The sequence below is a fragment of the Stenotrophomonas sp. BR163 genome (assembly GCF_047520985.2).
GTDB classification, from domain to species: Bacteria; Pseudomonadota; Gammaproteobacteria; order Xanthomonadales; family Xanthomonadaceae; genus Stenotrophomonas; species Stenotrophomonas sepilia.
In genome coordinates this window covers 55,840-111,124 of sequence record NZ_JAXBRE020000009.1, presented here as the reverse complement: position 1 = coordinate 111,124, position 55,285 = coordinate 55,840, and the positions used below count along the sequence as shown (strand labels likewise).

At 65.5% G+C, this 55,285-nt stretch carries 52 protein-coding genes and 1 pseudogene (2 of these 53 running past the window's edge); 26 read left to right on the top strand and 27 right to left on the bottom strand.

What is annotated here, in order from left to right:
• Both ACM0PY_RS10055 and ACM0PY_RS10050 read right to left on the bottom strand, forming a co-directional pair.
• Window positions 1-182, bottom strand: partial view of a DNA breaking-rejoining protein gene (locus ACM0PY_RS10055; protein ID WP_134971361.1) — the beginning only. It extends 397 nt beyond the left edge of the window; 182 of the gene's 579 nt are visible here — the first part of the coding sequence; the start codon lies at window positions 180-182; its stop codon lies beyond the left edge, outside the window.
• On the bottom strand, window positions 179-1,945 hold the full coding sequence (locus ACM0PY_RS10050) for a S8 family serine peptidase (RefSeq protein ID WP_180883739.1): 1,767 nt from the start codon (window positions 1,943-1,945) through the stop codon (window positions 179-181). Before ACM0PY_RS10050 ends, ACM0PY_RS10055 begins: the two co-directional genes overlap by 4 nt.
• A gap of 251 nt (window positions 1,946-2,196) precedes the next feature.
• On the opposite strand from ACM0PY_RS10050, the gene ACM0PY_RS10045 reads away from it, so the two are divergent.
• From ACM0PY_RS10045 to ACM0PY_RS10035, 3 genes are all read left to right on the top strand, one after another.
• Window positions 2,197-2,607 carry a hypothetical protein gene (locus ACM0PY_RS10045; protein WP_235646738.1) on the top strand — a complete coding sequence of 137 codons (411 nt, stop codon included), beginning with the start codon at window positions 2,197-2,199 and terminating at the stop codon, window positions 2,605-2,607.
• A gap of 108 nt (window positions 2,608-2,715) precedes the next feature.
• Entirely contained in the window at window positions 2,716-3,156 is a 441-nt protein-coding gene (locus ACM0PY_RS10040; RefSeq protein ID WP_041863928.1) for a DUF2231 domain-containing protein, read from the top strand.
• On the top strand, window positions 3,149-4,459 hold the full coding sequence (locus ACM0PY_RS10035) for a PQQ-dependent sugar dehydrogenase (RefSeq protein WP_180883744.1): 1,311 nt from the start codon (window positions 3,149-3,151) through the stop codon (window positions 4,457-4,459). Before ACM0PY_RS10040 ends, ACM0PY_RS10035 begins: the two co-directional genes overlap by 8 nt.
• Before the next feature lie 87 nt (window positions 4,460-4,546).
• Here ACM0PY_RS10035 and ACM0PY_RS10030 read toward each other — a convergent pair whose 3' ends face one another.
• Entirely contained in the window at window positions 4,547-5,209 is a 663-nt protein-coding gene (locus ACM0PY_RS10030) for an exopolysaccharide biosynthesis protein (protein WP_180883746.1), read from the bottom strand.
• Between the two features lie 149 nt (window positions 5,210-5,358).
• On the opposite strand from ACM0PY_RS10030, the gene yidA reads away from it, so the two are divergent.
• The 3 genes from yidA to ACM0PY_RS10015 all read left to right on the top strand — a co-directional run bounded on the left by yidA (window position 5,359) and on the right by ACM0PY_RS10015 (window position 9,416).
• The gene (gene yidA / locus ACM0PY_RS10025; RefSeq protein WP_180883748.1) at window positions 5,359-6,192 is read left to right on the top strand and encodes a sugar-phosphatase; all 834 of its coding nucleotides are present in this window, start codon (window positions 5,359-5,361) and stop codon (window positions 6,190-6,192) included.
• A 342-nt stretch (window positions 6,193-6,534) separates the two neighbouring features.
• Window positions 6,535-8,853, top strand: a complete 2,319-nt coding sequence (locus ACM0PY_RS10020; RefSeq protein WP_180883750.1) for a TonB-dependent receptor — start codon at window positions 6,535-6,537, stop codon at window positions 8,851-8,853.
• Between the two features lie 176 nt (window positions 8,854-9,029).
• Window positions 9,030-9,416: a hypothetical protein gene (locus tag ACM0PY_RS10015; RefSeq protein ID WP_180883752.1), complete on the top strand. Its 387-nt coding sequence runs from the start codon at window positions 9,030-9,032 to the stop codon at window positions 9,414-9,416.
• A gap of 70 nt (window positions 9,417-9,486) precedes the next feature.
• On the opposite strand, the gene ACM0PY_RS10010 is transcribed toward ACM0PY_RS10015, so the two are convergent.
• The 5 genes from ACM0PY_RS10010 to ACM0PY_RS09990 form a co-directional block, all read right to left on the bottom strand.
• On the bottom strand, window positions 9,487-10,152 hold the full coding sequence (locus ACM0PY_RS10010) for an Abi family protein (protein ID WP_180883754.1): 666 nt from the start codon (window positions 10,150-10,152) through the stop codon (window positions 9,487-9,489).
• Window positions 10,153-10,315: 163 nt separating this feature from the next.
• Window positions 10,316-11,815: a YifB family Mg chelatase-like AAA ATPase gene (locus tag ACM0PY_RS10005; RefSeq protein ID WP_180883756.1), complete on the bottom strand. Its 1,500-nt coding sequence runs from the start codon at window positions 11,813-11,815 to the stop codon at window positions 10,316-10,318.
• A 643-nt stretch (window positions 11,816-12,458) separates the two neighbouring features.
• Window positions 12,459-12,989 (bottom strand): cold-shock protein, encoded by a 531-nt coding sequence (locus ACM0PY_RS10000; RefSeq protein WP_180883758.1) that lies wholly within the window; start codon window positions 12,987-12,989, stop codon window positions 12,459-12,461.
• A gap of 45 nt (window positions 12,990-13,034) precedes the next feature.
• The gene (locus ACM0PY_RS09995) at window positions 13,035-13,391 is read right to left on the bottom strand and encodes a hypothetical protein (protein ID WP_094001232.1); all 357 of its coding nucleotides are present in this window, start codon (window positions 13,389-13,391) and stop codon (window positions 13,035-13,037) included.
• 626 nt (window positions 13,392-14,017) lie between these two features.
• The gene (locus ACM0PY_RS09990) at window positions 14,018-15,589 is read right to left on the bottom strand and encodes a GmrSD restriction endonuclease domain-containing protein (RefSeq protein ID WP_180883762.1); all 1,572 of its coding nucleotides are present in this window, start codon (window positions 15,587-15,589) and stop codon (window positions 14,018-14,020) included.
• Window positions 15,590-16,251: 662 nt separating this feature from the next.
• Here ACM0PY_RS09990 and ACM0PY_RS09985 point away from each other — a divergent pair.
• From ACM0PY_RS09985 to ACM0PY_RS09975, 3 genes are all read left to right on the top strand, one after another.
• Window positions 16,252-16,980 carry a DUF2971 domain-containing protein gene (locus ACM0PY_RS09985; RefSeq protein ID WP_180883764.1) on the top strand — a complete coding sequence of 243 codons (729 nt, stop codon included), beginning with the start codon at window positions 16,252-16,254 and terminating at the stop codon, window positions 16,978-16,980.
• A gap of 67 nt (window positions 16,981-17,047) precedes the next feature.
• Entirely contained in the window at window positions 17,048-17,467 is a 420-nt protein-coding gene (locus ACM0PY_RS09980) for a hypothetical protein (RefSeq protein WP_180883766.1), read from the top strand.
• Entirely contained in the window at window positions 17,454-18,122 is a 669-nt protein-coding gene (locus ACM0PY_RS09975; protein WP_180883768.1) for a hypothetical protein, read from the top strand. Before ACM0PY_RS09980 ends, ACM0PY_RS09975 begins: the two co-directional genes overlap by 14 nt.
• Before the next feature lie 370 nt (window positions 18,123-18,492).
• Here the strand turns inward: ACM0PY_RS09975 and arr are convergent, their stop codons facing one another.
• Both arr and ubiK read right to left on the bottom strand, forming a co-directional pair.
• Window positions 18,493-18,927: an NAD(+)--rifampin ADP-ribosyltransferase gene (gene arr, locus ACM0PY_RS09970; protein WP_180883770.1), complete on the bottom strand. Its 435-nt coding sequence runs from the start codon at window positions 18,925-18,927 to the stop codon at window positions 18,493-18,495.
• Window positions 18,928-19,053: 126 nt separating this feature from the next.
• Window positions 19,054-19,305: a ubiquinone biosynthesis accessory factor UbiK gene (gene ubiK, locus ACM0PY_RS09965; protein ID WP_005419983.1), complete on the bottom strand. Its 252-nt coding sequence runs from the start codon at window positions 19,303-19,305 to the stop codon at window positions 19,054-19,056.
• Between the two features lie 155 nt (window positions 19,306-19,460).
• Here ubiK and ACM0PY_RS09960 point away from each other — a divergent pair, with 155 nt between their 5' ends.
• Window positions 19,461-19,799, top strand: coding sequence for a P-II family nitrogen regulator (locus ACM0PY_RS09960; RefSeq protein WP_005411374.1), 339 nt, complete (start codon window positions 19,461-19,463; stop codon window positions 19,797-19,799).
• 164 nt (window positions 19,800-19,963) lie between these two features.
• Here ACM0PY_RS09960 and ACM0PY_RS09955 read toward each other — a convergent pair whose 3' ends face one another.
• Together ACM0PY_RS09955 and ACM0PY_RS09950 are read right to left on the bottom strand one after the other, a co-directional pair.
• Window positions 19,964-20,488: a hypothetical protein gene (locus ACM0PY_RS09955; RefSeq protein ID WP_134971928.1), complete on the bottom strand. Its 525-nt coding sequence runs from the start codon at window positions 20,486-20,488 to the stop codon at window positions 19,964-19,966.
• A gap of 239 nt (window positions 20,489-20,727) precedes the next feature.
• Window positions 20,728-21,387 carry an RIO1 family regulatory kinase/ATPase domain-containing protein gene (locus ACM0PY_RS09950; protein WP_100478874.1) on the bottom strand — a complete coding sequence of 220 codons (660 nt, stop codon included), beginning with the start codon at window positions 21,385-21,387 and terminating at the stop codon, window positions 20,728-20,730.
• A 436-nt stretch (window positions 21,388-21,823) separates the two neighbouring features.
• Between ACM0PY_RS09950 and ACM0PY_RS09945 the strand changes: the two genes are divergently transcribed.
• Window positions 21,824-22,729 carry an aspartyl/asparaginyl beta-hydroxylase domain-containing protein gene (locus tag ACM0PY_RS09945; protein WP_032954620.1) on the top strand — a complete coding sequence of 302 codons (906 nt, stop codon included), beginning with the start codon at window positions 21,824-21,826 and terminating at the stop codon, window positions 22,727-22,729.
• Between the two features lie 113 nt (window positions 22,730-22,842).
• On the opposite strand, the gene speE is transcribed toward ACM0PY_RS09945, so the two are convergent.
• A complete protein-coding gene (speE, locus tag ACM0PY_RS09940) occupies window positions 22,843-23,694 on the bottom strand; it encodes a polyamine aminopropyltransferase (RefSeq protein WP_111175846.1) in 852 nt (283 codons plus the stop codon).
• Window positions 23,695-23,885: 191 nt separating this feature from the next.
• Here speE and speA point away from each other — a divergent pair, with 191 nt between their 5' ends.
• Both speA and ACM0PY_RS09930 read left to right on the top strand, forming a co-directional pair.
• Window positions 23,886-25,775 (top strand): arginine decarboxylase, encoded by a 1,890-nt coding sequence (gene speA, locus ACM0PY_RS09935; RefSeq protein ID WP_180883772.1) that lies wholly within the window; start codon window positions 23,886-23,888, stop codon window positions 25,773-25,775.
• A 36-nt stretch (window positions 25,776-25,811) separates the two neighbouring features.
• Window positions 25,812-26,132 (top strand): DUF6122 family protein, encoded by a 321-nt coding sequence (locus ACM0PY_RS09930; protein WP_061480251.1) that lies wholly within the window; start codon window positions 25,812-25,814, stop codon window positions 26,130-26,132.
• Window positions 26,133-26,295: 163 nt separating this feature from the next.
• On the opposite strand, the gene ACM0PY_RS09925 is transcribed toward ACM0PY_RS09930, so the two are convergent.
• From ACM0PY_RS09925 to ACM0PY_RS09915, 3 genes are read right to left on the bottom strand one after another with little or no spacing between them, the layout of a single operon-like run.
• The gene (locus tag ACM0PY_RS09925) at window positions 26,296-27,615 is read right to left on the bottom strand and encodes an ATP-binding protein (protein WP_180883774.1); all 1,320 of its coding nucleotides are present in this window, start codon (window positions 27,613-27,615) and stop codon (window positions 26,296-26,298) included.
• Window positions 27,612-28,271, bottom strand: a complete 660-nt coding sequence (locus ACM0PY_RS09920; RefSeq protein WP_095378378.1) for a response regulator transcription factor — start codon at window positions 28,269-28,271, stop codon at window positions 27,612-27,614. Before ACM0PY_RS09920 ends, ACM0PY_RS09925 begins: the two co-directional genes overlap by 4 nt.
• Complete coding sequence (locus ACM0PY_RS09915) at window positions 28,271-28,561, bottom strand: PepSY domain-containing protein (protein WP_049403791.1); 291 nt, start codon at window positions 28,559-28,561, stop codon at window positions 28,271-28,273. Before ACM0PY_RS09915 ends, ACM0PY_RS09920 begins: the two co-directional genes overlap by 1 nt.
• A 145-nt stretch (window positions 28,562-28,706) precedes the next feature.
• Here ACM0PY_RS09915 and ACM0PY_RS09910 point away from each other — a divergent pair, with 145 nt between their 5' ends.
• Window positions 28,707-29,141: a PepSY domain-containing protein gene (locus ACM0PY_RS09910; protein ID WP_180883776.1), complete on the top strand. Its 435-nt coding sequence runs from the start codon at window positions 28,707-28,709 to the stop codon at window positions 29,139-29,141.
• Between the two features lie 128 nt (window positions 29,142-29,269).
• Here the strand turns inward: ACM0PY_RS09910 and ACM0PY_RS09905 are convergent, their stop codons facing one another.
• From ACM0PY_RS09905 to ACM0PY_RS09895, 3 genes are all read right to left on the bottom strand, one after another.
• A complete protein-coding gene (locus ACM0PY_RS09905; RefSeq protein ID WP_134972288.1) occupies window positions 29,270-29,749 on the bottom strand; it encodes a hypothetical protein in 480 nt (159 codons plus the stop codon).
• Window positions 29,750-29,875: 126 nt separating this feature from the next.
• The gene (locus tag ACM0PY_RS09900) at window positions 29,876-31,084 is read right to left on the bottom strand and encodes an NAD(P)/FAD-dependent oxidoreductase (protein WP_235646742.1); all 1,209 of its coding nucleotides are present in this window, start codon (window positions 31,082-31,084) and stop codon (window positions 29,876-29,878) included.
• A gap of 12 nt (window positions 31,085-31,096) precedes the next feature.
• Window positions 31,097-31,591 carry a lipocalin family protein gene (locus ACM0PY_RS09895; RefSeq protein WP_134972290.1) on the bottom strand — a complete coding sequence of 165 codons (495 nt, stop codon included), beginning with the start codon at window positions 31,589-31,591 and terminating at the stop codon, window positions 31,097-31,099.
• Between the two features lie 182 nt (window positions 31,592-31,773).
• On the opposite strand from ACM0PY_RS09895, the gene ACM0PY_RS09890 reads away from it, so the two are divergent.
• Window positions 31,774-32,022, top strand: a complete 249-nt coding sequence (locus ACM0PY_RS09890; protein ID WP_005419952.1) for a hypothetical protein — start codon at window positions 31,774-31,776, stop codon at window positions 32,020-32,022.
• A gap of 89 nt (window positions 32,023-32,111) precedes the next feature.
• The gene (locus ACM0PY_RS09885; protein WP_180883778.1) at window positions 32,112-34,532 is read left to right on the top strand and encodes a DUF3772 domain-containing protein; all 2,421 of its coding nucleotides are present in this window, start codon (window positions 32,112-32,114) and stop codon (window positions 34,530-34,532) included.
• 594 nt (window positions 34,533-35,126) lie between these two features.
• Here ACM0PY_RS09885 and ACM0PY_RS09880 read toward each other — a convergent pair.
• The gene (locus ACM0PY_RS09880) at window positions 35,127-37,232 is read right to left on the bottom strand and encodes a phosphoglycerol transferase I (RefSeq protein ID WP_180883780.1); all 2,106 of its coding nucleotides are present in this window, start codon (window positions 37,230-37,232) and stop codon (window positions 35,127-35,129) included.
• 244 nt (window positions 37,233-37,476) lie between these two features.
• Window positions 37,477-39,123, bottom strand: a pseudogene (locus ACM0PY_RS09875) (ABC1 kinase family protein); the annotation flags it as partial.
• A 207-nt stretch (window positions 39,124-39,330) separates the two neighbouring features.
• On the opposite strand from ACM0PY_RS09875, the gene ACM0PY_RS09870 reads away from it, so the two are divergent.
• Window positions 39,331-40,257, top strand: a complete 927-nt coding sequence (locus ACM0PY_RS09870) for a DUF808 domain-containing protein (protein ID WP_061480242.1) — start codon at window positions 39,331-39,333, stop codon at window positions 40,255-40,257.
• Window positions 40,258-40,275: 18 nt separating this feature from the next.
• On the opposite strand, the gene ACM0PY_RS09865 is transcribed toward ACM0PY_RS09870, so the two are convergent.
• Entirely contained in the window at window positions 40,276-41,814 is a 1,539-nt protein-coding gene (locus ACM0PY_RS09865) for a GGDEF domain-containing protein (protein ID WP_180883789.1), read from the bottom strand.
• A 105-nt stretch (window positions 41,815-41,919) separates the two neighbouring features.
• Between ACM0PY_RS09865 and ACM0PY_RS09860 the strand changes: the two genes are divergently transcribed.
• From ACM0PY_RS09860 to ACM0PY_RS09850, 3 genes are all read left to right on the top strand, one after another.
• Window positions 41,920-42,555: a Rossmann-fold NAD(P)-binding domain-containing protein gene (locus tag ACM0PY_RS09860; protein WP_180883790.1), complete on the top strand. Its 636-nt coding sequence runs from the start codon at window positions 41,920-41,922 to the stop codon at window positions 42,553-42,555.
• The gene (locus ACM0PY_RS09855; RefSeq protein ID WP_180883793.1) at window positions 42,555-43,262 is read left to right on the top strand and encodes a helix-turn-helix transcriptional regulator; all 708 of its coding nucleotides are present in this window, start codon (window positions 42,555-42,557) and stop codon (window positions 43,260-43,262) included. Before ACM0PY_RS09860 ends, ACM0PY_RS09855 begins: the two co-directional genes overlap by 1 nt.
• Window positions 43,263-43,379: 117 nt before the next feature.
• Entirely contained in the window at window positions 43,380-43,766 is a 387-nt protein-coding gene (locus tag ACM0PY_RS09850; protein ID WP_180883795.1) for a VOC family protein, read from the top strand.
• Window positions 43,767-43,938: 172 nt separating this feature from the next.
• Here ACM0PY_RS09850 and ACM0PY_RS09845 read toward each other — a convergent pair whose 3' ends face one another.
• Genes ACM0PY_RS09845 through pdhA form a run of 4 tightly spaced genes read right to left on the bottom strand, consistent with a single transcriptional unit; the run spans window position 43,939 to window position 47,815 of the window.
• Complete coding sequence (locus tag ACM0PY_RS09845; RefSeq protein WP_180883797.1) at window positions 43,939-45,321, bottom strand: dihydrolipoamide acetyltransferase family protein; 1,383 nt, start codon at window positions 45,319-45,321, stop codon at window positions 43,939-43,941.
• The gene (locus tag ACM0PY_RS09840) at window positions 45,318-45,671 is read right to left on the bottom strand and encodes an SH3 domain-containing protein (protein WP_005411349.1); all 354 of its coding nucleotides are present in this window, start codon (window positions 45,669-45,671) and stop codon (window positions 45,318-45,320) included. Before ACM0PY_RS09840 ends, ACM0PY_RS09845 begins: the two co-directional genes overlap by 4 nt.
• A 1-nt stretch (window position 45,672) precedes the next feature.
• Window positions 45,673-46,740: an alpha-ketoacid dehydrogenase subunit beta gene (locus ACM0PY_RS09835; RefSeq protein WP_005419896.1), complete on the bottom strand. Its 1,068-nt coding sequence runs from the start codon at window positions 46,738-46,740 to the stop codon at window positions 45,673-45,675.
• A complete protein-coding gene (gene pdhA / locus ACM0PY_RS09830) occupies window positions 46,733-47,815 on the bottom strand; it encodes a pyruvate dehydrogenase (acetyl-transferring) E1 component subunit alpha (RefSeq protein ID WP_010482685.1) in 1,083 nt (360 codons plus the stop codon). The genes ACM0PY_RS09835 and pdhA overlap by 8 nt, the downstream gene beginning before the upstream one ends.
• A gap of 335 nt (window positions 47,816-48,150) precedes the next feature.
• Between pdhA and ACM0PY_RS09825 the strand changes: the two genes are divergently transcribed.
• From ACM0PY_RS09825 to ACM0PY_RS09810, 4 genes are all read left to right on the top strand, one after another.
• Complete coding sequence (locus ACM0PY_RS09825) at window positions 48,151-49,026, top strand: tryptophan 2,3-dioxygenase (RefSeq protein ID WP_005419892.1); 876 nt, start codon at window positions 48,151-48,153, stop codon at window positions 49,024-49,026.
• 181 nt (window positions 49,027-49,207) lie between these two features.
• Window positions 49,208-50,707, top strand: coding sequence for a peptide MFS transporter (locus ACM0PY_RS09820; RefSeq protein ID WP_014648688.1), 1,500 nt, complete (start codon window positions 49,208-49,210; stop codon window positions 50,705-50,707).
• 19 nt (window positions 50,708-50,726) lie between these two features.
• Window positions 50,727-51,326 (top strand): thioredoxin family protein, encoded by a 600-nt coding sequence (locus ACM0PY_RS09815; RefSeq protein WP_072168899.1) that lies wholly within the window; start codon window positions 50,727-50,729, stop codon window positions 51,324-51,326.
• Window positions 51,327-51,493: 167 nt separating this feature from the next.
• Window positions 51,494-52,633: a hypothetical protein gene (locus ACM0PY_RS09810; RefSeq protein ID WP_180883799.1), complete on the top strand. Its 1,140-nt coding sequence runs from the start codon at window positions 51,494-51,496 to the stop codon at window positions 52,631-52,633.
• Window positions 52,634-52,714: 81 nt separating this feature from the next.
• Here ACM0PY_RS09810 and ACM0PY_RS09805 read toward each other — a convergent pair whose 3' ends face one another.
• Window positions 52,715-53,209, bottom strand: coding sequence for a MarR family winged helix-turn-helix transcriptional regulator (locus ACM0PY_RS09805; RefSeq protein WP_072168901.1), 495 nt, complete (start codon window positions 53,207-53,209; stop codon window positions 52,715-52,717).
• A 129-nt stretch (window positions 53,210-53,338) separates the two neighbouring features.
• Between ACM0PY_RS09805 and hppD the strand changes: the two genes are divergently transcribed.
• Both hppD and hmgA read left to right on the top strand, forming a co-directional pair.
• On the top strand, window positions 53,339-54,451 hold the full coding sequence (gene hppD / locus ACM0PY_RS09800) for a 4-hydroxyphenylpyruvate dioxygenase (RefSeq protein ID WP_180883801.1): 1,113 nt from the start codon (window positions 53,339-53,341) through the stop codon (window positions 54,449-54,451).
• Between the two features lie 103 nt (window positions 54,452-54,554).
• Window positions 54,555-55,285, top strand: partial view of a homogentisate 1,2-dioxygenase gene (hmgA, locus tag ACM0PY_RS09795; protein WP_032957134.1) — the 5' portion only. 568 nt of this gene lie beyond the right edge of the window; 731 of the gene's 1,299 nt are visible here — the first part of the coding sequence; it begins with the start codon at window positions 54,555-54,557; the stop codon falls past the right edge of the window.

Sequence of the window (55,285 nt, the reverse complement as noted above, 5' to 3'; positions counted from 1 at the left end):
GACAGCTGGAAACGCGTGCCGCCCACATCGAACGTGCGGCCGGTAGCGGAGGCCTTCAGTTCCTGCGCATCCACGGTCGACAGGGTCCTGGCTGGAGGGGTCTGCCCCGAGCTCTGCGCCCAGGCAGGGGAGGTCATCGCCGCGAAGGCGAGCGTGCTCAACAGAATGGTCTTCATCATCAGTGCCCCAGAACGCGGATCTTGAAGAACTCGAGGTTGCCGCGCGATGCTGCGGTCGCGGCCTGCCCCATGTCGGTGACTTCCAGCGTCCAGGTGCCGCTGGCATTCTCATCCAGGAAGGCATTGCTGGACAGCAGGTCCCAGCTGGTGAAATTGCTCTGCGCGCCACCCGTGCCCGAACCGATCGCGGTGAACGCCGGTTGCACCACGCTGCGGGTGCCGCTGGGCGACACAAGCACGAACTGCAGCTGGCGCGTGTTGCGGTGGTTGACCCGGAAGCCCAGCTGCACGCTTTCGATGTTGCGCGCGCCGTTGGCCAACTGGAAGGTCAGGCGTGCGGCGGCGGCCGAGGTGTTGCCGATGGCCACGGTACGCGTGGTGGTGCGCCAGCCGCTGTCGACCAGCGCACCGAGCGACTGGAAGTTCTCGGCCACCTGCACTGCACGTGCAGCGTTGACCACGCCGAAGCCATACCAGTTGCTGTAGGCACGGCCGGCGGCATTCACCGTCCAGCCCGGCACCAGCGTGCGCCCGTCGGCCAGCGTCACCGCCGGCTGGTTCGGGTGGTTGCGCGTGGCGGTGGTGGCCAGGATGTACTTCACATCGCGATAGGACAGGTTCGGATTGGCTTCCAGCACCAGTGCCGCCACGCCCGATACCATCGGCGCCGACGCCGAAGTGCCGTTCATCTTGGCGGTGTAGTTGCAGGTGCTGTCGATGGCCGACAGGTTGCTGTCCAGGGTGTTCTGGCGGTTGGTGTTCTTGTTGCTGCCCTGCGCGCACCCGGTCACGTCGGTGGTGACGATGGCCGGGTCGTACGCGCGTGCCACCAGGCCGGGCGCGTACTGCGCCTGCAGGCCGTACTCACCACCAAAGGCCGAAACCCACAGGGCCGAGCCGGTGGAGGAGTAAGACGAGCGCACGCCATCGGCGCGCACCGCGCCTACGGTGATCACGTTGAACAGGTTGTTGCGCGGATCACGGCCGGCCGGCACGCAGCCGGTGTTGCGGTTCTTGGTGTCGGTGGTGCAGACATCCTGGGTCTGGCTGATCGAGGCATTGTTGAAGTTGTTGCCGGCCGACTTCACGTAGATGCCGCCGCGGCCACCGCGCGTCCCCGACAGTGCCTGCTCGTACGAACGAATCGTGTTTTCGCTGTACGCCAGCGGCAGGTTCGGATTGCCCGGGCCGGCGCCCCAGCTGTTGTTGAACACCTGCACGTCGGCCGATTCCGCGCCGTCCCACCAGGCGTACTCGATGTTGCTCTGCTGGTTGCCCAGCGCCGAGCGCGAAATCGGGTTGAAGCCCTTCAGCGTCGCCGCCGGGGCCACACCGCGCACGCCCAGGTTGTTGGCGCCCACCGCACCGGCGATACCGCCGACCATGGTGCCGTGGTTGTCGACATCGGGATTGGTCGGGGTGGGGTTGTTCGAGCCATTGGTGAAGTTCTTGCCGGCTACAGCGGCCACGTTGGCCGCCAGGTCCGGGTGCGCGATCTGCAGGCCGTCGTCGACGATGGCGATGGTGACGCCCTGGCCACGGATGCCATTGCGGAACAGGCCATCCACGTTCAGGTCGTTGCCTGCCACCGGCAGTGTGTCAGCCGGGACCGTCTGCCCGGTGTTGAGCAGGTGCCACTGGATTCCCGCCAGTGGATCGGCCTGTTGGGCCTGGGCGGTGACGGCCAGGCTGCCCAGTACCAGGGCAGTGGCTAGGGCCAGGCGCGCGGAGCGCGGTGGCGCGGTGCGTTGCGTGTGTCGCTTCATACACGAATCCTTCTGTTGTGAATCGGCATGGCAGGACGGCGGGGCGGATCTGCCCCATCGCAACGAGCCAAACGCGACACAACGAACAACCCCCTACCTCTTCACACCCGCAATGTGCGAATGTGCCAATTGCGTCACAAACACTTAGTACGTCAAGTTATGACGGGGCACTCGAATGCCTTCACGCCATCATCGCGTGCTCGCTTCGAGGTACGGGAAACGTGGGTAATCGCATGCAGGTGAAGTCACACATGAAGAAGGCACGCCAGCGTGCCCGTGCACGCGCGGACCAGACTCCGCTCTCGGTTGCCGCCATCCGCAAGGTGGTGCTGTCCGTGCATACGCGCAGCCACGACTATGGCGACGATGCCGATATTGCCGAGTTGCTGCCCGAGCTGGCAGCCTTCGGCATCACCACGGTGAAACCGCTGCGCCTGTTGATGAAGAAGCACCGTCGCGCGCTGCTGCAGGAGGAACGGATCGTAATGCGACGCGCAGAGACACTGCACCTGCTGGCTGAGGATGGTCCCTGTGGCATCGATGTACACGCCAACACCAGCTACTACGCCATCGGCGGCCTGGTCCGCACCAGCATGGAACACGAATTCGGCTTCGAGACGATGCTGCCCTTCCACGAGGTGCGCGAGGACGAGTCCGCGTAGCGCGGTGCCTGCCCGGTGGGTGTGGAAGCCCCGCCGGGGCATCATCGCGCGCCCTCACATCGCGCTGTGCTACTACAGCCCGTGCACCCTTCCGCACGGAGCACGATGATGGTCAATCCGCTCGCCCAGGCCCATCGCGGCCTCGGCACCACACTGTTCAGCCTGTTGAACCCGATACCCTTCGGTTTCTTCGTCGGCGCACTGATCTTCGACGCGATCTACCTCAACAGCGCCGAGGTGATGTGGGGCAAGGCCGCCGCCTGGCTGATCACCTTCGGCCTGCTGATCGCCATCGTGCCGCGCCTGATCAACCTGTTCGCGGTCTGGCGCCGCAACGGCACGGCCACCCGCATCGACCGCATCGACTTCTTCCTCAACCTGGTCGCGGTAGTGCTGGCCATCTGGAACGCCTTCGTGCACAGCCGTGATGCGTACGCCGTTGCGGTGCCCGGCACGATCCTGTCGGCGTTGACCGTGGCCCTGATCGCCCTGGGCCTGATCCTGCTGTCACTGCAGCCGCCGGTGCTGCAGGGAGGTCGTCATGGCTAAGCACATCCTGCCCACCGTGGGCGCCCTGGCGCTGGCCGTGATGCTGTCGGCCTGCGCCGGCAAGGCTGAATACCATCCCGCCGATCAGTCGGGCCCGCAGCCGCCGCTGCCCAAGCCGGCCAACTTCCTGATGCCGCCGATGCAGGTGCCCAAGGGCGTCGGCTGGGCTGATGGGCAGACCCCCACGGTGGCCGAGGGCCTGAAGATCGAGCGCATCGCCGCCAACCTGCAGCATCCGCGGCGCCTGCTGACCCTGCCCAATGGCGATGTACTGGTGGTGGAAGGCAACGGCCCCGGCGAAGAACCGGTCACCACGCCCAAGCAGTGGATTGCCGGCAAGGTCAAAGCGCGCTCGGGCAAGGCCGGCAAGGGCGGGAACCGGGTCACCCTGCTGCGCCGCACGCCGGGAACGAGCACGTGGACCCAGCATGTCTACATCGAGGGCCTGCATTCGCCGTTCGGCATCCAGCTGATCGGCGACACGCTGTACGTGGCCAACACCGGCAACATCATGCAGTACCACTACGTGCCCGGCGAAACCCGCATGTCGGACAAGGGCCGCGAGTTCACCGACCTGCCCAGCACCATCAACCACCACTGGACCAAGGAACTGCTGGCCAGCCGTGATGGCCGCAAGCTGTATGTGGGCGTGGGCTCCAACAGCAACATCACCGAGAACGGCCTGGCCGTCGAATACCGCCGTGCGGTGGTGCTGGAAGTGGACGTGGCCACCCGCGGCAGCCGCATCTACGCCTCGGGCATCCGCAACCCGACCGGGCTGGACTGGGAGCCGAGCACTGGCCAGCTGTGGGCCGTGGCCAACGAGCGTGATGAGATCGGTGCCGACCTGGTGCCTGACTACCTCACCTCGGTGAAGGAGGATGGCTTCTACGGCTGGCCCTACAGCTACTACGGGCAGCACGTGGACGAACGCGTGCAGCCGCAGCGGCCGGACCTGGTGGCCAAGGCAATCGTGCCGGACTACGCCATCGGCTCGCACGTGGCACCACTGGGCCTGCTGTTCTACACCGGCCAGGCGCTGCCGACGCAGTACCACGGCGGTGCCTTCATCGGCGAGCACGGCAGCTGGGACCGTTCACCGCTGAGCGGCTACGAAGTGGTGTATGTACCGTTCAAGGACGGCAAGCCGACCGGGCGCCCGCAGACCGTGGTGAGCGGCTTTGCCTCAAAGGACGAGAAGACCCTGATGGGCGCACCGGTGGGCATGGCCATGGACGCCGAGGGCGCGCTGCTGGTGGCCGACGACGTGGGCGACGTGGTGTGGCGGGTGTCGGCCAAGTAGTTCTGTAGAGCCGAGCCATGCTTGGCTTACGCGCGCAGCGCGGGGTTTCGCGTACAGGTCGAAGAGCAGCCGAGCATGGGCTCGGCTCTAAAGTTCCGCAGTACCGCTGCGGAACCCGCTGAACACCGACTCGGCAGCAAACCCAACGCCGCCCAGCAGCACGCCGAAATACACCACCGTGGCCACCACGAAGCCATAACCGGCCGCCACCGCCGCGCCATCGCGCTGGATGAAACCAATCGCAAACGACATCAGCGCCAATGCGGGCAGCGTGTTGCTGAAGGGGATCGGCCCGGCCGGGGCCATCAGCAGCAGGGTCGCGAACACCAGCATCAGGTTGTTCAGGCGCATCATCTTCTTCGAGCGCACCATCACCGCCAGCCGCATCGGCCGCGAAAGCCGCTCCATGCGGTGCACCCATTTCAGCGCACGGCCGAGGTTGGCCTTCAGCTTGTCGGTGGCGATTTCGCGGCGGGCCAGCTTCTGTGGCACCCACAGCGGGCGGTTGCGCACCCGGCTCAGGCCGATCAGCAGGATCGAGGCGCCAAACACCGTACTCAGCCCGGGAATCGACACCGGAATGATGAAGATGGCCGAGAGCAGGATCACGATCAGCAGCAGGCCCTCATCGCCCAGCGCGCTGAGCAGGGTGCCGACGCTCACCTGGTCGCCGGGCAGCTCGTCGATCATCTGCTCGATCTGCTGGGCCAGGGGCGCGCTGTCATTGGTTTCGGGGGCACGGTAGGTCATGCGTCGCAAGGTTCTCCAGGGAAGGGCGGTCAACGGGCCGTCCTGCGGTGGGGGACGCACAGGCTCCCGCAGTATCCCGGCCAACGTGGGCAAAGAGGTGAACCGGGCATGAGGGGGTAAACTGGCGTGCCCCGCACGAGTTGAACGCAATGGACATGGGCCGCCGGCAATCGACCATCGAACTGGTCGCCATCGACATGGATGGCACGCTGCTGGACCCGTCGCACCAGCTCACCTCCCACGCCAGGAAGGCCATCGCGCAGGCGCGGGCGCTGGGCGTGCACATCGTGCTGACCAGTGGCCGCCCGGTTCCGGGCCTGGCGCCGTACCTGCACGAGCTGGGCATCACCGGCAACGACGACTACTGCATCGCCTGCAATGGCGGCCTGGTGCAGCGCATCGGCACGCGCGAAACCGTGGTCGAGTATCCGCTCAGCTTCGACGACTTCCTGTTCTGTGAGCACGTCGCCCGCGACCTGGGCGTGCACTTCCAGGCGCTGGACAGCCAGCGCATGTACACGCCCAACCAGGACATCAGCTACTACACCGTAGCCGACTCGCATCTTTCGCGGATGCCGCTGTCGTATCGTCGCGTGGAGGACATGGACCCATCGATGTCCTTCATCAAGCTGATGATGATCGACGCGCCGGACGTGCTGGATGCCGCCATCGCGCGCCTGCCGAGCGAACTGACCGAGCGCTTCGCGGTACTGAAGAGCGCGCCGTTCTTCCTGGAAGTGTTCGACCACCGCGCCGGCAAGGGCCCGAGCCTGCAGAAGCTGGCCGAGCACCTGGGCATCGACCGTGCCAACGTGATGGCCATCGGTGACCAGGAGAACGACCTGACCATGCTGCAGTACGCCGGCACCAGCGTGGCGATGGGCAATGCCATCGACGCGGTGAAGGCGGTGGCGCGGTTTGAGACCAGCAGCAATGCTGATGACGGCGTGGCGCGCGCGATCGAGCGTTTCGTCCTGCAGTAACCGCGCGTCCAGTTGCCCAGGTAGGTGCCAACCTTGGTTGGCACACACAAACGGCAAGCGCCGACCAAGGCTATACCCGCGTATAGCCCACCCATCCCCACCGCCATCGGCGCTGTACCACGGCGCAATGGCGGATGCGGCAGCGCGATGCAAGAATTTCGCACGTCGAAATCACGCCATCGAATCCTGCGGCAGATGATCGTCTTCATCTGCTGACCGACGCGCGCCGCGCTGTTACCCCCTCAACGCAATCGCAATGCCAGCCAGGGCGCCGACACCGGCGCTGCGACGCGCTGGGCGTGCGCCTGCGCCGCTCTCTCCCTGCACCCTGGATCCGCTGCCATGAACACCCCGCCCACGACACGCCTTGCCTTGGCGATCATCGCGGCCATCACAGCCCCTGCGTACGCCGCAGAAACGCACGATGCCGCGCACGACACGCCCACCACGCTCAATGCCCTACAGGTCATCGCCACGCCGCGTGGCGCGGCCGTGGCACCGACCCAGGTGGTCGGTCCCAACCGCTACATCATCAAGGCCGAAGACCTCGACGCAATGGTCACCGGCAACAACGGCTTGGCCATGCTCAAGCAGGTGCCGGGCGCCAGCTACACCGCCACCGATGGGCTGGGCCTGGATATCTCGGCCACCAGCCTGTTCGTGCGCGGCTTCCGCATGAATGAAATGGGCATCACCTTCGAGGGCGTGCCGCTGAACGACAACGGCTTCCTCTCGCTTACCGGCACCAGCGTGGTGAACGTGGGCGTGCCCGATGGCATCGGCGCGATCACGGTCAGCCCCGGTGGCGCACCGGTCAGCGTGTTCTCCAGCAGCGTCAACGGCGGCAGCCTGGAGTACCGCCTGCGCGACCTGCAGGACACGGCCAGCCTGCGCGTGAAGCAGGGCGTGGGCAGCGACAGCACGTTGGTCACCACCGTATCCGGGCAGAGCGGCCAGCTCGGCGAGCAGGGCCCGAAAGTGCTGGTCGACCTGCAGCGCGTGTCCGCCGACAAGTACCAGGGCGAGGGCACGCAGAACTTCCTGCGCGGCGACCTGAAGCTGCAGCAGGACGTCGCCTGGGGCGATGTCACCGTGTTCCTGTCCGACAGCAAGGCCAAGGTCTGGGGCTACAACAACATTTCCTTCGACATGATCCGCAAGCTGGGCTGGAAGGCCGACATCTTCTATCCCGATTACGCATGGGCCTGGTACGTGGCCTTGCCGGAGAATGCAGACAAGTCCTGCGGCGCCTACACCTGCGGCGAGCTGTCCGAACTGATTCCGTACGACACCGGCCAGATCACCCGCGACCGCGTGTCATCGATCAACCATCGCTTCCAGATCACCCCGGCGCTGAGTGGCAACGTGCAGCTGTACAACGCCAACAGCCACACCCAGGCCACGCTGACCGACCCGACCGTACCTTCACCCAACGGCGCACCGTTCTCCGAACAGGTGCAGACACCACGCCTCAACCGGCTGGGTGGCATGGTCAATCTGCAGTTCGAGACCGGCGCGCACACCTTCACCGCCGGCTTCTGGCAGGAGAAGAGCAAGGCCGCCGCCAAGACCGAGTGGTACCCGCAGCCACTGCTGGGCGAGGGCCCGCCGCTGAAGGCCACCGGTCCGTTCGATGTGTACGGTCCCGCGTTCAAGACCGACAACGCATCGAGCTGGGTGACCCGCTCGCGCCAGTTCTACCTGCAGGACGACATCGTGTTGAACGACACGCTGAAGCTGGGCGTTGGTTTCAAGGCCGTGGACTTCCGCACCCGCGGCGGCGGCCTCGGCGACGCCAAGGACCGGCCGGTGAACGGCACGCTGCGCGCGAAGAGCAACTTCCTGCCGCACGTCTCGCTGTTCTGGAGCCCGACCGAATCCACCGATGCCTTCATCGACCTGGCCAACACCATGAACGGCTATCGCGTGGCCCAGCGCGGCAACATCGGCTACACCGCCTCAGCGTGGACCATCACCGACCAGGAAGAGTTCGATCGCGTGGCCGGCACGCTGCGCCCGGAGAAGAACTGGAACCTCACCGTAGGCGCGTCGCATCGCTTCGATCGGCTGACGATCACCGGCGACGTGTTCTACAACGACATCCGCAACCGCCTGCTGTCAGCAGCCATCGGTACCCAGTTCGCGCAGATCAACACCGTGCGGCTGATGCCGAAGATGCACGTGATCGGTGCCGACCTTGGCATCACCGCCGACCTGACCGACCACGTGCAGTTCTACCAGGGCGTGGCCGTGGCCCGTTCGTACTACGACAGCGATTTCGTGGTGGGTGACACGGTGTACCCGATCAAGGGCAACGCCCAGCCGGGCTACCCGCAGATCTCGCTGGTCAGCGACCTGTCCGCCTACTTCGGTGACTGGCGCTTTGGTGCCACCAGCACCTCCTACCTGCGCCAGCCCTTCACCTACGAGAACGACATCCGCGTGCCGACCTTCTGGCAGGTCAACACCTACGCCGCTTACCGCTTCGGTGCGGACAGCGCCGTGCCCGGCCTGGAGCTGCGGCTGGACGTGAGCAACCTGTTCAACCGCCACAACATCGGCACCGCCACCATCGCCGGCTCGTCGTTCTCGGGGGATTACCAGACCCTGCAGCGCAGCGCGCCACGGCAGCTGATGTTCAGTACCTCGATAGCGTTCTGAGGCGATGAGGGCGGGGTCAGAGCCCTTTGCTGCGCAAAGGAATCCGACCCCGCAGCCATCCCGTGATCGGGGTCAGATCCCTTTGCGCAGCAAAGGGCTCTGACCCCGAAGCCCGTCCGGAAGCCCGCCTTGCGCAATCAACAGGGATTTTCTGGCGGCGACGCAAGGTTCCCACAATGTTGCTGGGTCATGCTGTCGGCATGGCTCAGTACAACCCGCGAACCCCGCTGTTCGGCATCCGAGGCCCAGGACGGCCCCGGCAGGCGCCGTCCGTGGCGCCTGTGATCGACCTGCAGGCCGAGTACCACTTCTGGCACGTCTACGAACGCGTGGTCCGCCCGCTACCCGGCGGTGGGCTGCCGCAGGCCTGGCTGGTGTGCCAGAAGGTATATCGCGACCGCTGGCAGCACCCGCACGACAGCGACGAGGCGGCGTTGTCGCGGGTGTTGTTCGGCGGGAACATGACGGCTGGCCGGGCGTCGGAGCTGGCGGAGCTGCACGCGCTGGTCAGCCGTCGGGTGGCGCTGCTGGCGAAGCGGGGACGGTTGCATTCGGCAGCCTGATGCCTGCCCTTGGTAGGGTCGACTGTTAGTCGACCGCTCTTCGCACCCGGCCGCAGGAGGATGCGCGCAGTCAGCGTCTATTCGACTCGGGCGAACATACCAAGGTGATTCCGTCTTCCGGGTATGCCTGCGGAAAGCGGTTGTTCTCACGACACCATGTCGCAGCGGGCGGCGATAGCCACTCGATCAGCGTCAGAATCTCATCGTGGTGCCCGCGCAGGTTCCAGCCGAGGATCGGTTCGTGATGGGCGATGCGGTTGCGTAGCACGCGTATGCGAGTCAGCGGTCCCGAAAAGCTCCTCCTCTTCAGTCCCCTGGGCGCACTGGGGTCCGCAATCCGGTGAAGGATCTGCTGCCAAAGGGCCTCGTAGTCCTTGTTGAACATTGTTGTCCAGAAACTGAAGGTGAGACTGGCGACCACACCGCCTGCTGTTACCGTTCTTCCCGCTCTGACCAATTCGTTGACGGCTTTGGCGACCTGCTCGAGTTGATGAGCAACCTTCAGGGCGCCAGTGCCTGGGCCGTACCACGCCTCGCCCTTGGCCTGGGTCAGAACGGTGTGGATGCGGTTTCGCAGTGCCACTTCCAACGTCTGCAGTGGTGCGTAGAGGCTTTCAGACAAGTGGGTATTGCATCCATACAGGGCGATGGCTCGGCTACGGTCGCCCCCCGCCCAATCCAGGTAGCGGCCAAAGCGCTCCAGGGAAAGGGCTTCTTCTAATCTGTCATGGCTCATCGCTGCCTGGACGCCTCCACCGATGCCGATTGCAGTGTGCCGCCGTGTGGGGTACGGTGGTCATGTACACCCCGGTACCGTCTCTGTCCTTCTGGGCACGCGGCCGGGGTATTTTTTTGATTGTTGCTGCTCCCGTGCGGACGAGGGCTCCCGGCAATCAGGCTCATGCATTTCCCCGGTCCAACTGCCGATAGCCGATCGCCTCAGCCAGATGCGCGGTCTGGATGTCCTCGCAACCCGCCAGATCCGCAATCGTGCGCGCCACCCGCAGAATCCGGTGCATCGCACGTGCTGAAAGCTGCAGACGCTCGATGGCCTGTTCCAACAGATCCTGGTCGGCCTCGCTCAGCTTCGTGCACGCCCGCAGCGCCGCCGGCGGCAGATGCGCATTGAGGCCGCCGCGCGCCTGCTGCCGGGCATGGGCGGCTTCCACCCGTGCACGCACCGCAGCACTGGGCTCCCCCAGTGGCGTGCTTTCCCGCAGCTCCACCGCGTCCATGCGCGCCACGCTGATATGCAGGTCGATGCGGTCCAGCAGCGGACCGGACACGCGCGCACGGTAGCGGTTGATGCGCTCGTCGCTGCAAAGGCAGCGGTTGCTGCGGTCGCCGGCCCAGCCGCAGGGGCAGGGATTCATCGCCGCCACCAGCTGGAATCGCGCCGGATACTGCACGCTGCGTGCCGCGCGGGCGATACGGATGTGGCCGGATTCCAGCGGCTCGCGCAGGGTCTCCAGCGCGCTGCGGTTCCACTCTGGAAGCTCATCCAGGAACAGCACGCCGTGATGGGCCAGCGAGATCTCGCCGGGGCAGGGCGGGTTGCCGCCGCCCACCAGCGCCGCCGCACTGGCACTGTGGTGGGGGGAGCGGAACGGCCGTTGCCGCCAACGCCGCGGATCCAGTCCCTCACCGCTCACTGAGGCAATCGCGGCCAGCTGCAACGCCTCGGCTTCCTCGGTGTCCGGCAGCAGGCTGGGCAGGCGCGAAGCCAATAACGTCTTGCCGCAACCAGGGCTACCGATCAGCAGAAGATGGTGACCACCCGCTGCAGCCACCTCCAACGCGCGCCGAGCGTGCGCCTGCCCGCGCACGTCGGCCAGATCGGGCAGTGGCAACGGTGTCGTGTCCACGCGCTCCACGGACGGCAATAGACGCGGATTGCCCAACCCGGCGCAGCACTCCAGCAGCGTCCGCGCCACACGCACATCAGCGTGCTCCGCCAATGCTGCTTCTGCGGCATTCCCCGGCGGCACCACCAGAATGCGCCCGGCGTCAGCCGCTGCAATCGCCGCCGGCAGCGCGCCGGCCACCGGCCTCAGCTCGCCGGTCAGGCCCAGCTCGCCCAGGAACTCGTACTGGAGCAGCGACTGCGGATCGACCTGGCCACTGGCCGCCAGAATGCCCAGCGCGATGGCCAGGTCGTAACGCCCGCCTTCCTTGGGCAGGTCGGCGGGCGCGAGGTTCAAGGTGATGCGCCGCTGCGGAAAGTCGAAGCGGGCGCAAAGAAGGGCCGCACGTACGCGCTCACGGGACTCACGGACGCTGGTCTCGGCCAGTCCGACAATCTGGGTGGCAGGCAGGCCGCCAGAGAGGTGCACTTCCACCCGCACCAGTGGGGCATCGACCCCGGCGCGGGCACGGCTATGGACCAGCGCCAGGCTCATGTGTGGATTCCTACAGAAAGACGCTTGATGGTGCGGCAGGTAATCTGCGTGGGACTATCGGGGATTGCCGGCAATGCGTCTCGGGGTACTTCTGCCTGCAAAGGGTGCAGCATTCGGATCAAGGGCAGATGTTTCTGTGCAGTGCGGCTCTGCGATGGCGGTTTCGGAGGCCTTGCGTCAGAAGAGGCGTACAACAGGGCAGTACAAGGAAAGGAGCGAGCTGAAATGCAGTGCATTCGAGTACTGATGGCCCTCTCGCTCGCCATGGGCCTGCCGGGGTGCCGGGATGAGGTGGAGAGTTCAACGTATCCCATTGGTCAGACGGGAGAGACGTGCACCGCCTACAAGGGCTTCGACCGCCAGCCTCCTGAAGTAGTTGTGGCCGAGCTTGCCAAGCGAGGGTTGGATAGTCGCCGATTGGTGCATAGGACAGTCTGCGGCTCGATCACCAGTTGGGACATTCTCCCCGCAGGGGCGTCGATCGATCGGATACCTCCGCCAGACGCATATGTAAACGTCCACCTGCTGGAAGACGGCTCGGTTTCCATCAGTACAGACCGCCCCTGACGTTGGCGCCGTCCTTGATGATCGAGCATCGGGCGGCCCCTTGCGGTGCAGGCGCAGCGCAACTGTGAGCGTCAGCCTACGAAGGCACTTCAGCGCTGAAGTCGTTGCTGGGATCGGGCTGGCGGATGCCGGGCGCCCCAAACAGACACCGCTGCTCATCCAGCACCAGCCCATTGAAGCGCCCAAACCGCTTCTCAACCCACGATGGCCCCGCACTTTCCACCAGCAACCGTCCCTGGCTCTGATGCAGATCCAGCCAGCGCTCGAAGCTGGTGCGCAGACGCTCGATGTCCGGCGCCCGCCACCGTGCATCGGCGGGCATGCGGATCAGCACGCGCGAGGGCGCGTTCTCCACGTCCATCACCACAACGCCCTTGCACCGGATCTCGAAGGACGTCACCCCGGCATGGCGCGCATGCAGTTCAAAGCCCTCGTGGGCCTTCGCGCTCACGAAGCCGAGTGCATCACTGTGCAGCAGGCGGTAATCGGCTGGCTGCAGCTTCTGGTAGGCCCACACCTGATCGCCCGCGGGCTCGGGCCACTCCACCCACATCGCGCCGATCACGGCGATGCACATCACCGCAGCGGCCAGGCCGTGCATCTTCATTCGTCACCCCGCACACAGGCAAAAAACTCCGCGCCATAGGCGCGCTCAGTCCTTGGGTCGCATCCGCTCGTGGATGAAGGCGGTCAGCGCCAGATCGGCCATCACCAGCCCCTCCATCACCCGGTCGCCGACGTACTGCTCCGGCTCACCGTTCTGGCGCGTGCGCTCGGCCGCCAGCAGGATCTCCTGCACGATGCGCTGGCCGGTGAGCGCGCAGTCGGCGTCGGACAACTGCATCTGCCGGCTGCGCAGGTGATGTCGCTCGGGCCACGGCTGGCCGTCGGCCGCAGCGCCCGCGCCGATGGCGTGCAGGATGGCGATGAGGCTGTTGGGATCCAGGGCCGGGGCGGCCGAGGGCGCTTCCTGGATTGGGCGCGGGGGAGGGGAGTGCGGCGTGGTCATGGCGGGCTCCGTGCATGCAGGCGGACGCCGCCACCGATAAAGGTGGCGGGCAGAGCGTGGCTCGAAAACCGGTGTGTGATGATCGCCGGTGGGCACGAGGCCCCCACGCCCCGCCCGCCATAGCCGGCAGACGGATTGCCAGCCGGCACCACGCAAGGTGATGCCGGCTGGCAAGCGCAAACTTCATCACAACAACGGGTTTTCGAGTCCCGGCCACCGATGCACGGTGGCGCAGTAACGATTACCTGCTGTTGTGCAGAATGCCAACGGGTAGGGGTCAATGCCGCCAAAACCCGAGACGCTTTTGGCATTGTGGCATAAGGCGGCTCGCTGCTAGATGCTTGCGCGGCGGAGCTTTAGCGGTTTCCAGTTCAGGTCTGCCAACTGTTCAGCCGGAGGGGCTGCGCGAGGTGATTACGACACCAATGGGTCAGGGTTGCTAGTGTCCTTCATCAACAAATCCTGAAAGCCGCAAATCAGCTCGGAACCGAGACAGTGCGATCACTAGACGGTTCTTTCGCTTCCCGTCAGGAAGAGACCGCCGGGACAAGTCCCACTACTGGTAAGGTCGACTCTGAGGCAGCAATTGGCGGTGGTGGAAGGTCAATATCAGCGACCGAGTATCATCAGATCGTCGCAGTCTTGATGAGGTTGTGGGCGGCTACTGCCAGCATCTGTGCTCGCATCTGAACGAAGTCAGCGTAGTTCATCGATCCGTCCATCACAGCAACGGGAAGAAGAGAAGAAGCCGCTATAGAGCTGCGACGCGCGGCATCGATCTTTGGCATGTAGTCCGCGGGCGACGAGTCACTTATTGCGCGGTTATCGGCCTGATTTAGGAAGCAAACGTTGGCGATGATGTTGGACTCGTTGAATTTGATGCCTTGAGAGTTCAGGAATGCCTTCGGGTATACATGGTGAAATTCCCTCGCGTTGTAAGCAGACATGGCTGTGCTCAGGTCTACCAAGCTATTCGAAAGAAAACTGCGTGGAGCACACTGCGCAAGGAGGCAGATGGTGGCCTTAGCGGCGGTCGAATTTATTCGCCACGTCTTCATAAAGAAGCTTGGCGAGATCTCAGCATCGATCGCGTCGAATACTAGGTCGCCGCTTGCTAGAGAATGCATTGCGCGAATGTCTTCCATGACAGCGACATTGGTTCCCGCCTTGTAGCGCTGCGTAAAAGCCACAAACCAAAACCAGCGCTTGAGTCCTGTCAGCTGTGCTGCATTGGGCTTCAATTTTAATGAAAAAAACTTCACGAGAGGAACAAACATTATCGGGAACGGGATGAATACCACGTTCTTGATGTGCAGTTCTTTCTCCAGAAAGTCCACAGTCGCATAGATCGCCTGCTTCAGGCGTAACATGCCGTCGATCAGATTCTGCGGCGGTGTATCAACCAGCGCATCTGCATCAATGCTGTCAAGTACTACAGCCGCAAGGCTGCGCATGAGCAGGCCCTCATCTAGCTGGTCATACCCTTTGTCCGCAAGTTTGTCGAGAACTCCTTCGATTTCCTTCCTGAGATCAAATTGATCTGACCACGTCCAAGCTGCAAGCAATTCGAGGGTGCTGAGGCTCGTCCCTGATGAATTGATGCGTTGAAAGACGCGGCAGACCTCTTGATTAGTGCGATCCCTAATGGTGACTACCGGAAATTCGTAGTCTTTGAATCGCTCAGTGAGGTTTGCAATCACCGTCTTCATGTCGTCGTCGAAACGTGCCATGTCAGGTAGGAGCTTCGTCGTGTCGAGAATGACGCGAAGGTTGATTGAAGTATTCGGGTCAGCCTCAGCGTAGTGGATGAACTCCTCACTGGAAGGCACAAAGCACACGCTGAATCGCTCGGCTAGCTCCGGGTCAGATGTTTTGGCATCCGAATTGAAAACGCCATAGAGGGTGGTCAAGCGCTGCTGACCGTCGAGGACATAGTTGACCGGGAAGTCCTCCGCTGTCTTCGGTAGTTCGAAGCCACCCACGTTCCGCTCATGCTCGAGCGCCTCTTTGGTGGACCAAAGTAGCAGAGAACCGACCGGGAAACCGCGATAGATCGAATCAAGCAGGCTCATGATCTGCTCGTCATCCCAGACGTACTCCCGCTGGAAGACAGGGATCTTGATGTTCCCCCTCGCCACATCGGTGAGAAGCGACGAGAGTCGTGGGTTCGACGGCGTGATTTTATGGGCGCCTGCCATGAACGTGCCTCGTTGTAGGATGTTATGGATACGTCGATTGTAAAGCAAAGGTAAGGGTGATCCGCCTTCTTGGAGCGGCTACTGTGTGCGCTGGAAATTGCCGTCTGCGTGTTCTGCGCGGCCTTCGCTGTTGCGGGTCGCCTCAGTGGCGTGAATCAATATGGCGTACAGGTGACATCGGTAGCGGAACCCCGTAGCTCTGTCGATCCGATGTCGCTTGTCGGCGAGGGTCTGGTCGGAAGCGCATGTCGATAGGAAAGGGGCTTAGATAGCATTGTCGAGGATATAAAGTCGATGCCGATCTGATGTTGCCGCGATATGGGGAAGGTCGATGCGCTGAGGTTAAATCGATAGGTCTGATTATTCCGGGCAACCTCTGAAGTATTGGCGCGGCGACGAAGGGCGGCGGGCGCGTTCCCCGTGCTGTAGGAGGGGGCGTCGCGCGAGCTTCGGACTCGATAGTCGTTTCCAAATAGGCCGCTGGCGGCGGCCTTCCCTTCTTTTGGCTGATCCGTGCGCCCGGTCATATACCAGGTTGTCAGTTGGACCCGGTAGCCCTAAGATCGAGAAGTATTAAGGGGGTGGCCGACCCTGTAGTGCGTATTAGATGGGGCAGCCGGGTCCGGAGATTGGGCTGCCAAGCATTTTTTCAGGAGGGGTTCTTGCGTAACGCAACCGATGAAAAGATCGACGAATTTGAGCATCTCTGGCGCTATTTTAAGACAGATAGGTTTGTGGAGTTGTTGCAAACTGAAGAGGTCTACTTCGCCGCTGCCAGACAATTCCAGGATCGATTTGAGGGGGCAACTGCTGTTCTTCCGCAAAATGCCTACATTGATCCGCGCTTCCCAACTGAAGGCGATCATGCTGAACGCGCATTTGAGCAGCTTCGGAGGTTGACGAAGATCAGCTGCTGGCACCGATCGTCATATGAGAGCGACGCAATGTGGCAACTTTATGCTGGTTCATGGAAGGGGGTGGCCATTCGTACAACCCCCGGAAGACTGGCGGCTGCAGCCAACACGTTTAGGTTGGAGCCTCATCACGAGGGGGAGGATCTTTGGGGTGGAAATGTGACGTATGTCGATTTACTCAAGCAAAGACTTCGTATCAATGAGCTAACAAGATTTTGGTACAAACACATGGCGTTTTCGTGGGAGCGGGAGTTTCGCCTCGGGATTTCACTGCGCCCCGCTGAAGAGTTTGGTGTTGCCGTGCCGGAGGAAGGGATTCGGGTTCGTTTCAACTTGGATGTCTTGGTTGATCGAATCTTCCTTGGTCCTTCACTTGAGCAGCGTGATGTCCAGCAAATCCGTCACGCTGTGGAGAAGGCCGGTCTGGGTGATCGGATTCGGGTTTCCAGCATGTTAGGGACACCAAGGTATACGTAGTTGCTGACTAGCGATTCGTACAGTCCGACGCCTTCGCGGCCCGGCTCAGTTCAAACGGACTTACTAAATGAGCATCGAACTTCTCCGGGATATGATAGAGGAGCTCCCAGCATCGCTAAGGGAGCAGATTATTGGTTACGCTGAGAGTGTGAGGCTCGCAGCGCCGTCTATAGCCAGAGATCAAGGAATTGAGCTGACAAAAAAATTTGAAGAACAAATCACTTTTTTTGCAGGTGTAAGGAAGCTCTTCTCAATCGTATCCTCCTCTTATTGGTCACTTGATAATTCGGCGACATTGCTCGCGCAATCCGATACAAGTGTGATAACCATTGCGGGCAGGTCATTTTCCCGTGGATCCGAGCTCCACCGACAGCTCCATTCCTTGCTTAATGATTTGGAAGGCGCGCTGCTAGAGTCGCAAATTTTGACTGCGGTGCAACTTAGCTTCAGTGAAATGGCAAAGGTGGTGGCGCATGAACTTGGCTAATGTAATAAGCGCAATCAAGCGAGTTATTGCAAGACACTCTGGCGGGTTCAAGTTGATTGCTTCGAGCCAAACGCAGCTTCTCGAGCTTGCATCAGTTACGGGCATTGCAGAGCATTACCGCTCAATAGGTGCTTCTGTCAAAGCTGTTAATCCTAAGGGTAAAGGCGGCTTTGTCGTCAAGACATCTACAAGAGGATATCCTTGGAACTTTTCATATTTTGAGTGTGATTTGGCAGGCGAAAAGTTCGAGATCAGGATGAACCTGATGGTCAATGGGGCTCATGATGACGGCATCTACTGCGTAGATGTGGGGATTGTAAAGAGTAAGGCTGTTCCGTATTCGAGGCCACCCACTGTCTGGACCCGAGTAGACAACTCCGATCTAATTACGTTCGCCGAGACAAAAAAGCTAGTCGTCTATCCAATGCTGCTCGCACAGTTCGTTGGTATTGTTCACGAGATCAAGCCAGGGTTCCTTGTGGCTGGCGCTACACACCATCTCTCCCCGACGCTAATCACTATTGGGCATCTCACCGGGAATTCTCAGGCCATCGTCAACGCATACTTGGGTAGAAACTTCCGAATACTAATCGCGCATAGCTATGACATACGCTTGGCTCGGGTAAGGGCAGGGGCACCCTCGCCATTTGTATAGGTTGCCAACAAATGGTTCTGGCGGGAGCTTCTAGGTGAGCAACATCCTGTTTTCGAAGTATCCACCGCTGCTCGAAAGTGGAAACCCGGCAGGGGATTGAGGAGGTCCCCAGAGGAGACCCTGCAACGGTGCAGAGCCTCGCTTCCTAGCTCATTTCGTTGGGTGGCAGCGTTAACTCCGCTGGGCTGAACTGATGATGGTACGGGTCCGTGAGCTTGAGGCGCGTGAGAGTGCTTTAGTCATTGGCGATCTCGATGCAATCATGCGTCAACCCAAGGGCGAGATGCCGGCTATGACGCCCTACACATGAGGGAGCTGCATGGGGGATGATCGGAGAACGTAGATTTGTGCGTCGGCGTCTTCCTGTCCATCAATTGATGATCTCCCCACTCCCCGAAGCAACAAACGCCCTCAATTGCCGAACGAACTCCGCGTCATAGAGCTCCCACTCCAAAATCTCCCCAACCACCCGCAACGGCTGCGCACTCCGATACGACCGCGTCGGGTTCCCGGGAAACTTCTTGTTGGTCACGTTCGGGTCGTCTTCAAACGGCCCGGTCGGCTCCACCACGTACACGCGCGGTGGCCCTTCACCCCGGGCCATCTCGGCAGCCAATCCGGCGCCCTTGGCAATCGTGGTGAAGTAGATGTGGTTCATCACCACGCTGTCGCGATAGTTGGAGCGGAAGCCCGCGCTCAGCAACTCGCCCACCGCCAGGTCAGCGCGGGTGCCGTGGTAGAACGGCCCGGCGACCTGGTCGCAGGTGTCATGCGAAACGGGTGTCCATTCGGTGTCCTGCGCCATCGCTGCTGCCCCTCTCTGTGCTGCCGGATCGACAGGCCGGCGAGTCTAGGGCGCCCGGTGGGCCTTGCTGCAAGGCCCCATCCGGGAAATAATCTGTAAACGGGAGGCGCAGTGCGCCTCCTTTTTTCATTCTGCGGCGCCGCGCCCTTCCAGCTCGCGCACGGCGGTTTCCAGCGCGTCCAGCTTCTGGCGCGTCTTCAGCAGCACGGCGCGCTGCACTTCGAACTCCTCGCGGGTGACCAGGTCGAGCTTGGCCAGGCCGGCCTGCAGTGCGCTCTTGAAGGTGGCCTGCAGTTCCTCGCGCGATTCGCGCAGGCCCGGCGGCACCAGGTCGCTGAGGCGACGGGCGAGGTCATCGATTTGATTCAGGTCGATCATGGAGTGCTCCGTGGGGGTGGGCCCGTGCATCCGGCGCGGGCAGGCCATTCGGGCACAAGGATACTGCTGGCACCCACTGCCCGGACAGGCCGCAGCGGCTTCGCACGGGCCGCGTTCAGGCGCTATCCTCCACGCCGGAAGACAGGAGATAGACGATGAAGATGGTCATGGCGGTGATCAAGCCGTTCAAGCTCGACGACGTGCGCGAAGCGCTGGCCGAGCGTGGGGTTACCGGCATCACGGTGACGGAAGTGAAGGGCTTTGGTCGCCAGAAGGGCCACACCGAGCTGTACCGTGGCGCGGAGTATGTGGTCGATTTCCTGCCGAAGGTGAAGCTGGAAGTGGCGGTAACCGATGACCAGGTGGAGGCGGTGGTTGAGGCCATTGTGAAGGCCGCCGGCACCGGCAAGATTGGCGACGGCAAGGTGTTCGTGTACGACCTGGGCAGTGTGGTGCGTATTCGTACTGGCGAGCTGGACGCGGACGCGTTGTAAGTGGGGGTGTGGACGGCCGTCTGCGGCGCGGGATGCTGGACCGCTGCGCTGTCTGGGCGACGGGATGCTTGACCCCTCTGTCGTAGAGTCGAGCAAGCTCGACTCTACAGCCGGGATCGGGTGGTGCGAATACCCTTGTGCGATGAAGTGCCGTCCCGGTGAGATCAACCGGGCGGAATGAGGGGGGACGACCGCCACTCCGGCAGACCGAGCGCGCGGCGGGTGCGCGTCACGATGGCGCCGATCTCTGCCTCGAAGCCGCCATCAGGTTGCAGAAGCGGCGTGAGTTCGGCACAGCGTTGCTTCAGCACATCGACCCATGGCGCTGGGTGGGTCTCCGTAGCGGCCAGTGCGAAGTGCCTGCGACCCTCGTCGTAAGCGCCCGCCAGCCCGGCGATGATGCCGGCATGGATGTGTTCGCGGATGCCCGGTTGGGGGTGATGATTCATCAATGTACGCACGTGCCCCGGGGTGGGAAAGCGGTCACGCAGGGCCAGTACCTCGGCTGCGGCCTGCTCGGCCAGTGTCTGTGCGGCCGAGGCAAACTCGGCGGTTTCGGTGAAGCGTTGGAATCCGGCAACGCGGCCGCCCACGTCGAAGGACAGGTAGTCCTTTTCTTCCCAGAGCCAGCAGGCGCCGACATTGAGATAGCTGCCCCTGTCCCATGCCGAAGGCTGGAACTCGATCACCCCGACCCACCAGCCCTGGTCGTCAAGCCAGGTGCGCGAACGGCCTTTCTGCACGCAGCCCAAGGGGCGCAGTATGGATCTTGCGGCTGCAGTCAGCAGGCGGGTGTGTTCAGGTGTCGGCATGCCCAGCGTCCTTGCGAGTGGCGTGCCGACGAGTATCGCAGAGCACATCGGGCGTGTGGCCCGGGGCAAATGCAGGGCAAACAGCAGTCGCGCAAGCAATGCAGGGCGAGCAGCGCTTACCGCCGCTTCGCCCACTTATAGAACCGCTTCCAGCCCTGCCGCACCGCGGCCACCCAGCCCGGGTCGGCCACCAGTGCGGCCTGCGCGGCACTCGGAGCCTGGCCGGTTACGCGCTGGCGGATCTTCAGCAGGTTCTTCATGTCGCTGCGGCGCATCTGCCGGCTCAGTGGATTGCGGCGCAGCCAGCGCGGGGCGCGCCAGGCGGAGGTGAAGTCCAGCAGCACCGGCACGCCGCCGCTGACCACCACGTTGGTGCCATGCAGGTCGTTGTGGGTGATGCCGGCGGCGTGCAGGCGGCTGAGCGCGTGCTGCAGCTGCTCGAACACTTCATTGCCCACGGCCTGCGCGGTGCTCAGGGTCTGGCCCGGGATGAACTCCATGCCCAGTGCCAGGCCACCGAGGGTGCCGAGCAGCGCGGGGGCATGCTTCCAGCCGCCGAGGCGCTGCAGCATGCGGGCTTCCCGGCGCACCATCAGTCGCGCGATCAGCGAAACGGGAGTGCCGCGGTAGCGGGAATAGTCCTTGATGACCGCCTCGCGCCCGTCCAGGCAGGTGCGGTAGACATCCGGGGCCAGGAAACGCTCGCCGCGCTTGAGCAGCAGCGGGGAGGCGGCGTCATCGCCGCAGGAGGAGGATGGCAGGGCAGGAAGATGCATGTCGGGGTCTCGGACGACCCGGTGGGTGGCGCAATGCGTCAAGCGAACCGGTGTTACAGGGAGTTACTAAGTTTTCGTTAATTTTAGTACTCGCCAGTTCGCTATTCCACGATTTGTCGGAGAAATGTCGGGGTCGTGGCTGGAACAGTTCGTCGCGCAGAATCGGACAATTCTGTCTCACTTATTCCAGTTGGCCTTTAGCATCAACAGCTTGCGCGCCCAGCCCTGCGCCTCCTTCGCAACCGGATGAACACGGCGCACGGGCAACTTGACCCCGGCGCACGGCCTGCCGACCATAAGCTGTTAACCCGCGACATCGGCGGCCGCCCCCCTCCGGCACGTCCCCGTCCCCTGCCGCGTTCCGAACCGGTGCTGGCCGCCTGGCCGTGCATCGCCCCGTTTCCCGTTCCGGCCGCGGCTGGAGGAAAGTGCCTTGATCATCAAAATCGTCATTGCAGCGCTGTTCGTGGCCTGCGTGCTGTACATCCACTTCCGTGGCAAGGTCCGCGCGCGCTGGTCGCGCCAGCTGCTGGACCACTCCAGTTTCATGGCCCCGATCAACGTGGTCATGTACATGTTCTCGAAGGTGCCGACCACGCCGTTCCTGGACCCGGGCAAGGAGTTCCCGCAGCTGGAGCCGCTGCGCCAGAACTGGCAGATGATCCGCGACGAGGCGCTGGCGCTGCGCGACGCGCAGAAGATCGCCGCCTCCAGCACGTTCAACGATGCCGGTTTCAATTCATTCTTCCGTCGTGGCTGGAAGCGCTTCTACCTGAAGTGGTACGGCCCGTCGCACCCGTCGGCGAAGACGCTGTGCCCGAAGACCACGGCGCTGATCGAATCGATCCCGGATGTGCGTGCGGCGATGTTCGCGCAGCTGCCGCCGGGCAGTGAGCTGCGCCCGCACCGCGACCCGTTCGCCGGCTCGCTGCGCCTGCACTTGGGCCTGAGCACGCCCAACGACGATGCCTGCTACATCGAAGTGGACGGCATCAAGAAGAGCTGGCGCGACGGCGAGTGGATGATGTTCGACGAGACCTACATCCACCATGCACACAACGAGACGCAGCAGGACCGCGTGATCCTGTTCTGCGACATCGCCCGCCCGCTGCGCTTCGGCCTGCCGGGGCTGTTCAACCGCGCGGTGGCGGCCACGCTGCTGGCCGGCGGCGCCTCGCCGAACCTGCCGGGTGACCCGACCGGTGGCGTCAACAAGGCATTCGGCAGCGTCTACAAGGTGCGCCTGAAGGCCAAGGCACTGCGCGAGCGCAGCGTGGTGGCCTACCAGCTGATCAAGTGGGGCCTGGTGGTGGCGGTGATCGCGGGTATCTGGGCGCTGTGATCGTTACATGAGGTTGCCGGCCAGCGGCCGGCACTACCGGAACATGAAAAAACCCGCGCTGTCGCCAGCGCGGGTTTTTCATTGGGTAGGTGCCGACCGTTGGTCGGCACGCCTTACTTCAACGCCGCCTGCACGAACGGCGGGGTCACCAGCACGCCGGTATGCAGCGCGGCGGTGTAGTACAGGGTGTTGAAGGTCTTGGCGGCCGAGTCGGCCTGGCGGAAGTCGAAGCTGCTGTCGCCCTTGCGCGCCATGGTCACGCTCCACCAGCCGGTGGGGTAGCACGGCTGCGGGAACGGCAGGGTCTTGAACGAACCGAAGCCGGCCTTGCCCATCTCGGTGCGCATTTCGTTGATCAGCGCCAGCTGCATCAGCGGCGACTCGGACTGCTGCACCAGGATGCCGTCGTCCTTCAGGGCCTTGAAGCAGCTCTCGTAGAAGGCCTTGTTGAACAGGCCCTCACCCGGGCCGACCGGGTCGGTCGAATCGACGATCACCACGTCCACGCTGCCGGCCGGGCAGTTGGCCATGTAGGCCACGCCGTCGTCGAACAGCAGCTCGGCGCGGGCGTCATCGTTGGAGTCGCACAGTTCCGGGAAGTGCTTGCGCGCCATCACGGTGACCTGCTCGTCGATATCGCACTGGGTCACGCTCTCCACGCCGGTGTGCTTGAGCACTTCGCGCAGGGTGCCGCAGTCGCCGCCACCGATGATCACCACGCGCTTGGGCGCGGCGTGGGTGAACAGCACCGGGTGGCTGATCATCTCGTGGTAGAAGAAGTTGTCCTTGCTGGTCAGCATGATGGCCCCGTCGATGGTCATCAGGTTGCCCCAGTCGGTGGTCTGGAAGATCTCGATCTTCTGGAACGGCGACTGCACCTCGTCCAGCTTGCCGGTGATGCGGTAGCCGATGGCCGAGCCGGTGCGCTCGAAGTGTTCGATGTACCAGTTGTTGCTGTCAGTCATGGGAAAACAGTCCTGTTCGGAGGGGTGGAGCCGGGCTGGCGGGCGGGGCCGCGTGGCACAGATGCCACATCCGGACGGATCGGCCCGTTCAGGTTGGAACCTGTCACGGGCGCGGGCGCGCATGATAACGAACCTGTGGGCACATAGGCGTTATCATGCCCCCCCTTTTATTGCCAACAAGGCCGACTGAAATGACCGATTGGTCCCTCGACCAAGCCCGCAAGACCTACTCGATCCCGCATTGGGCGGACGGTTACTTCGACGTGGATCAGGCCGGGCACATGGTGGTGAGACCGACCGGGGCGGACGGCCCGGTGGTGTCGCTGCCCAAGGTGGTCGATGCGGCGCGCGCGGCGGGCGCCAAGCTGCCGCTGCTGGTGCGCTTCCCGGACATCCTCGGCCAGCGCCTGGGCAAGCTGCAGGCGGCCTTCGCCCAGGCCCAGCAGGACTGGGAGTACAGCGGCGGCTACACCGCCGTGTACCCGATCAAGGTCAACCAGACCCGCGGCGTGGCCGGCACCCTGGCCAGCCACCACGGCGAGGGCTTCGGCCTGGAAGCGGGCAGCAAGCCCGAGCTGATGGCCGTGCTGGCGCTGTCGCGCCCGGGCGGGCTGATCGTCTGCAACGGCTACAAGGACCGCGAGTACATCCGCCTGGCCCTGATCGGCCGCAAGCTGGGCCTGCAGACCTTCATCGTCATCGAGAAGCCGTCCGAGCTGAAGCTGGTGCTGGAAGAGTCCAAGGCGCTGGACGTGAAGCCGGGCCTGGGCGTGCGCATGCGCCTGGCCTCGCTGGGCGCCGGCAAGTGGCAGAACAGCGGTGGCGACAAGGCCAAGTTCGGCCTGTCGCCGCGCCAGCTGCTGGACCTGTGGAAGTCGCTGCGTGACACCGAGTACGCCAACTGCCTGAACCTGCTGCACTTCCACATGGGCTCGCAGATCTCCAACGTGCGCGATATCGCCAACGGCATGCGCGAAGCCACCCGCTACTTCGTGGAGCTGTCGCGCCTGGGCGCGAAGATCACCCACGTCGATGTGGGCGGTGGCCTGGGCGTGGACTATGAAGGCACCCGTTCGCGCAGCTTCTGCTCGATCAACTACGGCCTGCATTCCTACGCCAGCAACATCGTGCAGCCGCTGGCCAATGCCTGCGAAGAGTTCGGCCTGACCCCGCCGCGCATCGTCACCGAGTGCGGCCGCGCGATGACCGCGCACCACGCGGTACTGATCGCCAATGTGTCGGAAGTAGAAGAAGCGCAGGAAGGCCGCGTGCCGGACCAGCACGATGACGAGCCGGCAGCGATCCGCCACCTGCGCGAAATCCACGACGAGCTGGACGTGCGCCCGGCGGTGGAACTGTTCCAGGAAGCGCAGCATTTCCATGCCGAAGGCCTGGCCAGTTACGCGCTGGGCCAGATCGACCTGCCGCAGCGTGCGCGCATCGACGATCTGTTCTACGCCATCGCCCACGGCGTGCGTGCGCGCCTGAGCTATGACGAGAAGAGCCACCGCCCGGTACTGGACGAACTGAACGAGCGCCTGGTCGACAAGTACTTCGTCAACTTCAGCGTGTTCGAATCGATCCCGGACGTGTGGGCGATCGACCAGGTGTTCCCGATCGTGCCGATCGAGCGCCTGGACGAAACCCCGGACCGCCGCGGCATCATCGCCGACATGACCTGCGACTCGGACGGCATGGTGGAAACCTATGTCGAGAACGAGAGCCTGGACAGCTCGCTGCCGCTGCACAAGATGAAGCCGGGCGAGAGCTACCGCATCGGCTTCTTCATGGTCGGCGCCTATCAGGAAATCCTGGGCGACATCCACAACCTGTTCGGCGATACCGACGCGGTGGAAGTGCTGGCCGATGCCGATGGCTATGCCATCACCCAGCAGCGCCGTGGCGACACCACCGACGTGATGCTGGACTACGTGGGTTACCGCCTGGACGAACTGCGGGCGACCTATGCGCAGCGCGTGGCTGCAGCGCAGCTGTCGCCGGAACGCGCGCAGGAACTGTCCGAAGCGTTGGAAGCCGGCCTGACCGGTTACACCTACCTGTCTGACGAACCGCTGGTCTGATGGAGAGCGCCGGGCTTGCCCGGCGCTACCGTTGCGATGAGCGCGCGCGCGATCTTCCACCTGTTCCTGCATGCCGCCGTGCCAGCGTTGCTGGCATGGCTGTTCTGGCGCAAACGCTTCGCCTCGGCGTGGCTGCTGCTGTTGCTGGGCTGGATCATCGACCTGGACCACCTGTTGGCCGATCCGATCTACGCACCGAACCGCTGCAGCATCGGTTTCCACCCGCTGCACACCGCACCGGCAATTGCCGTGTATGCAGGCCTGTGCGTTCCGAAGAAAACGCGGTTGTTCGGCATTGGTCTGATCATCCACATCGCGCTGGACGCAATTGATTGCTGGTGGATGCATCACCGTTGATGCTTGATGCATGTCGACCAAGGTCGACACCTACCGGGTGCACGCTGGCCGGTCGGATTGGCGCTTGGTAGAGCCGGCCGCTGGCCGGCTTCCGCAGGGTGTTCCTGGTGACTACGTGGTTGCCGGCCAGCGGCCGGCACTACCCACCGTCAGGTTGGTCGTTTCACCCCACCGGCAGCCACAACGTCGCGCGTAGGCCCGGCTGTACATTCTCCAGCACCACGCGCCCTCCATAACTGGCGGCGATATCGCCCACGATCGCCAGCCCCAATCCACTGCTGCCCACGCGCTCATCCAGCCGCACGCCACGCTGGGTGACCCGTTGCAGGGCGTCTGCGGCCAGGCCGGGGCCGTCGTCGCGGACCTCAATGCGCAACTGGCCGTCGTCGGTTTCCGCGCTGACCTGGACCTGCCGCTGTGCCCAGCGCCCGGCATTGTCCAGCAGGTTGCCCAGCATCTCTTCCAAGTCCGCACTGGCACCGGCGAACTGCAGCGCCGGTTCGATACCGGCCGCCGTGAACGTGATGCCACGTTCGCCATGCACGCGTGCCATCAGCCGGCACAGCGCCTGCGCGACAGCGGCCACGTTGGTGCGCTGGCGATGGTCGGCGGCCAGTCCTGCAGCCAGGTAACGGTCGACACTGGCCTGCATGCGCGCACTCTGCTCGCGCACGGTGGCCCGCCAGTGCGCGCCATCGCCGTCGGCTTCGGTGGCCAGTACGCTCAGCGGGGTTTTCAGCGCATGCGCCAGATCCTGTGCACCGGTGCGCGCGCGCGCGACCATGCGTTGCTGGTGGTCCAGCAGCGCGTTGAGTTCTTCCCCCAGCGGTGCGACTTCCGCGCCCAGCCCTTGCGTTTCGATGCGCTGCGCATCGCCGCGCCGTACCCGTTCCAGCTGCGCACCGAGGTGATGCAGTGGGCGCAGGCCGAAGTGCACCTGGCTGGCCAGCACTGCCAGCCAGGCGGCGACCAGCACGCCCAGCGCGATGGCGGTGCGCTTGCGGAATGCAGCGACATCCGCATCCAACGCACTGCGATCAGTGGCAACCACGGCCACGAACGGTTCGCTGGCGCGTGGCAGGCGCACCTGCTGCACGCGTGCGCGCAGGGATTGCTGCAGCGGCCCGGGCAGGTTGCGGGTGGCCGGCCCGGTAACCGGCGCCGGCAGGGTTTCATCCCACAGCGAGCGCGACTGCAGCAGCACGCGGCCATCGGCCCCTGCGATCTGCCAGTAGGCACCGGAGAACACGCGCTGGAAGCGCGCATCATTGGGTTCCTGGCGCAGGCGCAGCTGTCCGTCCGCATCCACTTCGGCCTGCGCCAGCAGGGTCAGCATGTCCTGCTGCAGTTCATGGTCGAGGCGGTCGCGCGCGCTGCGCTTGAACAGCTCGCCCAGCAGCGCGCTGGCCAGCAGCGAGACCAGCAGCAGGCCGACGCCGCCGGCCAGCAGCAGGCGCCGTCGCAGCGATGATTGCCGGCTCACGGCGCGGCCAGCCGCCAGCCCTGGCCGCGCACGGTCTGGATCAGGTCGATGCCGAGCTTGCGGCGCACGCGTCCGAGCAGCACGTCCAGTGCGTTGGAGTCCGGGTCATGGCCGCCGTCGAACACCTGTTCGCCGAGGCGATCACGGCCGATCACCTGGCCGCTGTGATGGATGAAGTAGCTGAGCAGCCGGAACTCCTGCGGACTGAGCGGCAACGGTTTGCCGTCCAGCTCGAAACGACCGGCGTTGACGTCCAGCTGCAGCGGGCCGCAGTGCAGGCGGGGGCTTGCGTGGCCGTGGCTGCGGCGGATCAGGGCGCGCAGCCGCAGCACCAGTTCGTCGGCCTGGAACGGTTTGGTCAGGTAGTCGTCGGCACCGGCATCGAAGCCAGCCAGCTTGTCGTGCCAGCGCCCGCGCGCGGTCAGCACCAGCACCGGAAAGCTGCGGCCATTGCCGCGCCAGCGCTCGATCACGCTCAGTCCATCCAGTCCGGGCAGGCCGAGGTCGACGATGGCGGCCTGCAGGTCCTCGATCTGGCCGATCTCCTCGGCCTGGCGACCGTCGGCGACCACCGCCACCACATAGCCGGCCTGTTCCAGCAGGGGCACCAGGCGCTGTGCCAGTGCGGCATCGTCTTCGGCCAACAGGATGCGCATCAGTCGTCGAGCTCCGTCTTCAGCAGCTTTCCGCTGCGCGCATCATAGTCCAGCTCCACCACCACGCCGTCGCCGCGCAGGATCTCCACTTCGTAGACGCCGTCGTCCAGCTCCACTTCCAGCAGTTGGCCCGGGTAGCGCTTGAGCGCATCGCGCACCACGCTCTCCAGCGGCACGTAGCGGCCCTGCTGCACGGCGCGACGCGCGACCTGCTGCGCCGGGTCCTGCAGGGGCGCGGCGGCGGTCGGGGCGTTGGCCAGGGCCAGCAGCAGGGGCAGGGTGGCGAGCATGCGGGTAAGGAAAGAGAGAGGGGCACAGGCGCGAGTGTGGCGGGGATGACTAACAGCCGGCTAACAGCCACGGCTAAGGCGCTGTTAACCGGGCCATGCATCGTGGCGTTGCCGGGATGGTCCGGCCACGAACAGGAGAACCCCCATGTTGAAGTCGCTCACCCTCGCCACTGTTGCCCTGCTTGCCGTCGCGCCGGCCGTACAGGCCGCGCCGCTGGGCATGGCCCAGGTTGAACAGACCCTGCGCAAGGCCGGCTACACCCAGATCCACGAGATCGAACGCGATGATGGCCTGTGGGAGGCTGACGTGAGCCGCGCCGATGGCCGCTTCAGCGAAGTCTACGTGGACCCGAAGACCGGCGAGATCTTCGACGAGCACAGCGGCCGCACGCTGCTGACCACCGAGCAGGTACTGGCACGCGCACAGGCGCATGGCCTGCGCGAGATCCATTCGCTGGAACGCGATGGTGCGACCTGGTCGCTGGAAGCCCGCAATGCCCGCAACCAGAAGGTGGACGTGCGCCTGAGCGGTTACGACGGCCGCATCCTGCACAGCGAGCGCGATGGCTGGCTGGATTGATTCGCGTGCCGGTAGGCGCCGGCCGCTGGCCGGCTCACGGGGAGAAAGCGTGTCGACCAAGGTCGACACCTACCAAGCGTACGCAGCGGTAGCGGCCGACCTGGGTCGGCCCGGGCCCGGCGCGGAGCTTACCAGCCGTACGGCGGTGGGTAATCCCAGCCCGGGCCACGGCCGTAGTAGCCGCCATACGGGCCGAAGAAGCCCGGGCCCTTGCCCTCGCTCACATGGATGTTGAGGTTGACCCCGTGGGTCTTGCCCTCATCGGTGGTGTAGTTCTTGCTCAGGTTCAGCGTGGCCGCGTTGTAGTGGCTGTTGCCACCGTTCTTGGAATAGCCGATGCCGGTGGTGAAGCTGCCCGACACCTTGACCTTGTCGTCGGTGACGTCGGCGATCTTCGCGTCGTCGTGCACGCGCGGGCCGCTCTTGTCGCCGTAATAGGTGCCGGGCGGGTCCTGCTGCAGGGCCGGGTCGTTGAGGTAGCGCAGCGGCGCCTGCGGCAGCGTCAGGTCCAGGCCGGCAGCCTGCGGCGCGGTAGCGCCAGCGGCGGACTGGGCCAGCACGGTTCCCGGCAGGGCCAGGCACAGCAGCAGGGTCAGGGGGCGGATCATGACGGCGCTCCAGCGGACAGGTGGCCGCGCAACACGCGGCGGTACAGGCCGACGCTAGCAGGGGTTGCTTGAATGATGCCTGTCGGCGCCCGCTTGCGGTAGAGCCAGGCCATGCCTGGCTGCACGCTACAACCGTTCGAACCCGAACAGCCCTTCCAGCGCATGCTTGCGCCGCTCGATCCGGGCCCGCAGCAGCTGGGCGCCGATCATCGAATAGGTGATGCCGTTGCCACCGTAGGCCATGGCGAAATGCACCCGCGGGCCCCACTGCGGGTGCGGGCCGAAGAAGGGCAGGCCGTCGGCGGTTTCGGCGAAGGTGCCGGCCCAGGAAAAGGCGGGTATCGGATCCAGTCGCGGGAACCAGTGCCGCAACTGCTTCATCAGCTTGCCGGCCTTGCCCTCAACGCGCCGGTCGCGCCGCGCCGGGATATCGATGGCGTCGTCCAGCCCACCCACCAGCAGGCGGCGGTCGCCGGTGGCGCGCAGGTACAGGTACGGGCGTGCGCTCTCCCACACCATCGTGCGCTGCAGCCGGCCCAGCGTGTCCGCATCGACCGGGTCGGTGATGAAGGCGTAGCTGCTGCGGTTGCGCGCGACCCGCTGTTCAAGCCAGCGCTGGTTGGCGTAGCCCATCGCCAGGACCACGTGGCGGGCGCGGACCGTGGCGCCGGCCTCGGTCATCGCGGTCACGCCCTGCGCGCCAGGCTTGAGCGTGTGCAGCACGGTGCGGTCGTGCACATGGCCGCCGCGACGGCGTACTCGTTTGAGCAGGCCGTAGGTGAGGCAGTAGGGATCGACCCGCGCTGCCTGGCGGGTCAACAGGGCGCCGCCGGCATCCACGTCGAAGCGTTCGCGCAGGGCTTCGCGGTCCAGCCAACGCGCGTCCAGTCCAATATCGCGGCGTGCAGCTCCTTCGGCCATCAGGCGCGGCACGTCGCGCCGCCGGCTGGCCAGGTACAGACTGTCCATCTGGCGGAAGTCCACCTCCTTCAGCCCGCGTGCCACTTCAGCCAGTGCCGGAATCGCGTCGGCACAGGCAAGGTAGGCCAGGGCGGCGGCATCCCTGCCATAGCGCTCGGCCAGTTCCAGCAGATGGGTATCGATCTCATACTGCAACAGCGCGGTGCTGGCCGCCGTGCTGCCCCAGCCGATGTCGCGCTGCTCGATCACCGCCACCTCGTGGCCGTGGGCGGACAGTTCGTCGGCGATCAGCGCACCGGTGATGCCGCCACCGACCACCAGCACGTCGCAGCGCAGATCCTGCTCCAGCGGGGGAAAGGCCTGCAGCAGTCCGTTGCGCACTGCCCACCAGGGGTAGCCACTTTTCAGGTCCATGCGTGGTCGTGCTCAGGCGGTGGGGTGGCCGGTATGCGGGGTCTGTATCAGTTCGGACAGATCGAAGCCCTGCAGGCGGGCCGTGGCCAGATAATGGTCCTGCACGGTCGCGTCCAGGCGTGGCTCGCGCGCCAGCAGCCACAGGTACTTGCGGTCCGGGCTGCCGACCAGCGAGACGCTGTAGTCCGGGGCGACCTGGATCACCCAGTAGTCGCCCTTGGCGAACGGCAGCCAGCGCAGGCCCTTGGGCAGGAAGCTGACTTCCAGGCGCGCGCTGTCGTTGTCGACGGCGCAGGCCTCGCCGGTGGCCTCTTCGATTTCGCCATCCATGCGGCAGCGGTTGGTGACGCCGACATTGCCGTTGTCGAGCAGGGTGTAGTGCGCCGACACATCGGTGCAGCCTTCCGGCTCGTGGCGCATCGGCAGGCGCGCGATCTCGTACCAGGTGCCCAGGTAGCGCGGCAGCTTGAGGTCGGCGACGGTCTTCAGCGGCGGGTGCTCGGTCATCGGTCATCGTGGCAAGGGCGGGCCTCCACGATGCCGATGGGCTCGCCATGAGTGGGTGAAGCCGGGGCGATGGCCGTGTCCAGAACGATCCATCGCCGCTGCGACGTGCCTGTTGTCACCGGCATGGCGGTATCCTGCCGCCAGCGCCGTGTTTTCCTGATCCAACCGAGGTGGAGGTGCCGATGTACCAGGTGATCCTGTTGAAGAGTGAATCCGCGTTCGCGCGCGAACAGTGGCCGCAGGTCGACGACCTGGTCGACTACGAGGGCGTCAGCTACAGCCTGCGAGCCGGCCCGCGCCAGCCACTGCCGACCGACCACGAGTGGCACCCGGTGGCGGTGTATGCGCCCGACGAGATCACCGAGGAAGAGTTCCAGGACTGGTACGCGCTGCAGCAGCCGACCGTGGAAGAGCTGCGCCTGAAGTACTGATACTGCTGCACGTCCCCCATCCGCCGTTTACCGCCTGTGCCGTATAGTCGCGCGCAGGCGCGGTGGTCCGCGCGAACCGGTGTGGCTGCGTGTCTTCTTTCCTGCGATCGATCCGTGCACGGGGGCCCTGGTGGGTCCTGCTGCTGTGCACTGCCTTCCTGCTGTCCGCGCCGGTGCTGGCACAGGAGGAGGACCCCACGCCCAAGCAGCAGCTGGCGGAGATCGATTCGCGGTTGAAGGATGTCGAGCGCAAGCGTGGCGATGCGGAAGCCACCGAGACGCTGGCGATGCTGTCCGAGAATGCCTCGCAGGCACGGCGTGACGCCGAGGCACTGGAAAAGGCACTGCAGCCCCAGCTGGATCGCATCAACGAGCAGCTGGCGCAGCTGGGAACGCCTGCCGAGGGCACCACGGAGCCGCCGGAGCTGGCAGCGCAGCGACGGGCCATAACCAAGCAGCGCGACGGGCTGGCCGCGTCGGTGGCCCAGGCCAAGGCCAGTGCCGTGCGTGCACAGCAGCTGGCGACCGACATCGAACAGCAGCGCACCGCACAACGCACGGAAGAACTGGGCCAGAAGGTCGCCTCGCCGCTGTCGCCCGCGTTGTGGAGCAAGGTGGCCGAGCGCCTGCCGATCGATATCGCGCGCGTTGCGCCGTTGGCCGAGCAGGGGCGTGACGCGCTGGTCGCCGGCATCCGCACCCATGGCTGGGGCACGCCGTTGCTGGGCCTGCTGGTCGCGCTGGTGATGATGTTCCCGCTGCGGTTGTGGCTGCGCAGGCTGGGGCGGAAGTTCGCCGCGTCCGAGCGCGCGCCTGATGGACGACTGCGCCGGTCTGGCCTGGCGATGTGGCTGCTGCTGGTGGGCACGCTGCTGCCCGGTTATGCGGTAGTGGTGCTGATGGCGGCGCTGGATGCCATCGATGCGATCGCGCCGCGCCTGCAGGTGGTGGCTGACGGCCTGGAGACCGCCACCTTCCGTGCGGCCTTCATTGCCGCGCTCAGCGCCTGCCTGCTGGTGCCCAAGCGCCCATCATGGCGGCTGTTGAACCTGGACGACACCGCCGCGCTGAAGCTTCGCAAATACGCCTGGGGCGCGGCGGTGCTGGCCTGGCTGAGCACGGTGCTGGTGGCCCTCGACCAGGCTACGCGCACCAGCGATGTCACCACGGTGGCGTTGGACGGCCTGATTGCCCTGACCTACCTCGGCCTGATCATGGCCATGCTGGTGACCCTGGCGCGCCTGCATCGGCGGCAGACCGCCGAGGCCGAGGCCAAGCTGGAAGAACAGGCCGATGGCGTGGGAGCAACCACGCCCGTGCGCCGCAGCAGCTGGCTGGTACTTGCCCGAGTAGCGGGCAACATCGCGGTGGTGGCCGCCATCGTTGCCACGTTGCTGGGCTACCTGAATTTCGCCAAGTTCGTGAACCAGCAGCTGATCGGCGGCAGCATCGTAGTGCTGGCCGCAACCCTGCTGTTCAAGTTCGTCGATGACCTGAGCACCTGGATCCTCAACGCCGACAGCAAGGTCGGCCAGACCATCCTGCTCAGCACCGGCCTGAGCGTATCGCGGCTGGAACAGGCGGGCGTGCTGCTGTCGGCGGCGTTGCGCACCATCGTCGTACTGATCGCGCTGCTGGCGCTGGTGGCACCGTTCGGCAACATCGGCGCGGTGGTGGAGCGCTTCTCCTCGCTGTTCACGTCTGGATTCGACATTGGCGGAACCAAGCTGGAGCCGGTGCGCATCGTGCTGGCGGTGCTGGTGCTGCTGGCTGGCCTGGCCGTTACCCAGCTGGTACAGCGCTGGCTGACCGACACCTACCTGCCCAAGACCGAGCTGGACCTGGGCGCGCGTAATTCGGTGAGTACCGTTGCCCGCTATGTGGGCATCATCATCGCGGTGATCTGGGCGCTGAGCGCGATGGGGCTGCAGCTGAGCAAGCTGGCCCTGCTGGTCAGCGCGCTGTCGGTGGGTATCGGTTTCGGCCTGCAGGTGATTACCCAGAACTTCGTCTCCGGCCTGATTCTGCTGGCCGAGCGGCCGGTGAAGATCGGCGACTGGGTGAAGCTGGGTGACCAGGAGGGCGACATCCGCCGCATCAGCCTGCGTTCGACCGAGATCCAGGTGGGTGACAAGTCGACGTTGATCGTGCCCAACTCCGAGCTGGTCACCAAGACCGTGCGCAACATGACGATGGGCAACAACCAGGGCCGCATCCAGATCCAGTTCGCGGTGCCGCCCAGCACGGATGTCGGCAATCTGCGGCAGGCGCTGCTGGATGCGTACACCGCGCACACGAATGTGCTGAATCAGCCGGCACCGACGGTCTACATCGACAGCATTGCCGGTGGCCAGATCACCATCAACAGCTTCGCGTACGTGGCCAGCCCGCGGCAGGTGTACGCCACCCGCAGCGACCTGTACTTCAGCCTGCTGCAGATCCTGGCCGAGCGGAACATTCCGCTGTCGACCCCGACCGACATCCACATCATCCGCGATCCGCAGGAGTAGGGGGTTCTTTGCAGGGCTGCGCCCTGCACCCGCTACAAGCCGGAGCAACGGCAACGGCAAAAGCTGGTTTCCTGTGGGATGGCGGGGTGGGTCCGGTTGCGGGGGACGCTGCAAGTACCCCTCCGGGGCCCGGCCCAGCCGCTGGCGGCTGCGCGTTCGGGCGCTTGCGAAGCAGTGCTTCGCAAGCGAAGCGCCCTCACCCATGTAAGCTCGGTCGCCGCATCCATGCGGCTCACGCCCCCGCAACCGGACCCACCCCGCCTTCGACAGTTTTCCGCGATCTTTTGGAATTGCTTTTGGGGTCAGATCCGTTTTCCGGAGGAAAACGGATCTGACCCCATTTTGATTTTCGATATCTGACAGATTGTGTCGACCAAGGTCGACACCTACCGACAGCCGCAGGAATCTGTCAGAGGTGGGGTGGTGTCGGAGTGCGGGGTGTCAGCCGCATGGATGCGGCTGCCAAGCCTCCAGGGACGGATTTACGGCGTCCCCGCACTCCGACACCGCCCCGCCATCCCACGGGATGCACGCTGTTGCTGTTGCCGTTGCTCCGGTTTGTAACGGGTGCAGGGCGCAGCCCTGCAAATAGCCCTACCCCCGCGGTCGGCTGTGCGAGGGCACCAGTGCGAACGTATCCACCGCCAGCTTCTCGGCGTGGTTCAACCACGCGCGGATCTCCAGATCGTCCACTTCGTGATCCAGCCCGAACGACACGTTGATCTTGCCGTTGGCATCGGGCTGCACCCACTGCTGGGCCAGCACCACCTTGCGCTGCGAGGACACCGCTTCGATCCAGAAACCGCGGTCCGGGCGCGTGCTCGCCACCAGTTGCAGCATGTACTGGCCGGCACGCGTACGGCGTCCCTTCTGGGTGATCATGTGTGCCTGGCGCACGCTCGGGCGCGGGCCCTGGAGCGTATCCAGCGGTGCATCCACCGCGATGCCACCGCGCAGGTCGTTGTCGCGGTACAGCTTGAAGCCGTTGTCGCGGTTGACGAGCAGAGCGCACCAGTCACCATCGGCCGAGCCGTCCTCGAACGCGGTGCAACGGTCGACGTAGGCCAGGGTGTTGTCCGGGTTGGCATCATCGAACTGGCGCGAGGTGTTTTCCAGATACACGGACTTCAAACCCCAGTCCTTGTCGTACTCCAGCAGCACCGGTGGCTGCACGTGCTGCAGGCCAACGACCACCTGATCATCGCCATCGATCTTCAGTTCGCGGGTCGGCTGGCCCAGCCACAGCGAACGGGCGAAGGCCAGGTACTGCGGGTAGTCGCGGCCATCATCGCGCCGCGCGGCCACGCTGGCACTGGGCGCGCGCTGCGGGTCGATCAGCGAACGGCCAAAGCCCATCGTCTTCAGGTTCGGGTCCAGCAGGCTGAGCAGGGTCGCACCGGAATCCAGGGTGGTGCCAGCGTCGGCACTGAGCTGCTGCGGGGCAATGCCGTCGCCGAGGAACAGCAGCAGGTTCTCGCGCTTCTGCTTGGCCAGCACGTGGCTGAGATCGTTGGGCATCGCCAGGTGGTCGGAGGCGATCACGATCAGCGTGTCCTTCCCATACGGGCTGGCCTGGATACGCTCGACCAGCTGTGAGATCAGGCGGTCGGTGCACTTGAGTGCATTGAGCAGGCCGATGTTGCCGTACCCGCTGCGGTAGCGCTCGCCCTTGCACGACACCGGCAGGTGGCCCGCCGGGTGGTGGGTGTCCATGGTCAGCGTGGTCAGCATGAAAGGTGAACCGGCGCGCGAGAGCTGCTCGAACCGCTGGTAGGCGGTGTCCAGCAGCACGTCGTCGTGCACGCCCCAGGCCGAGTAGTGGATGCGGCCGATCTTCTTCTGCTGCTTGAACCATGCCAGGTCATGCACTTCGTCAAAGCCATGGCTGGCCAGGAACTGGCCCTTGCCGGCGAACTGGCCGTTGGCGCCGCCCAGGTAATGGTTGGTGTAGCCCTGCTGCTTCAGGTAGTCGCCCAGGCACACCGCCTTGGGCAGGAAACTGCCCATGCGGTCCATGCTGTTCTCGTCGCCCTGCGAGGTGGTCAGCGGCACGCCACACATTGACGACACCAGGCCGGCGATGGTCCAGCCGCTGCCTTCGGCCGAGGCCAGGCCACGCACGTCCAGCGACTCGGACGCCAGGCGGTTGAGGTTGGGCATCAGGCCGGGAAACACGGCCTCATCCAGATAGGTGCGTTCCAGGCTTTCGCCGTAGATCCATACGATGTTGCGCGGGCGCTGCAGCGGTTGAGTCGGCACCTGGTACTCGGGGGCGATACGGGCGAAATCGACCGGGCGCAGCTGCTGGTAGAGGCGTTGGCCGTCACGGGCCAGCGGGCTGATCAGGATCGTGGCCACCCACACGGTCGCGAAGCCGGCGAACAGCGCGCCACCGTGGCCGGGCCGGCGCCAGCGCTTCACCCGCGTGGCAAACAGCGGCAGCAGCGAGACCAGCGCCAGCACGATGAAGCCGGCGATGTAGCCCTTGAAGTCGGAGACACCAGCGCCTTCCATGTCGGCGCCGAGGTGATAAAGCGTGGCGGCGTTGAGCCCATCACCGGACAGCTTGTCGATCAGCCACCACGCGCTGAGCATCAGCAACAGCAGCGAGAATGCACCGGCCTTCCACCACACCCACTTGTCGGACGCGAGGAACAGACAGCACAGCAGCAACAACGACAACAGCAGTATCCAGAGCATAGGCAGCTTCGGCAGTGACGGGGTGGTGGCGATGGACGTCGTACCGACGCGTGTCCATCCGACCGGCGCTGCTGCAAGCACATCCACATGACAGGCCGATGACCCGATAGTGCATGCACGAACCTGACTGAAATGTTTGTTGGAATGACGCGCGCGCAATCACGCCGCGAAGGTAAAACGAGCGTGAAAGGCTTCGTTGGATTGCATTAAAAACCGCATGAATACGCGGCTTTTCGCCAATGCATCAGCGGTGCCCGCGTTCCTCGCGCGCCCGCGCGCGACGATCGAACAGCAATGCACTGGTAACGATGCCCAGCCCCAGCACCACGCCGATCAACAGCAGTATCAGTGCGATGAGGGGATAGCCGAACAGGTGCCAGCCGGTGTCGATCTTCATCATCATTGCCGCAGCCATGATCAACGCGGCGCTGATGATGCCGGCCGCCACGCGGTTGGCGATCTTCTGCAGGTTCTCCATCAACCGCGATTCTTCCAGCCCGGTCACCTTCATCTGCAGGCGGTTCTCGGCCAGCAGCGCCATGATGTCCGACAGCTTGCGCGGCCCGTCGCGCAGCAGCTGCTGCAGCTCCATCGCCTCGCTGGCGATGTTGGCCGCCGACAGGGATTTCTTCAGGCGCGCGCGCATCACGTGCTGCAGCTGGCGCTCGACGATGCGGCGCGTGTCCAGCTCCGGCGCCAGCAGCCGGCACACGGTTTCCAGGTTGAGCAGGGCCTTGCCCAGCAGGCTCAGTTCCGGCGGCGTGCGCAGCCCGCAGGCAGTGGCGATGCGCACCATGTCCAGCACCACGCGGCCTTCCGAGAAGCTGCCACTGGCGGCGTAGCGCGCGATCAGCTGGCCGGTCTCGCGCAGGTAGCGCTCTTCGTCGAAGGCCTCCAGCCGCGTACTGAAGCTGATCAGATCGTCGGCCACTTCTTCGCCGCGGCCATCGACGGCGGCGAACAGGATCTTCAGCAGCCGCTCGCGCAGGCGCGGCGGCATGTGCGCGACCATGCCCAGGTCGAAGATCGCCAGCCGGCCATCGGGCATCACCCGCAGGTTGCCCGGGTGCGGGTCGGCATGGATCTCGCCATGCACGAAGATCTGGTCCAGGTAGCCGCGGATCAGCGCCGCTGCCAGCGGATCCATGTCCTGCTCGGTGCGGCGCACGCCAGAGATCGCATCCACGCGCACGCCGGTGGCGAGCTCCATGGTCAGCACGCGCTGGCTGCTGTAGTCCCAGATCGGCTGCGGTACCCACAGGCGGCGGAAGGGCCGCAGATGCCGTCCGAAGCGGGCCAGGTTCTCGGCCTCGGTGTGGTAGTCCAGCTCCTGCATCAGGGTCTTGGCGAACTCGTTGAGCCAGTCGCGCAGGCGCACGCGGCGGCCCACCTGGGTCAGATGATCGGCGGCCAGCGCAAAGCTGCGCAGCGCTTCCAGGTCCGAGCGCAGCTGCGCGGCCACTTCAGGCTTCTGCACTTTCACTGCCACCTGGCGGCCATCGTGCAGCACCGCGCGATGTACCTGCGCGATCGACGCACAACCCAACGGCTCGGGATCGAACGAGGCAAACAGCTTGTTCACCCCCACCCCCAGCTCCTGCTCGATGATGGCGTGGATGCGCTCGACCGGGATCGGCGCCACCTTTTCCTGCATGCGTTCCAGGGCGGTGGCGAACTCCACCGGCACCATGTCCGGGCGGGTGGACAGCATCTGGCCCAGCTTGACGAAGGTCGGCCCCAGGGCCTCCAGGTCACTGACGAACTGTTCCGGGTTGCCATCGGCGGGCACGTCGGCCTGGTTGCTGGCGGCGTCCAGGTTCATGCCGGAGAACACGCCCGAATGGCGGTAGCGCAGCAGCAGGCGCAGGATCTGGCTGCGCCGGTTCATGCCTGTGACCAGCGGAGGATTGCCATTGGCGGTGGGCGGATTGCTCAAGCGGAACTCCCATGCGGCAAGGACGGTAGTGCCGGCCGCTGGCCGGCAATGTCCGGATTCGGCAGTGTCGCCGGGGGAAGGTGGGCATGCGGTGAACCCCGCAGCTATCGCAGAGGCCGGCGGATCGGTCAGAATCCGCTCATTCCCATTCTTGGACGCCCCATGGCCGGTGCCAGCCTGTTTGCCCTGCTCGACGATATCGCCTCCCTGCTCGACGATGTCTCGGTCCTGACCAAGGTCGCGGCGAAGAAGACCGCCGGTGTGCTGGGCGACGATCTGGCGCTGAACGCGCAGCAGGTGACCGGAGTCAACGCCAACCGCGAACTGCCGGTGGTCTGGGCGGTGGCCAAGGGCTCGCTGGTCAACAAGGTCATCCTGGTGCCGGCGGCGCTGGCGATCAGTGCGCTGGAAGCCTGGCTGCACAGCCGCGGCTGGAACGTGCCGCTGATCGTGCCGCTGATGATGATCGGCGGTGCCTTCCTGTGCTTCGAAGGCGTGGAGAAGCTGGCGCACCGCTTCCTGCATTCCTCCGACGACGATGCCGAGCGCCAGGCCGAACGCCGCAAGGCGCTGGCTGACGCGCAGGTGGACATGGTCGCGTGGGAGAAGGACAAGGTGAAGGGCGCGATCCGCACCGACTTCATCCTTTCGGCCGAGATCATCGTGCTCACCCTGGGCGTGGTCGCCACTGCGTCGTTCACCAACCAGATCCTCACGCTGAGCGTGGTCGCACTGGCGATGACCGTGTTCGTCTATGGGCTGGTGGCGGGCATCGTCAAGCTCGATGACGTTGGGCTGTACCTGTCGCGCAAGGGCGGTGCCATTGCCGCCTTCGGTCGCGGGCTGGTGGCGTCGGCGCCGTGGCTGATGAAGTTCCTGTCGGTGGCCGGCACCATCGCCATGTTCCTGGTCGGCGGCGGCATCCTGGTGCACAACGTGCCGGCCCTGCACCACGCGGTGCAGGCGCTGGGCGGCGAAGGGCAGTGGGGCTGGCTGGTGAGCGCGGTGGGCAACATGGTGGTCGGCATCATCGCCGGCGCCATCGTGCTGGCAGCGGTGACCGGGTTCCAGAAGCTGCGCGGTAAATAAGCCCGTAGACCCTCGGGGTCACCCCGCCTGCACGCGGTTCTTGCCCTGCCGCTTGGCCGCATACAGCGCGTCATCGGCGCGCCGCAGCAGGGTTTCGGTATCGTCACCGGGCTGCCACTGCGCCAGCCCGGCGCTGAAATGCACCGGCACGCGCTGGTCCTGCACGGTCAGCACGCGATGGGCCAGCGAGCGCTGCAGGCGCTGCACGGTGGCCATGCTGTCGGCGCCCTGGGTTTCCGGCAGCACCAGCACGAACTCGTCACCGCCCAGCCGTGCGATGCCGTCGGTGGCGCGCAGCAGCAGCTTGCACACGGACACCAGGTGCTGCAGCAGCGCATCGCCACCGGCATGCCCATGCGCGTCGTTGGTCTGGTGGAAATCATCCAGGTCGATCACCGCTACGCCCAGCGGTGAGTTGTTGCGCGCGGCTCGGGCCAGCTCGCGCTCCAGCAGTTCGTCCAGGCCACGGCGGTTCAGCGCCTGGGTCAGTGGATCGATACGTGCCAGGTCACCAGCGGCGCGCAGTTCCTGCTCCAGCTCGGCAATACGCTGCTCTGCGCGCTCCACTTCCTGCCGCGCATTGGCCAGGTGATCGCGGGCCTGTGCGGCCTGCTGCTGCACTTTGCCGGTATCGCGCATCACCTCCTGCAGCAGCTGGTTGAGGTCGGCGATGCTGCGCGCCTCGCGCAGCTGCAATGCGTAGCTGCCGATGCGGTCGTGGTATTCGCCGGTGCTGGTGGCCATGCCATCCATGCGCTCGATGAACTCGCCCATCAACCCGCGCATCGCCGCCTTCGAATCGTCGATGCCCTGGCGCAGCAGGCCCTGCTTGTAGATCACTTCGCGCAACTCGGCGCGGGTGCGCTCGACTGCCTCGGCTTCCAACGGACCGTCCAGCAACTGGCGCACCGCCGCGATCTGGCCCTGCAGCCAGCTGCGGTCATCCAGCAGCTCGCTGACGTTCTCCAGCAGCAGCGCGAACAGCTCCAGCAGCAGCGCCTGCTGCTCCTGCCAGCTTTCGGCACGCACGCCGACCTGGTGGCCAAGTTCGCGCACGCCCTGTTCGATTGGTTCCAGGGCTGTGCCCGGCTGCCATTGGCGCAGGCGCAGGGCCAGCGCCTGCGCTTGCTCGCGCAGGTCCGGGTCGTGCTGCAGCAGGGCAACCACCGCACCGCCCAGCAGCAGCCGCAGCTGCTCGGACAGGCGCAGGCTTTCCGGCTGCCCGTCCGGCGAATGCTGCTCGATGGTGCGGATGTACTTGTCGATCAACTGCCGCATCGCGCGCCCATAGCGCGGCCAATCGGCGCTGGCCTGTGCCGACTGCAGGCGGTCGCCCATGTCGCCCAGTTCGCCGGGCAGGGTGGCCATGCCGTTGGCGAACGCCGCCAGCAGCGGTTCCGGCGCATCGGCGCCTGCGAACAGCTGCTGCAGCGCCGCGCCACCGCCGCCCTGCAGCACCACGCGGTCACCCCGCCCATCGTCCACCACCGCGCGCACGCGTGCCCGCGGCCCAAGGGCGGTACCGGGGGCAGGGCGGTGGTCGGGCTGGTCCGTCATGGAGCGAATCCTGGGGCTGGCAGGGACTGGTTCCAGCATATCGGCGCGGCCGCCGAGGGCTTGAACGGCTAGGATGGGCGACAGGATGCCGCAGTGGAGGTGGTGATGCGCGTGATGTTGCTGGGGGCGACCGGCCTGGTCGGTAGGCTGACCCTGCGCAGGCTGCTGGACGACCCGCGCTGCGGCGCCGTGGTTGCCCCGACCCGCCGCCCCCTGGCGTTGACTCACGGGAAGCTGGAGAACCCGGTGCTGGCATTCGACGCGTTGCCCACTTCGCCAGAATGGGCGCGCGTTGATGCGGTCATCTGCGCGCTGGGCAGCACCATGGCCCAGGCCGGCAGCCGCGAGGCCTTCCATCGCATCGATCATGACTACCCGTTGGCGTTCGCACGCCTGGCAAAAGCACAGGAGGCGCAGACCTATGTGCTGAATTCCGCAGCCGGCGCCAACCCACAGTCGTCGATCTTCTACAGCCGGGTGAAGGGCGAGCTGGAGCGTGACCTGCGCGCGCTGGGCTTCAACTCGTTGACCCTGGTCCGCCCAGGGCTGATCGGGGGCGAGCGCACCGAGGTGCGCCGTGGCGAGCGTTTCGCGCTGACGGTGCTGGGCGCGCTGGGGCCGGTGCTGCCGCGGGCGTGGCGGATCAATCCGGCCACCGAGATTGCCAGGGCGCTGGTCGAGGCTGCGTTGGCCCCGCAGCCGGGCGAGCACGTGGTGGCGTCGACCACGCTGGTCGGCTGATGTCGCGAGCGCTGCGCCTGACCCAGCTGCTGCAGCTGCTGCGCCGTCATCGACGGCCGGTGGCCGGGCAGGCGCTGGCCGAAGCGCTGGGCATCAGCCTGCGCACGCTGTACCGCGATATCGAGACCCTGCGCGAGCAGGGCGCCGACCTGCGTGGCGAGGCTGGCGTCGGCTACCAGCTCGCGCCGAGCGATACCTTGCCTCCCATGACCCTGCCACCGGCCGAGATCGACGCGCTTGTGCTGGGCCTGCGCTGGGTCGCGGCGCGCACCGAGCCGGCGCTGGCCGAGGCCGCACGTGATGCCCTGGCGCGTATCGCCCATGTGTTGCCTGCGGCACGCCGCGAGGCATTGCGTGACAGTGGCCTGCGGGTTGGCCCTTCGCGCGCGGGGAGCAAGGTTCCCCCCGCGCGTCTGCAGGCCGTGCGTGAGGCTGTGGGGTCACAGCAGCGCCTGAAGTTCGCTTACGAGGATGCGCAAGGCCGGCGCAGTGAGCGCATTGTCTGGCCGTTCGCGCTGGGCTACTTCGATGAAGTGCCGATGCTGGCGGCGTGGTGCGAGCGCCGCGAGGATTTCCGCCATTTCCGGCTGGATCGCATCCGTCAGGTGCGTGTGCTGGAGGACCGCTACCGCGTGCCGCGCGCTACGCTGCTGCGGCGCTGGCAGAAGGCCCAGGGCATCGCGCCGGACTGGCTGGATCGCTCATAACCACAGCAACAGCCGAGAGCGGGGGGTAGAGTCGACTCTACCGGCAGTCCCCTCTACTGACAGAATGTGTCAGCAGGCCCGTACCACCATGAACGCTCCCAACAACGGAGCTTCCCCATGTTCACGCCCAGCACCCTGCTGCGGTACGTGCGCGACGTCGCCACCAGCGCAACCTTCTACAGTGGCATCCTCGGCAAACCGCCGGTCGAGCAGTCGCCTGGCTTCGCCCTGTTCCTGCTCGGCGATGGCGCCGCACTCGGCCTGTGGCAGCGCGATGGCGTGCAACCGCCGGTGTCCGCGCAGGCCGGTGCCGCCGAACTGGCGATGGTCGTCGCCAACCCCGACGCCGTGCAGCAGATGCACGATGCGTGGCGCGCGCTGGGCGTGCAGATCCTGCAGTCGCCGGTGACGCTGGAGTTCGGCCATACCTTTGTCGGGGCAGATCCTGATGGCCACCGCCTGCGTGTGTACAGCCGCGCCGAGGGCTTGGTCGCGCGCGATTGATCGCTGGCGATCTGTAGCCGAGCCCATGCTCGGCTTGCTTCTTGCCTTCATCCACGCATGACGTGGATACATTGCAACGCAGCCGAGCATGGCTCGGCTCTACAGTAGAGCGGCACAAAAAAAAACGCCGGGCATTGCCCGGCGTTTCTTGTGTTTCAGAGGGGGTGGTCGATCAGCTGGCCAGCGCCAGGTCGTCCATCATCGCGCGCAGGAAGCGGGCGGCTTCGCCGCCGGTCGCCGCGCGGTGGTCGAAGGTGACCGACAGCGGGATTACCTTGTGCGCTTCCACGCCGCCCATCACCGGGGTCATCTGGTGGCGGGCACGGCCGGCACCGACGATGGCCACGCACGGCGGCACCACGACCGGGGTCGCGTAGCGGCCGGCGAACATGCCGAAGTTGGACAGCGAGATGGTGTAGCCGCTCAGTTCCGAGGCGGCGATCGAACGCGATTCCACCTGCTCACGCAGGCGGTTGACGCCTTCGCGGATGCCGCGTGCGTCGAGCATGTCGGCATTGCGCAGGGCCGGCACGAACAGGCCGTCGTCGGTGTCCACGGCGATGCCGATGTCCACCTGCGCGTGCAGGGTACGGGTCAGTGCTTCACCGTCGAACCAGGCGTTCATCGCCGGCACCTTCTGTGCGGCAACGACGATGGCGCGAACCAGGCGGGCGGTGACGTCGTTGCCCGGCAGCCAGGCGTGGATGTCGGCGTCGTCGTTCAGCGTGGTCGGCACGACCTTGCTGTGCGCATCGGCCATGACGCGGGCCATGTTGCGGCGCACGCCCTTCAGCGGTTCCGGCTGGCCCTTGGCGACCACGCCCGGCGGCTGGGTGCGCATCGGCTTGCCGGCGGCGGACAGCGGGGTGCGGGCTTCGCTCTGCACCGGAGCAGACACCTGCGCCGTGGCCGGCGCGGCATACGCGGCAGCAACCGGTGCCGGGGCGGCGCCGAGTTTGGCGGTGCCGTTGGCGGCGGCCTGCTTGACGTCGGCCATGGTCACCGCGCCATCGGTGCCAGTAGCGGCCACGCGGCTCAGGTCCACGCCCAGCTTGCGCGCCATCGCACGCACGGCTGGCACGGCCTTGACGCCACCGACGGCCAGTGCCTGTTCGGCGTGCACGGCGTTGGAGCTCTGCATCGCGCCGACCACGGTACCGGCGTCATCACGCTCGGCCGCGGCGGGCTTGGCTTCTTCCGCGACCACCGGTGCGGCTGCGGCAGGCAGCGGCGGCGGGGTCGGCGCGGCCGGTGCGGCGTGACCATGGCTGTGGCCGGTGTCCTGGCCATCGGCGCGCTGTGGCAGGTTCGGGTCCAGTTCGAAGCTGGCCAGCACCGAACCGGTCGGGATGATGTCGCCGGCAGCGCCGGACAGCTTCAGCACCTTGCCGGAGAACGGCGAGGGCACTTCCACCACGGCCTTGGCGGTCTCCATCGACACCAGCGGCTCGTCCAGCTTGATCACATCGCCTTCCTTGACGAACCACTCGACGATGGTCGCGTCCGGCAGGCCTTCGCCCAGGTCGGGCAGGTTGAAGTTCTTGGTCTGGCTCATTTGCAGTTCTCTTCCAGCAGTTCCAGTTCGCGGGCCGGCAGCCAACCCGTCGCGCCATTGGCGCGCTCGGACCACCACCACCCGCCGTGTTCGTGATGAAGCTTCACCATCTCGCCGCTTTCCACATCCAGCTCGCGGGCGTCGTAGTCGCACAGGGCTTCGGCGCGACCCTCGTCCAGCAGCTGCAACCAGGCGATGGGCGCCCATCCAGCGCGCCCATCGTTGGTGCGTACCCAGGCAAACGCCGGCCATTCCTCGTCACGTACACCTACTTCGACGATCTGGCCGGTGTGGAACCGGAGCGGGTTGGGATACTGGCTGCGGTAAGCCCCCAGAAGGCGGGCCCGCATGTCAGCCGGCCGCCACCGCGCGCTTGGCCGCCGCCACGATCCGCTCAACGCTCGGCAGGTACTTCATTTCCAGGCGGAACAGCGGAATGTGGGTGTCGTAGCCAGTAACGCGCTCGACCGGGGCCAGCAGGTCGTAGATCGATTCCTCGGCCAGGCGCGCGGCGATCTCGGCGCCGAAGCCTGCGGTCTTCGGGGCCTCCTGCACGATCACGCAGCGGCCGGTCTTGGCCACCGATTCAGCGATGGTGGCGAAGTCCAGCGGGCGCAGCGTGGCCACGTCGATGACTTCGGCACTGATGCCTTCGCCGGCCAGCTTGTCGGCCGCTTCCAGGGCTTCCTTCACCTGCGCACCCCAGGTCACCAGGGTCACGTCGGTGCCGTCGCGCAGCACGAAGCAGACGTCCAGCGGCAACGCTTCGCCGTCGTTGACGACCACTTCCTTGTACTGGCGATAGATGCGCTTGGGCTCCATGTAGATCACCGGATCCGGCTCGCGGATCGCAGCCAGCAGCAGGCCGTAGGCACGCTGCGGCGACGACGGCAGCACCACGCGCAGGCCCGGCACGTTGGTGAAGATCGCCTCGTTGGCTTCGCTGTGGTGTTCCGGCGCGCGGATGCCACCGCCCCACGGCACGCGCAGCACCATCGGGCAGTGCAGGCGGCCACGCGTGCGGTAACGCAGGCGTGCGGCGTGGCAGACGATATGGTCGACCATCGGGTACATGAAGCCGTCGAACTGGGCTTCGGCCACCGGCTTCATGCCCTGTGCGGCCAGGCCGATGGTCAGGCCGGCGATGGTGGTTTCGTCCAGCGGGGTGTCGAGGATGCGGTCCGAGCCGAAGCGCTGCTGCAGGCCGGCAGTGGCGCGGAACACGCCGCCGTTGACGCCCACGTCCTCGCCCAGCACCAGCACCGACGGGTCGTGTTCCAGTTCCCAGGCCAGCGCCTGGGTGATGGCTTCGATGAGGGTGATCGGGGTGGTGGTCATGCTGTCATCTCCGCGCGCGACCGCAGCGCTGTCGGCGGCGTTGGTGTGCGCGCCGGGCGCGCCGTTCTTGATCTCATCCATGGCGCTTCTCCAGGGCGATCGCCTGGGCACGCTGGGCCAGCAGGTCCGGCGGCGGATCGGCATACAGGAAGTCGAACATCGCCTCGACCGGCTGCACCGGCGTGTTGAGGTACAGGTTCACTTCCTCGTCCACGCGCGTGCCGCACTCGGCGACCCAGGCAGTTTCCTCTTCTTCGCTCCACACACCGGCGTTGATCAGGTACTTGCGCAGGCGCAGCATCGGCTCGCGCTGCCAGGCATCCTTCACTTCGGCGTCGTCGCGGTAGCGGCGCGCGTCATCGGCGGTGGTGTGGTCGGACAGGCGGTAGGTCATCAGTTCCAGCACGGTGCCACCGTCGCCGGCCAGCGCGCGCTCGCGCGCCTGCTCCATGGCCGCCAGCACCGCGATCAGGTCGTTGCCGTCCACCTGCAGGCAGTGCAGGCCACCCGCCAGGCCCTTCTGCGCCAGCGTTTCGGCACCGGTCTGGGCCGAACGCGGGACCGAGATGGCCCAGCCGTTGTTGACGATGCACAGGATCAGCGGCAGCTTGTAGGCGCCGGCCGAGTTCAGTGCTGCGTAGAAGTCGGTCTTGGAGCTGCCGCCGTCGCCGCACACCGCCACGGCGATCTGCGGTTCCTTGTTGAGCTTGAACTTCAGCGCAGCACCTGCCGCATGCAGGCACTGGGTGGAAATCGGCACGCAGAACGGGAAGTCCCTGGCCGCGTTGCCGCCGTAATCGTTGCCGCGTTCGTCGCCGCCCCAGTACATCAGCACGTCGTGCGGGCGTACGCCACGCATGAACATCGCGCCATACTCGCGGTACGAAGGCGCGAACACGTCGTCCTTCTGCATCGCCGCGCCGATACCCACGTGCGCGGCTTCATGGCCCAGGCAGGCGGCATAGGTGCCGAGCTTGCCGGTGCGCTGCAGCGCGATGGATTTGCTGTCGAACGTGCGTACGAACAGCATCTGCTTGAACAGCGGTACCAGCACCTTGGGGTCGCGCAGCGACGCGGGCAGGTCGTCACGGACGAGCGTGCCGTCCGTGTCCAGGTACTGCAGGTATTCGATCTTGAATTCAGCGGCAACCGTCATTGCGTACTGCACCTTCGACAGAGAAGTTACAAATGATATGAATCGCCATGTTAAGGAACGCGTACGGAATAGCCTTCCTGCGCCGCAACACGGAGATTCCCCGTTTTACCCCTGCCGGCGGGTGGGGGGCCAATAACAACAACGTATTCAGTCGTTGCTGCAAAGCATCAGAATACGCCTCTGGCTGACCGCCCGTACAACGGCGCGGACGGTTCCACGCGCAGGCCCGGCATCGGCCGATGCTCCACGGCCAGCCGCACGCCCCGGTATGGACCCGGCGGCTGCCAGCGCGGCGGCAACGCGCTACCCTTGCCGCCCCCGATCTGGTCCCGCCCATGTCCGTCGACAACAACCAACGCGATCTCGAAGCCGGCATCCACACCGACCTGCAGGGACGCCTGACCTACGGCGGCTACCTGCGGCTGGACCAGCTGCTCAGCGCGCAGCAGCCGCTGTCCAGCCCGCCGCACCATGACGAGATGCTCTTCATCATCCAGCACCAGACCTCGGAGCTGTGGCTGAAGCTGCTGGGCCACGAACTGCGTGCCGCGATCGGCTTCCTGCAGCGCGATGAAGTCTGGCAGTGCCGCAAGGTGCTGGCGCGCAGCAAGCAGGTACTGCGCCAGCTGACCGAGCAGTGGTCGGTGCTGGAAACGCTGACCCCGTCCGAATACATGGGCTTCCGCGACGTGCTGGGCCCGTCGTCGGGCTTCCAGTCGCTGCAGTACCGCTACATCGAGTTCCTGCTGGGCAACAAGAACGCGCAGATGCTGCAGGTGTTCGAGCACGACCCGGCCGGGCAGGCGCAGCTGCGCACCGTGCTGGAGGCGCCGAGCCTGTACGAGGAATTCCTGAAGTACCTGGCCCGCTTTGGCCATGCTGTCCCGGCGGTCTACGAGGCCCACGACTGGACCCAGCCGCACGTGGCCGACGACGCATTGCAGCCGGTCTTCGAGCGCATCTACCAGGACACCGACCGCTACTGGCGCGAGTACGCGCTGTGCGAGGACCTGGTGGACCTGGAGACGGCTTTCCAGCTGTGGCGATTCCGACACATGCGCACCGTGATGCGGGTGATCGGCTTCAAGCGCGGCACCGGCGGTTCGTCCGGCGTGGGCTTCCTGGCCAAGGCGCTGGAACTGACCTTCTTCCCCGAGCTGTTCCAGGTGCGCACCAGCCTGCAGGCCGCGCCCCCGGCAGCGCTGGGCTGATCCCCATTCAGCTTGGTTCCCGGCCCGCGGCTGGATCGTTTCAGATGCAAGTTCAGGGAGCAGGCTGCCACCTGCCTCAAACGGCGTGTATTTGACGTGAACGCCAGAAGTCGGTGATCCTCGCGCGTTGCTCCAACTGCACAGCGGACGTGCTCGTCATCCACCGAACCAGGAAATCCGCATGAGCGTAAACGCCACTGCGAACACCCCAGAGCCGGCACTGCCGGACTTCAAGACCACGCTGGGCCACCCGCGCCCGTTGTGGATGCTGTTCATGACCGAGTTCTGGGAACGCTTTGCGTTCTACGGCATCCGCTGGGCGTTGGTGCTCTACATCGTTGCCCAGTTCTACAACGGCAGCGCTGCCGGTGAAGGCGACGCCAGCCGCATCTATGGCGCCTACCTGGCCCTGGTGTACGCCGCGGCCATCTTCGGCGGCTACGTGGCCGACCGGGTGCTGGGCTACCAGCGCTCGATCCTGACCGGCGCGATCATCATGGCCGCGGGCCTGTTCATGATCTCGCTGCCGCAGGAGCACATCTTCAAGCTCGGCCTGGCCACGATCATCGTCGGCAACGGCCTGTTCAAGCCCAACATCTCGACCATGGTCGGCAAGCTGTACGGCCTGAAGGACGAGCGCCGCGATTCGGGCTTCACCATCTTCTACATGGGCATCAACATCGGCGCGATGATCGCCCCGGTGCTGACCGAGTACCTGGCCCGCAAGGTGTTCGGTACCGATGCGATGCCGTCCTACAAGGTCGTGTTCATCGCCTCGGGCGTGGGCATGCTGATCTCGCTGGTGTGGTTCTACATCGGTCGTGCCGGCCTGAAGGGTATCGGTGCACCGCCGGCCGGCGCGGAAGGCTTCGGCCGCATCATCATGGTGCTGGCCGGTGCCGTGGTCGCCATCCCGGTGGCCTACTTCCTGCTGGCCACCGGCGCCACCGCGCTGGCCTGGATCCTGGGCGCGATGTTCACCGCCCTGGCCATCCTGCTGCTGGTCGAGGGCGTCCGCGAGGGCAAGGTGCAGCGCGACCGCGTGATCGCGATGCTGATCATCTTCGCCTTCAACGTGATGTTCTGGATGTTCTTCGAACAGGCCGGCAGCTCGTTCACCTTCCTGGCCGAGAACATCGTCAACCGCCAGTTCGGCGACTGGACCTTCCCGACCGCGTGGTTCCAGTCGGTCAACTCGGTGGCCATCATCACCCTGGCCCCGGTCATCGCCTGGATCTGGGTGGCGATGGGCCGCGCCAATCCGTCCATTCCGCGCAAGTTCGGCCTGGGCCTGCTGTTCAACGGCGCCGCCTTCGCGCTGCTGATGTTCGCCCTGTCGCAGATGGTGGTGGACGGCAAGATCCCGTTCTGGACCCTGTTCATGGTCTACGTCATCCAGTCGGTGGGTGAGCTGTGCCTGTCGCCGATCGGCCTGTCGATGGTGACCAAGCTGGCCCCGGTGCGCCTGGTCGGCTTCGGCATGGGTGGCTGGTTCCTGTCCACCGGCATCGGCAACAACCTGTCGGGCATCTTCGCTGGCGTGGTCAGTGGTGAAGGCGGCATGACGGTCGAGTCGGCCCTGAAGGGGTATACCTTCGGGTTCTGGGCCCTGATCGGCTCCGGCGTGGTGCTGTTCCTGATCGCCCCGCTGATCAACAAGCTGATGCACGGCGTCAAGTAATGAAGCGAGGGTAGAAAGCATGCGCAGCAAGCTCGGTGGTGCAATGGTGGTGGTCTGTGCGGCGCTGATCGGCGCCTGTTCCCAACCGCAACCGCCTGCCACCGCCGAGCCCACGCAGCCGCTGGACACCCGACCCACCGAGCCACCGGTCGCTGACCCCAGCGAACCGGTGGCCTCGGGCAACACCCCGGTGGCGGCAGACATCGCCGCCATCGCCGGGCTCGGCGCGCAGTTCGACCCGGCCCGCAACCCCGCCGATGACCTGGCCACCGCCAAGGTGGAAGCCCAGCGCGGCAAGAAGCGCATCCTGCTCGAGATCGGCAACGCCGCCTGTGAGCGCTGCCGGGCGCTGGATGATGTGGTGGAAGGCAACGGCGACCTGCGCCGCTTCCGCGACGCGCACTACGTGTGGGTGAAGGTCAACGCCAGCGACGAACAGCCCAACACCGCCTTCTTCGCCCAGTTCCCGGTGATGGAGCGCGACTACCCGCACCTGCTGGTACTGGACGCCGATGGCAGCCTGCTGGTCTCGCAGGCCACTGCTGAGCTGCGCAAGGGCGAAGCCTTCCAGCCTGCGCGGGTGAGCGCGTTCCTCAAGCAGTGGGCACCTGACCGGTAGTGCCGGCCGCTGGCCGGCACTGATGCCGGGTCGCATCCACGCATGGCGTGGCTCTACTGCGCGCGCCGTCACACTCCCTGAATCGGCATCTCAACTTCGCAACGCGCTCGCCGTTACCGGCAAGGACCTCAGTCGACATCCCGTCGATGCTACCTACCGGAACGCCCATGCACAGCGACCACGCCGAACGATTGCCCGAACCTGCCAGCGGTCTGGTCGACGGCGGAGCCGGCGATGGCGTGACCTTGCCGGCGCAGGAAGCCCTGTTGGACGACGCCGGCACCGGCGAGGAAACCGTCGAACTGGCCCCGCCGCGCCATCGCCTGCCGCAGATCGCGTTGCCCGACAACGTGGTGTTGAAGGGCGCGGTACAGAAGCTGGTCGAGCAGAAGGCGCGCCTTGATGCGCTGGCCGCCGAAGGCCAGCTGGCCGGGCTGCTGCCGCCGGAATGGCAGGGCCATGGCGCGCGCGCGATCGAGCTGTCCACCTTCATCCAGGGCGTGCTGCCGTTCCTGCAGACCGGGGAGCGTGGCGAAACTGCGCCTGCCCGTCTGCCGGTGCGGCACGTGCTGGGGGATGACAGCCGATGGGGCCTGGAGGATGTCGCCGAGCCGAAGTCGTTGGCGTGGTACCTGGCCAGTGACGAGCGCGCCACGGCGGGCAGCAAGGACGTCGCCGAGGCCTGGCTGGTCGGCGCGCTGGGCCTGGCGTGGATGCAGGAAGGGCGCAGCCGCCCGGGCTTCCTGCGTGCGATGGGCCAGGACAGTCTGGCGGCGCGGGTGACCATGCTGGGTTATCCGCCCGCCAACGAACTGGCGCTGTACAACGTCACCGCGCAGGGACAGCCGCAGATCTGGTGCGTGCATGGCCGCCGCCGCATGCGCCCGCTGGTGGCGCCGTGGCTGAGCGTGCCGCTGCTGACCGCTTACGGCGTGCCCGCCCCGGTGGCGTGGCCGTCCAGCTTCCCACCGGTGGAGGCCGTGGCCGAAGTGCTGGCGACCGCCCGCCTGGGGCGCGCGCTGCCGGAAGTGGATCTGGCCAAGGCCGTGGCGAAGATCACCGAAGAGGCCGCATCTGAAGCCTGGCAGCCGGTCAGCCTGCTGCAGCTCAATACCTGGTCACCGCGCTGGCATTTCTTCCTGGGCACCTTCGTCGGCCTGCCGTCGCTGCTGCTGGTGGCTGCGGCGCTGGCGCTGCCCGGGGCCGTCGAAGCCGCCACGGTTGCCGCCTCGCTGGGCTTCGCCGGCGGCGCCATCGCAGCACTGGCCGTGCCGTGGATCCACGCAAGGCGCAAGCACCTGAGCTGAAAAAAGGGGACGGAGGGGATTAAGTCGTTTCAGGCACACCTGTGCTCATTACGACTTAATCCCCTCCGTCCCCTTTTTCGTTCAGACCCCTTCGCCCATCCGCTCCAGACCTTCGCCGGCCAGGCGCAGGATCAGCTTTTCCAGCAGTTGTTCTTCCTCGTCGCTCAGCACTGACATCAGCTTGCGGGTGATCTCGATCACCATCGGCGCGATGGTCTCGTACACCTCGAAACCGGCGGCCGACAGCGCCAGTACCGAGCGGCGGCGGTCGTCGCCATGCGTCTCGCGCTTGATGAAGCCGCGCTCCAGCAGGCGGGCCACGGCGCGGCTGACCGCCACCTTGTCCATCGCCGTGCGGTCGGAGACCTCGCTGGCCGAGGAGCCCGGGTACAGCGCCAGGATGGTGATCACCCGCCACTCGGGGATCGCCAGACCGTAACGATCGCCGTATAGCTTGGCGATGTTGCCGCTGACCCGGTTGGACAGCACGCTCAGCCGGTACGGCAGGAACTGTTCCAGGTCGAGCAGGACGTGCGAGGCACGCAGGCGGGTCGAGGCAGGATCGGCGGGGCTCATGTTGCGGTGCACCTTGCTGGTGGTTTCAAGTGTAACTATAAGGGGTGGGTCCAGACCCTGCATTCTCGCCGGGTCCCTACCTGCCCGCACCTGGTTTGTACCGATGCGGTACCGATTCGGAGCCACGCCATGAATACCGCAGTCCCGACCGCCTCGCATCCCAACCCCGGCATGCAGGTCACCACCTTCGAGAACCCGATGGGCATCGACGGCTTCGAGTTCGTCGAATTCGCCGCCCCGGCCGGCCGTGGCCAGGAGCTGCACGAGTACTTCCGGAAGATGGGCTTCAGCGCGGTGCTCAAGCACAAGCAGCGTCCGATTACCGTCTATCGCCAGGGCGACGTCAACTTCCTGGTCAATGAAGACCCCGATTCGTTCGCTTCGGACTTCGCCGAAAAGCACGGTCCGTGCGCCTGCGGCTTCGCCATCCGCTTCAAGAAGCCGGGCCAGGAGGTCTACCAGACCGCGCTGGGCAACGGCGCCGAAGCCATCGCCTTCAAGCCGGACAGCAAGGCGGTCAGCGCCCCGGTCATCAAGGGGATCGGCGACTGCATGCTGTACCTGGTCGATCGCTACGGCGCGGCCGGCAGCATCTACGACGGCGACTACGAGCCGATCGCCGGTGCCGACCTGCACCCGGTGGGCTTCGGCCTGACCTTCATCGACCACCTGACCCACAACCTGTACTTCGGCAACATGCAGCAGTGGTCGGACTACTACGAGCGCCTGTTCAACTTCCGCGAGATCCGCTACTTCGACATCAAGGGCCTGAAGACCGGCCTGGTGTCCAAGGCGATGACCGCGCCGGACGGCATCGTGCGCATCCCACTGAACGAATCGTCCGACCCGAAGAGCCAGATCAACGAGTACCTGGACGCGTACAAGGGCGAGGGCATCCAGCACATCGCCTGCTTCACCGAGAACATCTACGACACGGTCGAAGCGATGCGCGCGCAGGGCGTGGACTTCCTCGACACGCCGGAGACCTACTTCGACGTGATCGACCAGCGCGTGCCGAACCACGGTGAAGACGTGCCGCGCCTGGCCAGGAACAAGATCCTGATCGATGCCGATCCGGAAACCCACCAGCGCAAGCTGCTGCAGATCTTCACCCAGAACTGCATCGGCCCGATCTTCTTCGAGATCATCCAGCGCAAGGGCAACGAGGGCTTCGGCGAAGGCAACTTCACCGCGCTGTTCGAGAGCATCGAGCGCGACCAGATCCGCCGCGGCGTGCTGTAAGGTCCTGGGCAGCGCCGGGTCACGCCCGGCGCCTGCTTGCCTGTAGAGCCGAGCCATGCTCGGCTGCTTTCCGTTCCGGTCTTGCCGTTTTTCAGGAGCCCCCATGTCCCCCGCCATCACCGCCCGCGGCTACCAGTCCGGCTTCGGCAACGAATTCGCCACCGAGGCCGTCGCCGGCGCGCTGCCGGTCGGGCAGAACTCGCCGCAGAAGGTGGCCCACGGCCTGTACGCCGAACAGTTGACCGGCACCGCGTTCACCGCGCCGCGCGGCAGCAATCGCCGCAGCTGGCTGTACCGGATCCGTCCGGCGGTGACCCATGGCGAGTTCACCCCGTTCGCGCAGTCGCAGCTGCAATGTGATTTCGGCGCACAGCCGGCCTCGCCGAACCAGCTGCGCTGGAGTCCGCTGCCGCTGCCGGAGCTGCCGACCGACTTCGTCGAAGGCCTGTACACGATGGGGGGCAACGGTTCGCCCGACGCGCATGCTGGCGTGGGCATTCACCTCTACGCTGCCAACCGCGACATGGTCGGCCGCTACTTCTACGATGCCGACGGTGAGCTGCTGATCGTGCCGCAGCTGGGCGCGCTGCGCCTGCTGACCGAGCTGGGCGTGATCGAGATCGAGCCGCAGCAGATCGCGGTGATCCCGCGCGGCGTGCGGTTCCGCGTTGAACTGCCCGATGGCCCGAGCCGCGGCTACATCTGCGAGAACTACGGTGCGCTGCTGAAGCTGCCCGACCTTGGCCCGATCGGTTCCAACGGCCTGGCCAATCCGCGCGACTTCGAAACCCCGCACGCGGCGTTCGAGGATGTCGATGGCGATTTCGAGCTGAT

Excerpts from the sequence above, each read along its gene's own strand:
- ACM0PY_RS10050 (WP_180883739.1), bottom strand. The coding sequence starts at position 1,945 with ATGAAGCGACACACGCAACGCACCGCGCCACCGCGCTCCGCGCGCCTG.
- ACM0PY_RS10045 (WP_235646738.1), top strand. The coding sequence starts at position 2,197 with ATGAAGAAGGCACGCCAGCGTGCCCGTGCACGCGCGGACCAGACTCCG.
- ACM0PY_RS10040 (WP_041863928.1), top strand. The coding sequence starts at position 2,716 with ATGGTCAATCCGCTCGCCCAGGCCCATCGCGGCCTCGGCACCACACTG.
- ACM0PY_RS10035 (WP_180883744.1), top strand. The coding sequence starts at position 3,149 with ATGGCTAAGCACATCCTGCCCACCGTGGGCGCCCTGGCGCTGGCCGTG.
- ACM0PY_RS10030 (WP_180883746.1), bottom strand. The coding sequence starts at position 5,209 with ATGACCTACCGTGCCCCCGAAACCAATGACAGCGCGCCCCTGGCCCAG.
- yidA (WP_180883748.1), top strand. The coding sequence starts at position 5,359 with ATGGACATGGGCCGCCGGCAATCGACCATCGAACTGGTCGCCATCGAC.
- ACM0PY_RS10020 (WP_180883750.1), top strand. The coding sequence starts at position 6,535 with ATGAACACCCCGCCCACGACACGCCTTGCCTTGGCGATCATCGCGGCC.
- ACM0PY_RS10015 (WP_180883752.1), top strand. The coding sequence starts at position 9,030 with ATGTTGCTGGGTCATGCTGTCGGCATGGCTCAGTACAACCCGCGAACC.
- ACM0PY_RS10010 (WP_180883754.1), bottom strand. The coding sequence starts at position 10,152 with ATGAGCCATGACAGATTAGAAGAAGCCCTTTCCCTGGAGCGCTTTGGC.
- ACM0PY_RS10005 (WP_180883756.1), bottom strand. The coding sequence starts at position 11,815 with ATGAGCCTGGCGCTGGTCCATAGCCGTGCCCGCGCCGGGGTCGATGCC.
- ACM0PY_RS10000 (WP_180883758.1), bottom strand. The coding sequence starts at position 12,989 with ATGAAGATGCACGGCCTGGCCGCTGCGGTGATGTGCATCGCCGTGATC.
- ACM0PY_RS09995 (WP_094001232.1), bottom strand. The coding sequence starts at position 13,391 with ATGACCACGCCGCACTCCCCTCCCCCGCGCCCAATCCAGGAAGCGCCC.
- ACM0PY_RS09990 (WP_180883762.1), bottom strand. The coding sequence starts at position 15,589 with ATGGCAGGCGCCCATAAAATCACGCCGTCGAACCCACGACTCTCGTCG.
- ACM0PY_RS09980 (WP_180883766.1), top strand. The coding sequence starts at position 17,048 with ATGAGCATCGAACTTCTCCGGGATATGATAGAGGAGCTCCCAGCATCG.
- ACM0PY_RS09975 (WP_180883768.1), top strand. The coding sequence starts at position 17,454 with ATGAACTTGGCTAATGTAATAAGCGCAATCAAGCGAGTTATTGCAAGA.
- arr (WP_180883770.1), bottom strand. The coding sequence starts at position 18,927 with ATGGCGCAGGACACCGAATGGACACCCGTTTCGCATGACACCTGCGAC.
- ubiK (WP_005419983.1), bottom strand. The coding sequence starts at position 19,305 with ATGATCGACCTGAATCAAATCGATGACCTCGCCCGTCGCCTCAGCGAC.
- ACM0PY_RS09960 (WP_005411374.1), top strand. The coding sequence starts at position 19,461 with ATGAAGATGGTCATGGCGGTGATCAAGCCGTTCAAGCTCGACGACGTG.
- ACM0PY_RS09950 (WP_100478874.1), bottom strand. The coding sequence starts at position 21,387 with ATGCATCTTCCTGCCCTGCCATCCTCCTCCTGCGGCGATGACGCCGCC.
- speE (WP_111175846.1), bottom strand. The coding sequence starts at position 23,694 with ATGACTGACAGCAACAACTGGTACATCGAACACTTCGAGCGCACCGGC.
- speA (WP_180883772.1), top strand. The coding sequence starts at position 23,886 with ATGACCGATTGGTCCCTCGACCAAGCCCGCAAGACCTACTCGATCCCG.
- ACM0PY_RS09930 (WP_061480251.1), top strand. The coding sequence starts at position 25,812 with ATGAGCGCGCGCGCGATCTTCCACCTGTTCCTGCATGCCGCCGTGCCA.
- ACM0PY_RS09920 (WP_095378378.1), bottom strand. The coding sequence starts at position 28,271 with ATGCGCATCCTGTTGGCCGAAGACGATGCCGCACTGGCACAGCGCCTG.
- ACM0PY_RS09915 (WP_049403791.1), bottom strand. The coding sequence starts at position 28,561 with ATGCTCGCCACCCTGCCCCTGCTGCTGGCCCTGGCCAACGCCCCGACC.
- ACM0PY_RS09910 (WP_180883776.1), top strand. The coding sequence starts at position 28,707 with ATGTTGAAGTCGCTCACCCTCGCCACTGTTGCCCTGCTTGCCGTCGCG.
- ACM0PY_RS09905 (WP_134972288.1), bottom strand. The coding sequence starts at position 29,749 with ATGATCCGCCCCCTGACCCTGCTGCTGTGCCTGGCCCTGCCGGGAACC.
- ACM0PY_RS09900 (WP_235646742.1), bottom strand. The coding sequence starts at position 31,084 with ATGGACCTGAAAAGTGGCTACCCCTGGTGGGCAGTGCGCAACGGACTG.
- ACM0PY_RS09895 (WP_134972290.1), bottom strand. The coding sequence starts at position 31,591 with ATGACCGAGCACCCGCCGCTGAAGACCGTCGCCGACCTCAAGCTGCCG.
- ACM0PY_RS09890 (WP_005419952.1), top strand. The coding sequence starts at position 31,774 with ATGTACCAGGTGATCCTGTTGAAGAGTGAATCCGCGTTCGCGCGCGAA.
- ACM0PY_RS09880 (WP_180883780.1), bottom strand. The coding sequence starts at position 37,232 with ATGCTCTGGATACTGCTGTTGTCGTTGTTGCTGCTGTGCTGTCTGTTC.
- ACM0PY_RS09870 (WP_061480242.1), top strand. The coding sequence starts at position 39,331 with ATGGCCGGTGCCAGCCTGTTTGCCCTGCTCGACGATATCGCCTCCCTG.
- ACM0PY_RS09865 (WP_180883789.1), bottom strand. The coding sequence starts at position 41,814 with ATGACGGACCAGCCCGACCACCGCCCTGCCCCCGGTACCGCCCTTGGG.
- ACM0PY_RS09860 (WP_180883790.1), top strand. The coding sequence starts at position 41,920 with ATGCGCGTGATGTTGCTGGGGGCGACCGGCCTGGTCGGTAGGCTGACC.
- ACM0PY_RS09855 (WP_180883793.1), top strand. The coding sequence starts at position 42,555 with ATGTCGCGAGCGCTGCGCCTGACCCAGCTGCTGCAGCTGCTGCGCCGT.
- ACM0PY_RS09850 (WP_180883795.1), top strand. The coding sequence starts at position 43,380 with ATGTTCACGCCCAGCACCCTGCTGCGGTACGTGCGCGACGTCGCCACC.
- ACM0PY_RS09845 (WP_180883797.1), bottom strand. The coding sequence starts at position 45,321 with ATGAGCCAGACCAAGAACTTCAACCTGCCCGACCTGGGCGAAGGCCTG.
- ACM0PY_RS09840 (WP_005411349.1), bottom strand. The coding sequence starts at position 45,671 with ATGCGGGCCCGCCTTCTGGGGGCTTACCGCAGCCAGTATCCCAACCCG.
- ACM0PY_RS09835 (WP_005419896.1), bottom strand. The coding sequence starts at position 46,740 with ATGGATGAGATCAAGAACGGCGCGCCCGGCGCGCACACCAACGCCGCC.
- pdhA (WP_010482685.1), bottom strand. The coding sequence starts at position 47,815 with ATGACGGTTGCCGCTGAATTCAAGATCGAATACCTGCAGTACCTGGAC.
- ACM0PY_RS09825 (WP_005419892.1), top strand. The coding sequence starts at position 48,151 with ATGTCCGTCGACAACAACCAACGCGATCTCGAAGCCGGCATCCACACC.
- ACM0PY_RS09820 (WP_014648688.1), top strand. The coding sequence starts at position 49,208 with ATGAGCGTAAACGCCACTGCGAACACCCCAGAGCCGGCACTGCCGGAC.
- ACM0PY_RS09815 (WP_072168899.1), top strand. The coding sequence starts at position 50,727 with ATGCGCAGCAAGCTCGGTGGTGCAATGGTGGTGGTCTGTGCGGCGCTG.
- ACM0PY_RS09810 (WP_180883799.1), top strand. The coding sequence starts at position 51,494 with ATGCACAGCGACCACGCCGAACGATTGCCCGAACCTGCCAGCGGTCTG.
- ACM0PY_RS09805 (WP_072168901.1), bottom strand. The coding sequence starts at position 53,209 with ATGAGCCCCGCCGATCCTGCCTCGACCCGCCTGCGTGCCTCGCACGTC.
- hppD (WP_180883801.1), top strand. The coding sequence starts at position 53,339 with ATGAATACCGCAGTCCCGACCGCCTCGCATCCCAACCCCGGCATGCAG.